We start from the raw sequence: 54,092 nt of genomic DNA, 5'->3' as shown, positions 1-54,092 counted from the left end.
TTTGGATTAAATCCTTGAACGAGCGTTAACTTTGAATCCTTCGTAAATTTTGTCATAAAAAAACTGCACCCCCAATTGTTAGACTGTGTCTAACAATTGGGGTGCAGTTCACAATTATGAATTGTGGAATGACTTTTTTATATTTAAATGTTGAATGTAATATTTTGTTCATATTCCGTTCATAAACTTTGCGTGAAATGATTGTATCGTGGAGAATTGCGATGTATCGTTCATATGTTAAATTAGAAAATACAATAAAAAGAGCTGGAATTTCTAAATAGGAATTCCGGCTCTTTTTATGTTTTATACGATTGTTTGTTTAGCATTGATTTCATTTGCTTAATTTTAAACGTATTTGAGCATCTTGTAATGCGGCTGGTGTAACGTTAAGACCATGTTGATCAACAATTTTTGTGTTTAATAAAATGGAATCTAAGCTTCCACGAAATGTTTTTGTATAGTTTTGACGCAACATTTGTTGTTCTTGTTTTTCATCAACTGTTAATCCAGATGCTTTTTCTTTTTTTGATAATTCGTTAATACGGAATAAAATGTTTTTCATTGGATTCACCTCTAGTTAGATTTCGTTACATTAGTTACTTACTAATGTATAGTTATTGTAACGTATCTTTTAATTAGTGTCAATGCCTTGGTAAGGTATAAAAGGTGTTGTTGTTTTCCATTATGAGAGTAATGAGCAAAAAAGGTAAGTTCAAGTCACTTGAACTTACCTTTTTTATTTATATCCAATATAAAGATATATCATAAAATCCAACTAAAATGAGTAGTATCCCAGCTATAAGCTGAATGGTTTTTCCTATTTTTCTGCTCTTTTTAAGTAGTGCCCCATTTAATCCAAGGTAGGAGATGATGGACATTAATATAACGATAGGAAGAGCAGTTCCTATCGAAAAGAATGTCGGAAACAAGTAGCCATAATTATATGAGAAAGATAAAGGGATTAGCGTTCCGAAAAATAGAACGAACATAGTCGGACAGAAAGCTAAGGAAAAGAAGAATCCAAGTAAAAATGATCCAACTTCATTTTGTTTTCGTATAAATTTGATTGAGAAAAAACTTCTTCCTTTAATAATACCTGCCAACATTAGCCCCATTAAAATTAATAAAGGCCCAATTATTTTTCGTAACCAAGGGAAGTACAAAGTTAATATTTGTTGAATCTCTTTTCCTAAAAACCACACGAATAGTCCTAGAGTTGTAAAAGCTATTATTTTTCCTAAAATGAATAACAATATATGTTTCCATGCATGTCCTTTTTGTAAAGATTGATTGCCATAAAGTGTAATAGCACTAATGTTTCCTGTTAATTGGCAAGGAGCGAGGGTACCTACTACGCCTAATAAAAACGCAAATAAAAGAGGTACTGATTTCGTAGCATTCGCGACATTCATTAAAGGAGACATGAGTTGATAGCTCCATTCACTAATTGTTGAAAACAAGTTATATTCACCCTTCTAATTAAATTGGAATGTTCCCTCTTTCGTAATCTGCTTCCACGTTTTACCCTCATCTGTAGAAAGGAACACATTTGCTTTCATTGTAGCAAATACTATTTCAGCTGAATTTTGAGGGTTTTGTGATATGTACATAATTGTATCTTTAGAATCTAAAGATGGAGTTTGTATGTTTGTTTCTTCATTTGTAGCAATTGATTTCTTCGTTACGATTTGCTTATTGATAGGTGCGTAAATAACATCCTCATTACTTAATGTAACTGCTGTCGATTCAAGTGATGTAGAGAACAGTTCAAATGTATTTCCGTAATCTGTAGATAAGTAAACACCGTCTTTAGCACTTACCGCGACTACACTAGCTTGATCCGGATGTACGGAAAAGGAATGAATTGTACTTGAAAGACCTTTTAACTTACTCTCTTTCCAATCTTGTCCGTTGTTCGTACTGAAATAAAAACCTTGTTGTAATTTTGAATTTGGACGCTCATTGTATAAATAAATGGCTTCTGTATTATATCCGACAGCAAGGTTATGAAAATCAGATTCTCCATAAAATGCTAGCTTTTCAAGGGTATTACCGCCATCAGAACTTTTCATTAACCCTAAAGGATTTTTTAAATTTGCTCCTCGTTCAGGATGACCGCTGGCAAAGAATCCGTTCTTCGTTGCCTGAAATCCCATATAATCATGTAGCTCAGTCTTAGTTTCAAACCATTTTCCATTTTGGTAAACTTTTATCCCGTTATGAGTGGCGATAGAAACCCCAGGCATATTTCCTGCATAGCCAATTCCGTGAATGTGCTCGATTTTTCCAGATGTAGTTTCCGTATAGAAGTTTTGCGGACTCGTATTTACTGTTTCTGTATGATTTGGCTGAGATTGCACCGTGTCTTTCTTCACTGGTGCTGTTTCGGCGTTGCTAGAACATCCTGAAATTATGAATAAAGAGGTAATTGCTAACCCTGTTGCTATATAATGTTTCAAAGTTGTAGCTCCTTTCCTATATATGAGATTTTAAGTATATAGAATAAATGTCAAGAAATTGTGGAGTGGTATGCATAATCCTGAGTGAAACGTGTCTAGTGAAGAAAGTATTATTGTCTAAATGAATACTATTAATTGACGAAAAATTATAACAATAATAAAATGAATGGTGTTAGATAATTAGTTTTTTAATCATACATAGAACGCTAGGGGGATTATTATGGAATCAACATTTTTTGCTCAAAATAGAGAACGATTAGTAAACACATTACCAGATGAATCTATTACTATTTTATTTGCTGGACAAGCACCTCATATGTCAGCGGATGCACATTATAAATTTGTGCCGAATCGAAATTTTTACTATGTAACAGGAATCGATGAACCAAATGTTATTTTCATGTTGAAGAAGTTTGGAAATAGTGTGGAAGAAACACTTTTCATTGAAAAGTCAGATCCAGTAATGGAAAAATGGGTTGGTAAAACTGTTTCTAACGAGGAAGCAGAGAAAATTTCAGGTATAAAGAAAGTTGTATATTTAGATAGCTTTGAAAAGACAATGTCAAATATATTTTTTTCAGAAAATGTGAAGCATCTATATTTAGATTTAGAGCGTCGTGAGTGGAATGGAGCGGAGACAAAAACGCTTACGTTTGCTAAACATGTAAGAGAACAGTATCCACACGTTTTAATTGGTAATGTATATCCGCATATTTGTGAATTACGAGTGTTTAAAACAGAAGAAGAAATTGAAATTATTAAAGAAGCAATTGGGGTAACAAAAGAGGGTATTTACAACGTACTTAAGCATGCAAAAGCCGACATGATGGAGTATGAATTAGAAGCTCAGTTTGATTTCACACTGAAGTCATCTGGCATTAAGCATCATGCATTCAATACAATTTTGGCAAGTGGAAAAAATGCTACAGTTCTTCATTATGAAGATAATGATGCACAAATTCAAAATGGTGATTTAGTACTGCTAGATTTAGGCGCTCAAAAAGACTACTATAATGCTGATATTAGTTATACATTCCCGATAAATGGAACATTCTCTAGTCGCCAAAAACAAATGTATAATATTGTATTAAAAGCATTGAAAGAAACAACGAAACTCATTAAGCCAGGAGTAAAGTTTGCTGCATTAAATGAGCATACAAAAAAGGTACTGGCAGAAGAGTGTAAAGCAATTGGTTTAATTCAAGAAGACGAAGAGTTATCGAAATACTATTATCACGGTGTCAGCCATTTCCTTGGTTTAGATACGCATGATGTAGGAACATATAAAGAGAGAGTGTTAGAAGAAGGTATGGTTATAACAATTGAACCTGGTCTTTATATTGAAGAAGAATCAATTGGAATTCGTATTGAAGATGACATTCTTGTAACGAAAGACGGACATGAAAACTTGTCAAAAGATATCATTAGAGAAGTTGAAGAGATTGAAGCGTTTATGAGAGAGAATAATGTGAATGTAAAAGAAGATGAAGTTGTTACAAAATAATCATTAGTAGAGGCGCTCCATTTTGGGCGTCTTTTTATTTGATCCATTGCACATCTCCATATTTTCTTGAAAATCATTTTTTATAATGATTTTGAAAAAGAAAAAGGAGGGGTTTTCCATGAAGCGTTTTGTATTAACAGCAGTTACGGTCTCTGTCATATCTTTAATTGCTGCATGTTCCGCGACCACAAATACAACAAACGATTATAAAAATATGAATGATAAAAAAACACCACAGACTGAAACGGCTACAAAAACATTGAAAGTTGAAAAAGGGCCAGAAGTGACTTTAATAGCAAAAGAAGAAAAACAAAAGTTAAGTAATGGTGTTATTGTTCCGGTCTGGACATTTAATGGTTCATCTCCTGGTCCGGAAATTCGGGTGAAAAAAGGTGAAAAGGTGAAAGTAACATTAAAAAATGAATTATCTGCACCAGTATCTATTCATTGGCATGGGTATCCTGTCCCAAATAATATGGATGGAATTCCAGGTGTGACGCAAGATGCAGTGGAACCTGGAAAAAGTTTCATCTACGAATTTGAAGCGAACGTACCAGGAACGTATTGGTATCACTCGCATCAAGATTCTGTCAATCAATTAGACAGAGGTTTGTATGGAGCGCTTATTGTAGAAGATACAAATGAAAAGTATGATAAAGATTACATATTAATGTTAGATGAATGGATAACAGATAAAGAAGAAATTAATAATCAGTTAAAAGAAATGACAAAAGGGCAAGAAGGTAATAAATCTAAGGATAATGAAAATACGAAAAAGAATGATGATAAGAACGGCATGGATCATTCTAGTATGGACATGGGCAGTGATAAAAAAGCCTCTGGCAATATGACAGGAATGGACCATGGAAATATGAAGATGGAAGGTCATGATATGAGTATGTATGATGTATTCACAATCAATGGTAAAAGCGGGGATTTAGTAGAACCATTAAAAGTGAATAAGGGAGATAAAGTTCGTCTTCGGCTCGTTAATGCTGGTTATCTATCACATGATATACACGTTCACGGTCATGATATAAAAGTAATTACGACAGATGGTCAACCAATAAACGATCCAAAATTTATAAAGGATCAAGTCATTTCAATCGCACCGGGTGAACGTTATGATATTGAATTTACTGCTAATAATCTTGGGAAATGGTATGTTGAAGACCATTCAGAAAATAAAGGTGCAAAAGGCATGAAAGCTGTTATTGAATATGATGGCAGCAAAGAGATGGAAGATAAGGCAGATGAAAAAGAAAACTTACCGAAATTAGATATGACGAAATATGGTGGTAAGAAATTAGGTAGTTTCACGTTAAATCAACAGTATACTGCCGCATATAATATGGACTTAAATACGCAAATGAATGGAAATGAAATGGTATATACAATTAACGGAAAGATATTTCCGGATATTGACCCAATTCCAGTAAAAAGGGGTGATTTAGTAAAAGTAAAATTGGTAAATCGTTCTAAAATGGACGATCATCCAATGCATTTACATGGTCACTTCTTCCAAGTATTGAGTAAAGATGGAAAACCGATAGAAGGTTCTCCAATTGTGAAAGATACTTTGAACCTAAAACCAGGTGAAGAATATGAAGTAGCCTTTGTAGCAGACAATCCGGGTGATTGGATGTTCCACTGTCATGATTTACACCATGCTTCAGCGGGGATGGTAACAGAAGTGAAATATACAGATTATAAATCTGACTATGTTCCGAATCCAAACATTCCTAATAAGCCGGAATAAGGTGAAAATCATGTAGTTTATAATGATGAAAAGCAGTTATCTTTATAGATGACTGCTTTTATATGTAATATTGTGAATTATGAATATGATTTTTATAAAAGTTTAGACAATAAGAGGGAGCTACCCTATAGAAAAAGCTTACAAGATAAAAATGTTTTTTTGTTATTTATAGATAAAAAAACATAATCGTTTTCGATTAGGATAGAAGTGGATAAATGTAATGTATTGTAGTCCCAAAAAATACTTATATTTGACCTTTATTTTATTTTGTACTACAATTTGTAGTGTGAAAGGAGAACGGGTATTTTTAAGCAAAAGTATAAGTTAAATGAAGAAGACTTAAATTATAATTTTGTATTTTTGTAGTATTAATTATAGGTGATTATTTGTAGCTATTTTTTTTGGAAAGTTAAACTACATTGTGTAGTGTTAAGTTGAGAGAATGAGAGAATTTTCAGAGTGTTAAGGATTTAAGCTTCCATTATTACTAGATATAGATGGCAGAAAATAAATAAAAATTCAATATGGATAATAAAAGGGTAATTTTACTGAATAGTTAGAATGGAAATAAATAGAAATTAATATAAAGACATGATGATACTTGAATGTGTTTATTAGGAAGGTGTTTTGTACATATGAAAAAGATTTTAGCTAGTGTAGCAGTAGCTTCTGTTACAGGAAGTATATTTGTTAGTACTGCCCAAGCGAAAAATACTAAAATACAAAAAGAAACGAAGCATGAGCAACCTACTAATTTAGTGAAATATGGAAATCAAGTAACAGTAAATACGGATGCTCTACGTGTCCGCGCACAGCCGAATACGTCTAGTGCAATAATGGGACGCGTCTATGAAGGAGAAGTTTTACAAGTTATTGGAGAAGAAAACAGTTGGTTGAAAGTTAATCATAAAGGGAAAATTGCCTACGTAAGTGGTGAATTTGTTTCGGAAAATGTTGTATCAGCGAAGACGAATGTAAGCGTGAGTCGTAGTAAAACTGTAACTGCTAATGTATTACGTGTTCGCACACAGCCGAGTACATCTAGTGCAATAATGGGACGCGTCTATGAAGGGAAAGTTTTACAAGTTATTGGAGAAGAAAACGGCTGGTTGAAAATTAAACATAGTGGAAAAGTAGGTTATGTAAGCAGTCAATTTGTAATAGACAGTGGCTCAAATAGAAGCGGCAATAACAATGGAGAATTTCAAGTTGCGAGTGGGGATTACAAAGTTAACGTATCCTCTCTCCGCGTTCGTACAGGTCCAAGTACTTCCCATACGATTTTAGGCTCTATGTATAAAGGACAAGTTGTTCCAGTGACTGGTGAAGTACAAGATTGGTTCAAAATTAATTATAAAGGACAAGACGCTTATGTTAGTAAAGATTACATTTCAAAGAGTGGCTCAAATGCAAATGCAGACCAAACAAATGAACAACAAAATAATGTTACGGTTCAAGCTGACGGTACATACATTGTAGATGCAACTTCTTTACGTGTTCGTACAGGCCCTGCCATTTACCATAGTGTAATTGGTGGTGTATTAAACGGACAAGCATTGCAAGTAACTGGCGTTGAAAATGGCTGGTTGAAAATTAAGCATAATGGAAAAACAGGTTATGTAAGTAGTGAATATGTAAATTTCGTTAAAGGAGGTACACCCTCAATACCTGAAATCAGTAATCCATATACTGGAGCAACAGTTGGTGACTATTATGTTAACGTAAGCGTGTTAAATGTGAGGAGTGGTGCTGGTACAAATCACGGTATACTTGGTGCTTTATCAAAAGGGATAAAAGTACAAGTCCTATTTGAAAAAAATGGCTGGTTGAAAATTAATTACAACGGTAAAAACGGTTATGTATCAAGTAAATTTCTATTAAAAACAAGTGTGACTAGTGAAGAGGAGCAGCGACAATCCAAAGAGGGAAATACAATAAATGAAATTAAAACAAATGATTTTATTCAACCAGCTGTAGGAAGATACACTTCTAGATTTGAGAAACGTGGTGGGCGAATGCATCACGGATTAGATATTGCTGCTTCGGGAACAGTGCCGGTTGTTGCCGCCGCAGAAGGTGTAGTCACTCGCTCTTATTATTCTACAAGCTATGGTAATGTTGTTTTTATTTCTCACAATATTAACGGACAAACATATACGACTGTATATGCTCATTTAAAGAGTCGTTTTGTTTCTGCGGGTCAAAAAGTGAAGCAAGGACAACAACTTGGCATAATGGGGAATACAGGACAATCTGAAGGACAACACTTACATTTTGAAATCCATAAAGGTGAATGGAATGCGCAAAAGAGCAATGCTATGGATCCAAAAATATATATTGGTTAAGTGGAAATTCAATATTTCAACATGGCATTGTATAGCTTCTCAAGTAAAGGAATTGAATATCTATGAAATTAATATGTTGTTAAGTATATAGATTTAGAAGTTTTGGACTAACGATTCAAAGTGTTTTTTATCTTCATCTGTTCAGAAATAAAATTAATGAAATCGATTCCCTCTAATGTAATGAAATATTAGAGGAAATCGATTATAGATGCTAATGTTTATGTTGTTCTTCTGTGGAAGAGATTGGCGTATGCTCTGGGAACGTTACGAATACAGTCAGGATAATTACAGCGCCAATTGAGAGTAATAATAGAAAACAACGACGGGTATAAGTAGTAAATGTGTCTGATAAAAGCTGGATCATACATGACATAGTTATCGTTATAGTAAGTAAAAGGCTAATCAATAGTATACTATGAGCTTGTTGAGCGTTTAACATTTCTGTAATCATTGCTCCCATCATACTTGCCATTAATCCAGAGAACATTCCTTCTAAAGCAGTAAATAGGTGAAAACGTAGACCAATTAGAAAACCGATGCAACCACTAATCAAAATGGCAAGCAACGTAGAATACAGTAATTCTCCTTTAAAAAGAATACCTAAATAAAAACCAATACTTAAACCGAGACTCATACTAAAAGACATAATAAATACCATATACTCCATTAGGGTACCGTTACGTTTGGAAATATATGATGTGATAAGAATCGAGATACAACAAAGTGTTAAGGTGGTTAATGTGTAAGCAAACATTATGATACCTCCCTGTCCTATCGTTCATTTCATCATATGTTCAAATGGAGAGAACTTATGCTTATTTATATCTGCAAATTATCTGCACAATTTAATAAATGTAAACAAGTAGGCGCTAGATTCTTTGAGCGTCTTTTTTATTTGTAAGCATGTGAAAGAAATTGTTTTATAATGAGTTTCTATTGTGAAGGCATAAAGAATAAGCGTATAATATTATAGTTATCCCATTATGGGGAGTACCCCGCGAATGATAAATAAGATTGTTGTTTTATCATCGCCTCTAAACAGATAGACAATGAAAGTAACACTGGAATACAGATAGGGAGTTATAAAATGAAATTAATTATTGCCGAGAAACCAGATCAAGGTTTGGCTCTTGTTTCACAGTTTAAATATCGACGGAAAGATGGATATTTAGAAGTAGAAGCGAATGAGTTATTTCCAAATGGAGCGTACTGTACATGGGCAATTGGTCATTTGACGCAGTTATGTAATCCAGAGCATTATCACGCGGAGTGGAAAAAATGGTCACTTAATACGTTACCGATGATTCCAGAGCGTTTTCAATTTGAAGTAACAAAGTCAAAGTATAAGCAATTTAATGTTGTGAAACAGCTGTTACATAATCCTCAGGTAACTGAGATTATTCACGCGGGTGATGCTGGGCGTGAAGGGGAATTAATCGTACGAAACATTATTAATCTTTGTAACGTGCAAAAGCCGATGAAGCGTCTTTGGATTTCATCTTTAACGAAACAAGCTATTTATCAAGGGTTTAAAAACTTGCTTGATGAATCAGATACAATCAATACGTACTATGAGGCGTATACAAGGTCATGTGCGGATTGGGTCGTTGGTATGAATGCATCGCGTGTCTTTAGTATTTTGCTAAAGAAAAAAGGAATGAATGATGTATTTTCAGCTGGTCGTGTACAAACACCGACACTTGCATTAATCGTAAAGCGTGAAAAAGAAATAGAAAACTTTAAGTCTGAGCCGTTTTGGGAAGTGTTCGCAACCTTTAATATAGAAGGAAAGAAGTATGAGGGGAAATGGGAGAAGGATAGTGAATCCCGCTTAAAAGACCCTGATATGGCAAATAAAATTGCAGCATTTTGCCAAGGGAAACCGGCTGTAGTAAAAGAAATGAAAACGGAGCGTAAAGAGTTTCAGCCGCCGTTTTTATTTAATTTATCAGCACTGCAAGCGACAGCTAATAAAGCTTTTAAATTTTCACCGAAAAAGACGCTTGATATAACACAAGCACTATATCAAAAAGGGATAGTTTCTTATCCGCGTTCGGATTCTAACTATGTTACACAAGGAGAAGCAGCGACGTTCCCTGATATTTTACAGAAATTAAGTCAGTTTGATGAATATAAAGGGTTATTACCAGCTCCAATTGAATCGATTATGAACAATAAGCGTTATGTGAATGAAAAAAAAGTTACAGATCACTACGCTATTATTCCGACAGAGCAAGTTACAAATCCAAGCAAACTATCAGGTGATGAAAAGAAAATTTACGATATGATCGTAAGAAGATTGATTGCGGCGCATTATGAAGTAGCAATCTTTGACTACACAACGATTACAACTCTTGTAGACGAACGTGCTGAATTCATTTCAAAAGGAAAACAGCAGATTCAAGAAGGATGGCGTAAAGTAATTTTCCAAGATGATAAAGATGATGAAACAATTCTCCCAATTGTTGCTGAAGGTGAAGAAGGAAAAGTTGTAAAGGTGAAAGTGAAAGAAGGAAAAACACAGCCACCGAAGCGTTATACAGAAGGGCAACTTATTACGTTAATGAAAACGGCAGGTAAGTATTTAGAGAATGAAGAGCTTGAAAAAGTATTAAAGAAAACAGAAGGTTTAGGTACTGAGGCAACGCGTGCTGGAATTATTACGATGCTGAAAGACCGTAAATATATAGATGTACAGAAAAACCAAGTGTATGCAACCGATAAAGGGAAAGTATTAATTACCGCAATCGGTGACAAAATACTAGCTTCACCAGAAATGACTGCAAAATGGGAGCAGCGCCTTGCGGAAATCGGCGAAGGCACAGCATCACCAGCCACATTTATGGAACAAACGAAAAAGCTATCAGCTAAAATTATTGAAGATGCGGTGGAAATGTCAGAGAAATGGGATTTCACTGGATTACATGTTGAATCAATTGAGCGAAAAGGATCGAAATTTACAACAGGTAAAAAGGTTGGTAGTTGTAAAAAATGTGATGGCGATGTGATTGATAAATCAACGTTTTACGGTTGTTCAAACTACAATACAACGCAATGTGATTTTACCATCTCAAAGAAGATATTAAGTAAAACAATTTCGCAAAAGAATATGACAAAGCTCTTAAAAGGTGAAAAGACCGATTTAATTAAAGGCTTTAAAAAAGGCGAGAAAACGTTTGATGCGATGTTAGAGTGGAAAGATAATAAGATTAATTTTGTGTTTGAGAATTAAGTAGTTTCAACAAATAAAAAATATGATGATTAAACTGTATCCTATAGAATAGACACTTAAAAAAGTCTATTCTATAGGATATTTTTTTGAATAAGTAGTACTATTTATTTTTATTTGAAATAAAATATACAATAAATAAATCTTTATAATTGATAATTATTTATTGTAAAACAATAAATTTTGTATTAAAATCAATATCATGATAAATCAGTGAGGTGCTTTTTATAGAAAGGTAACAACGCTGTTTTTTATTAGAGGAGGTAAAACTATGAACAATCACAATTTGATTATTGAAAATATGGATAATCCTCATGAGTTGGAGAGAATGTATAGAAAAGACCCAAAAGCTTTTAAAAAGTCATTCTCACAAGCATGGGATGAAAATCCTGATTCGGAGGTTCTAGCTGCTTGGTATGAAAGATTACATTTCAAGGAGACGGCAAATAAAGAAAAAGTATCGTTGTTTCAAAAAGGTTTCTTATTCATGGGCATGTTAGCAATTCTAGCTGGCCTAAGCACTAGAATCATTTTCCACTTTGTCGAGCAGGAAGCAATTGCTCCAATTAACTTGGCTTTTGGTGTAATTCCCTTTATTGCTGCTTATTTTATTTACAATAATACTCCGAAAAAAAGTATTATTTATTTCCTTGCAGCGTTGTTCCTAATTGCCGGGTTGTATCTTAATATGTTGCCATTAAATTATAAAGACAGCAGTATCCTTGCGTATTTACATCTTCCTATATTGTTATGGGTCTTATTGGGACTTGCGTTTACGGGAAATGAATATTCAAAAGGCAGTACAAGATTAGCTTATATAAAATTTAATTTAGAATATTGTCTTCTCTACGCGAGCATGGCAGTGAGCGGAATGATACTAGCAGTATTCACGATGAAGTTATTTAGCTTTGTTGACTTGGATATAGGAGAATTCTATTTTAGTAATGTTGTATTATTTGGAGCTGCCGCTCTCGCTGTAGTGGCTGCATACTTAGTATCATTGAATCTTAAACTTGCTAAAAATATTACACCATATATAGCTAAAATTTTTAGTCCTCTCGTTCTGATCACATTGTTTATTTATCTTATAACGGTAATTTGGGTCGCGAAAAATCCATTCTTGGATCGTAATTTCCTTATGGCCTTCAACGTAATACTCCTTGGTGTATTGGCTGTTACTATATTTTCTATCGTTGAGAGTGAGTCAGACGAGAAAAAGAGCATTTCAGATTATATAAACTTTGCCTTAATTGTTTTGGCACTTATTATTGATACTGTAGCTTTGTCAGCTATCGTATTTAGACTTTCTTCTTACGGGATTACACCTAATAGACTTGCTGTTTTAGGCGTAAACATACTGATTTGGGCAAATCTCATTTGGATTATGTTCTCCTATATGCGTTTTCTACAAAACAAATCAGGACCGACAGCTATCCAAGATGCCGTTACGAAGTATTTGCCAATCTACGGAATTTGGGCAGCTTTCGTAATATTTACTTTTCCTATAATTTTTTAATTAGAAAGACATTGTAAATGTAACGACAAGCTAATTTTCTATCACGTATAAAATTCTTAGAGCCGATAATTATCGTTACTTCTATAAGTTCTCGAAAATAAAAAAACGTCCTACTTTGGGACGTTTTTTTATTATGTATATTGCTTTGTTTTCTTAATAAGCAACAACACTTGTGAAACGCAAGCAAGTACTGGTAGTTCAATTAACGGTCCAATAACGAGTGCAAGTGCAATAAGAGGTTCGTTTGGAAAAGCTGTTACAGCAATAGCAAGTGCAACAGGCGAGTTTCTTGCTAATGTTGTTAAGCTTAGACTTACTGTATCTTTATAAGATAAACGCATCATGCGTCCGATAAATTGTCCGAGTACAAAGTTAATGAGGAAGAACAATAGAACAGGAATGAGTAATAGTAAAACAACGTTCATATTCTGTAGTAAATATTTTCCTTGTGACGCAAACATCGCTACGATTGCTAAACTTAAAAATATAATTTGTGCAGAGCTGAAAAACGGAATGAGTTTATTCTCAAGTGTTTCAGTTTTTTTCAGTTTATTCATAATGAACTTTGTAACGTGTGCAAGTATAAATGGTAAAACAATTACGATAACAATACTTTCTACTAAAACAGAAACCGCTACAGTCTTCATGATACCAGCAAATAAAAATAAATAAATGGGAAGGAGTAGTACTTGTAATATTAAATTTACAGGCAAAATGGCAGTAGAAAGTGCTACATTTCCTTTCGCTATTTCAGTAAAGATTAAGTACCAATCTGTACATGGAGTAACCATTAACATAATAAATCCAACCCAAAGTGCTGGGTGATCTGAAAGAAATAGTGCTCCTAACCCCCAGGCGAGTAAAGGTGTCCATACAAAATTAATAGTAAGGCTCGTTCCAGCAAATTTTAAATTGCGGAACCCGCTTTTTATTTCTTTCAATGGGATGCTGAGGAATAATCCATACAGCATGAAAAATAAGAAGGGGACAATAAATTGCTCTGCATACATATGTATCAAATGAAATTGTCCGAGTACGATGCCGCATGTAACAGCAAAAAGAATAATAAAAGTTTGAATCTTTTCTATAGTGCTCATGAGTAAATCCTTTCTAAATATGAATTGCCCTCTCTACATCCATTATACAAACAATAAAGTTACAATGGGTGTATGAATTGTATTGTGGTCATTATTTTTAATTCGAGATATTGTTTTTTATTTAAAGTTACTTGACTAAAGTAAGTAACTGTATTACAATCACTTACATAAGGTAATTAAATAACAAAAAGTTTTTTGTTTTTATACTTAAGGTATCTATTGGAACTTATTATTAGAATAAGAATTTTTATGATGATGAATAATGAATATGACAAGAAAGCTTAGGTGAAGAAAATGGGGTTATTTAGCTCGTTATTTGGTAAAAAGGAAGAAAATACAAAAGTAGAGGAGAATAAAACAATGTCAAAAGTATTATTTGTAAAAGCGAACGATCGTCCAGCGGAGCAAGCAGTTAGTTCAAGAATGTATGAAACATTTGTAAGTGCTTATAGAGAAGCGAACCCAAATACAGAAATTACGGAGTTAGATTTATTCGCATTAGATCTTCCGTATTACGGAAATATCGCTATTTCAGGTGGATACAAACGTAGTCAAGGAATGGAGTTAACAGCAGAAGAAGAGAAGGCTGTAGCTACGGTAGATCAATATTTAAATCAGTTTTTAGAAGCTGATAAAGTTGTATTTGCCTTTCCACTATGGAACTTCACAGTACCAGCGCCATTAATCACATATATTTCATACTTATCTCAAGCTGGAAAAACATTTAAATATACAGCAAATGGCCCAGTAGGTTTAGCTGGTGATAAGAAAGTCGTTGTATTAGGTGCACGTGGTTCAGATTACTCTTCAGAACAAATGGCTCCTATGGAAATGGCCGTTAATTATGTAACGAATGTGCTTGGGTTCTGGGGAATTACAAATCCAGAGACTGTTGTAATTGAAGGGCACAATCAATATCCAGATCGTTCACAACAAATTGTTGAAGAAGGTTTAGAGAACGTTAAAAAAGTAGCGGCAAAATTTTAATTGATAGTAAATGTAAAAAACCAACATGGATGACCATGTTGGTTTTTTAGTCTATTTCTATGTTAAAAAATGTATATTTATAAAATAAAAGAAAAGTTTGAAAATAGTATTGCAAAATATTATATTTCAAACTATAATGAGGTCAAGAATAGTTGATACTTAAGTTAAATATTCAGAAAATTCAATTAGTTAAAAATGGAAATGAGATAAAAGGATTGGAATGGAGGTTATATTATGACGAACAAAGTACCGTTTTCGTTCATAGTAGTTATTGGATTGATGTTATTCGCACTATTTTTTGGAGCAGGAAATTTAATATTCCCGGCAATGCTTGGTCAATCGGCAGGAGAGAATGTATGGATTGCTAACGCTGGATTTTTAGTAACAGGTGTTGGTTTACCGTTACTAGGAGTATTAGCATTTGGTATTTCAGGTAAAGAGGATTTACAATCGTTAGCAAGCCGCGTGCATCCAGTATTCGGAATTGTATTTACGACAGTTTTATATTTAGCAATTGGTCCGTTATTCGCTATTCCAAGAACAGGTAGTGTTTCTTTTGAAATTGGAATTAAACCTTTTGTGCCAGAAGCTATGGGTTCTTCAGCATTAATTCTTTTTACAATTATATTCTTTAGCATTACTTGTTTTTTTTCGCTAAATCCTGCGAAAATTGTCGATATTGTAGGAAAAATCTTGACTCCAATTATGTTAACGTTTATCGGAGCGTTAGTAGTATTTGCTTTTATGAACCCAATGGGAGAAATGCAAGCACCTGCAGAGGCATATACATCACATGCGTTCTTTAAAGGATTCCAAGAAGGATATTTAACAATGGATACGTTAGCATCATTCGTATTTGGTATCATTATTATCAATGCGATTAAAGAAAAAGGTGCAAAAACGAAAAAAGATATTATGATTGTTTGTACAAAATCAACGTTTATTGCAGCTGCTATATTAGCAGTAATTTATACATCTCTATCCTTTATGGGCGCTTCAAGTGTTGAGAAACTTGGACATTTAGATAATGGTGGTGCAGTATTAGCGAAAGTTTCAAATTATTATTTCGGGTCATATGGTGGAGTCATGTTAGGGGTAATGGTTATAGCAGCTTGTTTAACAACTAGCGTAGGACTTATCTCAGCTTGTTCATCATATTTCCATAAGTTATTCCCGAATGTTTCGTATAAAAAGATTGCAATTGTATTATCAGTGTTCAGTGCAGTTGTAGCAAATGTAGGCTTAACACAGTTAATCGCAATTTCTGTTCCAGTATTAATCGCAATCTATCCATTAGCAATCGTATTAATTTTCCTAACACTTCTTCACCCGTTGTTTAAAGGACGAGCAGAAGTGTATCAAGGTAGCTTGTTCATAACATTTATTGTAAGTATGTTTGATGGATTGAATGCAGCTGGTCTGAAGTTAGAAGTAGTGAATAACCTTCTTACTAAACTACTTCCAATGCATGCAGTTGGATTAGGTTGGATTTTACCAGCAGTAATTGGCGGATTGATCGGGTTCGGCATTAGCGTTATGAAAGCAAAAAATCAAGTTCAACCAGCAGCAAGTACGAATAAGAAAATAGGTTAAATGAAAAAAGTTATAGATTTGTTTCTATAACTTTTTTTGTTACTATTAATAATGAGAAAAAATAAAGTAGTAGGGGAAATAAAATGAAAAAAACAATTGATCATATCGGCATCGCAGTTCGAGATATAGATAGTACGATACGTTTTTATGAAAAGGTGTTGTTAGGAACTTTAATAGACCGTTATGTAAGTGAAGCTCCTGGTGTTGAAAGCGAAGTAGCCATTCTTGAAGTGGATGGGGATAGAATTGAATTACTTGCACCGACGAATAATACGACATCTCCAATAGCGCGCTTTATTAAACAAAAAGGTAAAGGTGTTCATCACGTTGCGTATCGTGTTGATGATTTAGATGTAGCTTTAGAAGAGTTAAAAGAACAAGGTATTCGAACGTTAGAGCATACACTTCGAATGAATAAGCACGGTAGAAGATTAATATATCTTAACCCAGCGGATACAGAGGGAACAATCATTGAGTATTGTGATTATCCGGAAGAGAAGTAAAGAGATTTTATGATGGAAGAAGGGTATTACGTAAAAACGTAATACCTTTTTTATGTATATATTTCACACTTTCTTCACAAATGATTCACGATAACTTCTCTTCTTCAGGAACTTACATAAATATATTTTATGATATAATAACAATCGGCTTTAAAAATGTAAGTTGTATCTATGAAGGTAGTTACTATTGTATTGGAAGTTAAGAGGTGAGAGAGGATTAAAGAGTTATATTGTATAGAAATTTATCCCGCTTTAATGGGCAGTAAGACCCCCACCCCAAAATTCAGCGAAAGCAAAGAAGTTAGGTGGGGGATCAACTGCCCATAAAAGTCCGATTGGTTCAACTAATAATCAGTGGGGGATGAAGAAAACCCCCACTGATTAAAGTTTCACTTTATATTTAATCAGGTTAATATTTCGTCGGAGAATTAAACTTGGGAAGTTAAAGAAATGAAAATATAGTGATGTGGAAGAAAGAAGTGAAATGAGCGTGAAAGTAATGAGAAGGTTAGGGGCGTGGTTATTAATTGCATGTGTGCTTATCATATCGATGCCGAAAAGTGCATCTGCTCATGCGTACATTGTGAAATCAAACCCTGCTGAAAATGAAACACTGAAGAAAGCACCAGCTGTTGTGAAAATTGAATTCGATGAGGATATACAAGTTTCGCATTTTAATACATTGTTTGTAAGAGATACATCAGGTACAAGAGTGGATTTGAAAAATGCTCATATTGATAAAGAAAATAAAAAGTTATTAGAAGTAGGGTTAAAAGAAAACTTGAAAAACGGACTCTACTCTATTCAGTGGAAAGTGATTTCAGCTGACGGGCATCCCATTCAAGGAGTGATTCCGTTCCGAATTGGATCAGCAGAAGCGGGAGCGGACGATGTACAAGTAGAAGAGATGGGGTATGTCCCGCAAATAGATATGATTATGGAACGTGGAATTTTATATACAAGTTTCTCCATGTTTATAGGAGTGCTATTCTTTAATCTTATTATGTACAAAGGGAATGCAATCTCGGTTCGATCAAGAAGCAAAAAAATAATATGGATCTCATTAATTGGGATATTCATTAGTTTACTATTCAATCTACCACTGCAAGCGAAAATTAATGCTGATGTTTCATGGCTAGAAGCATTCGATCCTTTACTATTAAAAGAAACATTACAGCTCTCTGTTTTTAGTTACGTATGGCTCACTCAAATGACTCTTATTAGTTTACTTATAATCGTTACGTATTTTGCGATGAAGTGCGAGAAGCTATCGTCGTTTAAAGTTTGGAGCATTCCGATAGTATTGTTTATTGGGATACTTGTTATGAAAGCCTTTAATAGTCATGCATTTGGTTTAAAGTTTAAAGAGATTGCGGTCGTTATGGACTTTCTACATTTATTCGCAGCTTCGTTATGGATTGGTGGTCTATCATCCATTATTCTTCTTTTACGTAAAGAGGATGACAAGTGGAGTATATATTGGGATATGATTAAGCGTTTTTCACCGTGGGCAACAGGTGCAGTCATCGTGATTTTAATAACAGGTCTTTTTAACAGTACATTCTTTATTCCAACAATCCATTCGTTATTTGATACGAAGTATGGATTAGCTTTATTAGTGAAGATACTTTTATTCATTTTCATGGGGATATTGGGAATTGTTCATTATGTGAAAGGGAAAATGAGAGCGCAGCAAGGATTAGGCGCTACGGTGAAAGTAGAGTTTATCATTGGAATTATCATTTTCGTAATCGTAGCTTTTATGACAAACGTGCAAACACCGCCGATGCCTCCTACTGGACCTTTTACAGAGAGTAAGCAATTAGATAATGGATATGAACTTACTTTACATGTAAGTCCTAATAAAGTAGGACAAAATACATTCCATATTACTTTAAAGGATGAGAAAGGCCAACCTGTTACCGATATGGAGCAAATTATTTTAACTACGCAATCATTGGATATGAATATGGGAAAAGGTTCATTTAAAGTTTCAGCCGTGTCACCAGGAGAATATGAAGCGGAAGGTATGTATATTAACATGACAGGAAACTGGAATATACAAGTGCACGGATTAACAAAATCTCTTGATAGCTTTGATACGGATTATAAATTTATTGTAGGCGGCAGATAAAGAGAAGATATAAATAAAAAGGAGCTAATAGAAAATGAAACGTATAAAAAAATTAGGAACAACAATGATCGCAACAATAATTGCAATGGGAATTTTTTCGTTACCTGTAAGTGCGCACGTTACTGTGAAACCAGCAACTTCGGATGTTAACTCTTGGGAGACTTACACGATAAAAGTACCAGTTGAAAAGAATGTAGCAACGACAAAAGTTACATTGAAAATCCCGTCTGGAGTAGAGTTTCAACAGTATGAACCAGTGCCAGGATGGAAAGTGGAAGAGCAAAAAGATAATGCTCGAAAAGTGAAAACTGTAGTATGGGAAGCAACGGGAGAAGGGATTTTACCCGGTCAGTTTCAGCGATTTACTTTCGTCGCTAAAAACCCTGATAAAGAACAAAAAATAGCTTGGGATGCATATCAACAATATAAAGACGGAGAAATTGTTGAATGGACAGGCGATGAACAAGCCGAAAAACCACATTCACTTACTGCAATTGCAAAAGGTACGTCATTAACAGGAGAACATGGTGAAGTGTCTAGTGTAGAAAAGAACGAAGGTACTAGTAATATGCAATTGATAGCGATTGTTTTATCTATTTTAGCGATTGTATCGTCGGTAGGAGCGTGTGTTTTTGTAGTACGTCGTAAAAAATAAGCTGTAAAAAAGAGCCTACAAACGTAGACTCTTTTTTATTTTCATTTCACTTCAACCCGCGGCCCTACAGCAAGTGTTTTCGGCTTTATATTTACGAAACAAATACTCACCACAATAAATAATAGTCCGATGAATAAGCTAATCGTAATGGCCTCATGTAAGAAAATTGAGCTTACAATAATAGCGATTAGTGGAATAAGAAATGTATAAGCCCCAACTTTACTTGCTTCACCAGCTCCAACAAGAGTGAAGTATGCAAGCCATCCCATTGCAATAACAAAGAATGAAATAAAGAGAAGTACGCTAATAAATGGTAGACTCCAAGCGATACTAGACCAGCTTTCAAACTCTGAACCAAATCCAATTAAACAAAGTCCTCCAATAATAAGTTGAAGTGTTACCATCCAAATGGAATTAACGCGGTGCCCAGTCTTCTTAATAAATACTGTTCCAAGTGCCCAGCCAATCGCGCATCCTATCGCGAGAAGGATTCCGATAATAGAAATATGTCCAGTTAAACTACTAGAGCTAATAACACCTACGCCAATAAATCCAAGAACAAGCCCGAAAATTTTTAACCCGTACATAGATTCTTCAAGCCAAATCCATGAGAAAATGCCGAGTAAAACTGGTTGTAGAAATACGATGGCGGAAAATAATCCAGCAGGCATATATTGAAGGCCTACAGTTTGTAATCCGTAAAATATAATGATGTTAAGTAAAGAAGAAATAACGTATAAATGCCAAGTTTCTTTTAAGTGTAACTCTTTATATTTCGGTAATGCGAACAGGAGTAAAATGAATCCTCCAATTAAAGTTCGAACGCCTGCAAATAAAACGGGTGGTGTATAATGCAGGGCAAACTTAGATAAAGGCCAATTGATTCCCCACATGAAAACGAGAAAGGTAAGGATGATGGCCGTCTTAGTTCGAGAAAGCTGTGTCACGGTAAGACCTCCTTGTTGTTATTCATTTCACTATGATATGATATCGAATGTAATAAATAAAATGAATCTTTTTTATAAGGAGTATAAGTGATTAGTTATGACCATTACACAACTGCAAGTATTAATAAAAACTGTTGAGTTAGGTAGTTTTACGAAGGCTGCTCGAGTGTTAAATATGACGCAGCCAGCAGTCAGTCATGCCATTTCAAGTATTGAGTCAGAGTTAGGAGTTACTATTCTTATACGTGATAAACGAAAAGGGCTAATTGTTACGGATGTAGGAAACAGAATTCTTGTACATATTAGAGAGATTTTGAACGGTGTAGAGAAGATTGAACAAGAAGTTGCGATGGAGAAAGGGCACGAAGTTGGGACGATTCGAATTGGGAGTTTTCCGAGTGCTTCTGCACATTTCTTACCGAAAATGATAAACCATTTTAAGGAGAAGTATCCGAACTTAGAGGTCGTTCTTTGCGAAGGAACAATTAAAGAAGTTGAAGATTGGTTAGTATCAAGGGTTGTTGATATAGGAATTGTTATTTTGCCTAATAAAGATATGGAGATTGTCCCATTAACGAAGGGGAAAATGGTTGCTATCTTAAGAGAGGATCATCCTCTTTGTAAGAAGGACTCTATTACAATTAGTGATTTAGAGAATGAACCGATCATATTATGTAAGGGCGGATATGAACCACCCATTATTGATATGTTTAAACAAGCCAACGTACCACTTCGGGCTGAGTATGTAATTTCGACCGTTACTACAGCTTTAAATATGATTCAAGAAGGGCTAGGTATTGCAATATTAGCTGAATTATCTTTAACGAATTTACCACAGAATGTGCGAACGAGAGAATTGGAACCGCAAGTATGGAGAGAAATTGCTTTAGCTGTTCCTTCATTAAAGGATTCTTCAATCGCTGTGCAGCTATTTATTGAAGAATTTCAAGCGCTATTTGCAGAATAACAAGAGGTGTCTCATATATCTTAATGGGACACTTTTTAATTTGCTTATAAAAAATTTATGAAAAGGATTGACTTATCTTTTCGTTGTAACTATAATGATTACATCGAGGTGGTGATCACGATGAAAATTAGTAGCCGCTTTTCTATAGCTGTTCATATTTTATCTATTTTGAAAAACAATCCATCTTCACTTTGTACTTCAGACTATATGGCTGAAAGTGTAAACACAAATCCAGTAGTCATTCGCAAAATCATGTCTTACTTGAAACAAGCGGGTTTTGTATATGTAAACCGCGGTCCAGGTGGTGCGGGATTATTAAAGAATTTACATGAAATCACATTGTTAGATGTGTATCATGCAGTGAATGTAGTGGAAGAGGATAAATTATTTCATATTCACGAGCAACCAAATCCAGATTGTCCAATTGGATCGAATATTCAAGCTGTATTAGAAGTTATATTAATACAAGCACAATCTGCGATGGAAGAAGTTTTAAGAAATATTACGATGGGGCAGTTGTTTGAAACTTTGCAAGAAAAAATGAATGCTTAAATCATATTTATATTTTTTTATCATTAATGTAACTGGTTTGATTACAACTATGAAGGTAAGGTGTAAAAGTATGACTGTAAAAATGAAAGTATACTCAGATTTTATATGTCCATTTTGTTTTTTAGCAAAAGGTCCGTTAGATGAAGTAGCGAAAGAAAAAGATGTGGAAATTGAATGGATGCCATTTGAATTACGTCCAAGTCCATATTCAAAAATAGATCCATGGAATGAACCAGAAAAATTAGGTTCATGGGATGCTTTTATTCTTCCGACAGCAAAGAAATTAGGAATCGATATGCGCTTGCCGCGTGTTTCACCGCATCCATATACACATTTAGCTTTCGAAGGATGTCAATTTGCGAAAGAGCGTGGACTTGGAAATGAATATCATCACCGCGTATTTACGGCCTTTTTCCAAGAAGAACAAAACATTGAAGATATTGATGTGTTAACAAAATTAGCGGTAGAAGTAGGTCTTCCTGAAGCCGAATTTAAAGATGCTTTAGTAACTCGTAAATATAAAGAAAAGCATCAAGAAGCAATTCAGCACGCATATGATGAAGCGAATATTATGGCTGTTCCAACTGTCATGATTGGAGATGAAGTCATTCAAGGACTTGCTAGTAAAGAAATGCTACAAAGAGTCATTGATAAAGAAATTGAAAAGGATAAAACAAATTCATTTGAAGGTATGCAATGTAATACAGATGGATATTGCTAATTCGCTTGTTATGAAATAACAAAATAAATTATAAAACAAATATTTGGAGGAATGAAAATGTCAGCAACTACAACAAACTTAAAAGAAGCAATCGTGAACCGTCGTTCTATTCGTAAAGTAACAAAAAATGATGCAATTACGAAAGAAAGAATTGAAGAAGTTTTACAAACAGCTTTACACGCACCAACATCTTTCAATATGCAAAGTGGTCGTATGGTTGTATTAATGGATGGAGAGCATGAAAAGTTTTGGGATATTGTTAAAGAAACACTAAGAGCTCGCGTACCAGCAGAAAACTTTGAAGCGACTGTAGAAAGATTAAAAGGTTTCCATACAGGTGTTGGGACTGTGTTATTCTTTGAAGATCAAGCGACAGTAGAAAAAATGCAAGAAAATGCACCATTATATAAAGATCAGTTCCCATTCTGGTCTCATCAAGGAAATGCAATGTTACAACATACAGTATGGATGTTATTATCAGCTGAAGGAATTGGCGCATCATTACAACACTACAATCCAATCGTAGATGCTGAAGTGAAAGAAACTTGGAACATTCCAGCAGAGTGGAGCTTAGTAGGACAAATGCCATTTGGTGAGCCAAATGAACAACCAGGGGAAAGAACATTCTTACCTACTGAAGATGTAGTGAAATTTTATTAAGAAATTTAATATGTAAAGAGTGAAATAAAAGGAGAGTACAGCCATATATGTACTCTCCTTTCGTATGTAATGTTAAACTGTTACTGCAAGTGCAATTTCCTACATAGGAATCGAAGTCTTTCCCTACAATTAAAAATCTATTATGTTTTTGAAATGACAGTAAACATCCCCGTCATGTTTGGTGAGTAATCTTTAAAATCAAATTTTTCATAGAAAGATTCTTTACCTTCTGATGCAAACAAACCGACAAACGCCTTATCAGGGGCGTTTTCATGTAAGTATGTAACTAAACGATGCATGATTTCTTTCCCGATACCATGTTTCTGATAATCTGGATGAACTACTATATCTTGAATATAAAAATAGATAGATCCATCGCCGACAATTCTCCCCATGCCGATCATTTGTTCATTATCTTTCACTGTGATGCAGTGAATAGAATGCTTCAGTGAAGTATCCGCTACATCAAAATTCATATAATCAGTCCATCCAACAGAATCACACAAATATTTGTACTCTTCTAATGTTGGAATGTTAAGTTTAAACTCATATGTTTTCAAAATATACCCTCCAAGCCCTTAAATTCAACAAGTATATACATTCGACATTTTTTTATCGTTTCCTCTTACGTAATTGTCCTTAGGTGTTGAATTTCGGACAGTTTCCTTATTTGTATTAATTTCTAAAGGTTTAGGGGAAAAATATTAGAAATAATGCAATAGAAAGGGAAGTGGGAAAATGAATGATGAGAAAAAATATACAGTAGTAGGTACCGATGTTGAGGAAGTAAAACGTTTAAATAAAGATTCAGGATTAACGTATAATCAAGTGAAGGAATTATTAGTGAAACAAATGCAAAAAAAGAAGTAATGAAATTGAAATTCTTCATTGTTTCATTTAGCATTTTAATTAAAGAGAGTTATAAGGATAACTCTCTTTTTCCATACAATTGAGCAACTTTTAGAGTGGAGGAAACAACATGAAGAAGTGGGTAAAGATAACGTTATCGATCGCTGGAGGTATTGTCCTGTTGGCATGTGCCGGAGGATATTACTTGTATAAAAATTATTTTCCAAAAGAACCTGAGCGTATCGTATATGATAAAGATAGAGTGTTAAAACCGATACATAAACAGTTAAAAGGAATTAACATAGAAAGCGTAAAGATAAAAGAAAAAGAAGTCGTAAATGCGACTGTAGATGAGCTTCAAAAAATGATTGATGATGGGAAATTATCATATGAAGAATTAACGAGTATATATCTATTTAGAATACAAGAACATGACCAAAATGGAATAGCATTAAATGCTGTTACAGAGATTAATCCAAATGCAATGGAGGAAGCGCGAAAGTTAGATACAGAGAGGTCTTTCAATAAGAAATCGAACTTATACGGCATACCAGTTATCGTAAAAGATAATGTACAAACGGAAAAGGTGATGCCTACAAGCGCGGGAACTTATGTGTTAAAAGATTGGATTGCAGATGAAGATGCGACGGTCGTGAAGAAGTTGAAAGAAGAAGGTGCTTTTGTTTTAGGAAAAGCGAATATGTCTGAGTGGGCAAATTATTTATCCTTTACAATGCCTAGCGGATATAGTGGGAAAAAAGGACAAAATTTGAATCCATACGGTCCGATTACGTTTGATACATCGGGATCAAGTTCTGGATCTGCTACAGTAGTTGCGGCAGATTTTTCATCACTTTCAATTGGGACGGAAACGACTGGATCGATTGTAGCACCAGCGACGCAGCAATCCGTAGTTGGATTACGTCCATCACTAGGTATGGTGAGTAGATCAGGCATTATTCCGTTAGCTGAAACACTTGATACAGCAGGACCGATGGCAAAATCGGTGAAGGATGCGGCAACGTTATTTAACGTAATGGTAAGTTATGATGAAAAAGATGCTATGACAGAAAAAATGAAAGATCAAGAAAGAATGGATTATGCGAAGGATTTATCAATAGACGGATTAAAAGGGAAAAAAATAGGGGTTCTTTTTTCAATAGATCAACAAGATGAGAATAGAAAGGAAGTAGCAGAAAAGATAAGAAAAGACCTTCAAGATGCAGGTGCGATTTTGACTGATGATATTCAGTTAAACGCTGAGGGTGTAGATAATCTACAAACATTAGAATATGAATTCAAACATAATGTTAACGATTTTCTTTCAAAGCAAAAAGATGTGCCGGTAAAATCGTTAGAAGAGATTATAGCGTTTAATAAAAAGGATAGTAATAGACGAATAAAATACGGACAAACATTAATTGAGGGATCTGAAAAATCTGCTATAACGAAAGCTGAGTTTCAAAAAGTAGTGCAAACGAGCCAAGATAATGCAAGAAAAGAGCTAGATAGATATTTAGTAGAAAAGGGTTTGGATGCTTTAGTTATGATTAACAACGAAGAAGTTCTTCTATCAGCTGTAGCTGGCTATCCGGAATTAGCGGTGCCAGCAGGATATGATAACAATGGAGAGCCAGTAGGTGCAGTGTTTGTCGGGAAGCAATTCGGTGAGAAAGAACTGTTCAATATGGGGTATGCGTATGAGCAGCAGTCTAAAAATAGAAAATCACCAAAACTGTAAAGGATAAACGAAAAAAGAGCTCCACTAAAATATGTTAGTGGGCTAATACAAAAAGAATCTAACAATATAAAAAGAAAAAAGGGATTCTTCTCAATTAGTAAGAAAGATTGTCTATAGAAGTTCATAAAATGTAATATATTCAATTTCCATCCATTGAAGGGGGAGGTTAAATCTTAATGAATGAAGTGAAAAATTTCTTTCGGAGTAGAGGGTTCCAACGGTTTCTCGTTTTAATAATAGTAGCGCTTGTATTATATGGATTAAAAAGTATGATCAATTTAATATTAATTACATTCATACTGACATTTTTAATGGATCGGTTTCAACGTTTTATTTCAAAGAAATTGAAAGTGAATCGGAAAATTGTTATTGCATGTTTGTATATAATATTAGTTACTTTTATCGGCACAACATTATATAAATATTTACCTGTACTAACGATACAAATTTCCCAATTGATTTATCAGTTTAGGTTGTTTTTTCAAAATCCACCTGATAATGAGATCATTAAATATGCACTTTCAACAATTAATGGGATGGAAGTATCAAAATATATAGAACAAGGTGTAGATGTCATCTATCAATCGATTGCAAATATAGGAAAAGTCAGTTTGCAAATATTACTCTCTCTTATTTTAAGTTTATTTTTCTTGTTAGAAAAAGAACGCATAATATCATTTACTTCAAAATTTAAAGATAGTAGTCTGAAGGTTTTTTATGAGGAGATTGCATATTTTGGTGAAAGGTTTGCAAGATCGTTCGGTAAAGTAATTGAAGCTCAGTTTTTAATTGCAGTTGTAAATTGTATTCTGACTGTCATTGCATTAATCGTTTTAGGATTTCCGCAGCTTCTCGTATTAGCTGTCATGATTTTCTTATTGGGATTAATTCCTGTCGCCGGTGTCATCATTTCCTTGTTCCCGCTATGTATTATTGCTTATAACGTAGGCGGAGTTATGTACGTTGTATACATACTTGTGTTCATTACAATAATCCATGCTCTTGAAAGTTATTTTTTAAACCCGAAGTTCATGTCTGCGAAAACGAATTTACCAATCTTTTATACATTTATGATTCTCATCTTTTCAGAGCATTTCCTTGGAATATGGGGGCTTATTATTGGTATACCAATCTTCATCTTCTTATTAGATGTACTTGATGTAAATAATGAGGAATCGATTGAAAAATAGGAAATAATAGAAAATAACCGATGTTTTCAAAGGACGAAAACATCGGTTATTTGTATTCTGAAAAATCCTGAAAGGTAGAGGCTAATAAAAAGTAGGGAGGGATGAAAGGCTACCAATTAAAGGTTCACTTATTTTTTTTAGCAGGTGGAAGTTTAATAAATGTATTTGCAATTAAAGCTATAATAACAGCAGTAAAAAGAAATAATGCGATTATGCCAATTCCCATACCTGCCCATCCTCCGATAAGGAAGATACTTATCGGTATTGTTAATAAGCATATAATAAGTAGAATGAATCCGAGGTTTTTGTCATATTTTTGGGTTGGAAATAGAGTCCTGATGATTAAGAAGAGGAAAAGTATTAAGGATGAAATAGCCAACAAGAGGATTACAATTGTCCAAGAGTCATTCATGAAATCACTCCTTTCTATTGTGGATAATAGTAACATTTATCATAGGGGAGGGATAGTCAAAATAAAAAAGCAATCCAAAGTAAATTGGATTGCTTTTTTGAATACACGATTAAAGAACAGGAGCCATTGTTTCTTTCAACACTTGAACAGAGTGATCGAATTTTAATTCTTCTTCTTCGCTTAATTCCACTTCTAAAATTTCACGAACACCGCCGCGATTTAATACAGCAGGTACACCGATATAAACATCTTTTTGACCGTATTGACCTTCTAAATATGCCGAAACAGTTAATACACTATTTTCGTCATTTAAAATTGCCTTCGTAACACGTAGAAGTGACATACCGATACCATAATATGTTGCGCCTTTTCGCTCAATAATATGGTAAGCTGCATCACGAACATTTATGAAGATTTTGTCTAAATCTTCTTGCGTGTATGTGTTGTCTTTATCAAGAAGCGTTTGTAGTTTTTGAATACCAACTGATACGTGACTCCAAACAGGAAGTTCCGTATCCCCATGTTCGCCGATAATGTAAGCATGAATGTTGTGTGGACCAATATTGAAGTACTCACCTAACATATAGCGGAAACGAGCAGAGTCAAGTGTTGTACCAGAACCAATTACGCGTTCTTTTGGTAAACCAGATTCTTTCCAAGTTACGTAAGTTAAAATATCGACAGGGTTAGTTGCGATTAAGAAGATACCATCAAATCCGCTATCCATAATACTGCGAACGATTTGTTTAAAGATTTTCGCGTTTTTCTCAACTAAATCTAAACGTGTTTCGCCTGGTTTTTGTGGTAATCCAGCCGTAATGACAACAAGGTCCGCATCTTTACAATCTTCGTAGCTGCCTTTCCATACTCTAGTTGGAGCTGGTGCAAAAGGAACAGCATGACTTAAATCCATTGCTTCTCCTTCAGCTTTTGCCTCATTTACATCAACTAAAACAAATTCTTCAGCTACAGCTTGGTTAATCATGCAGTAAGCATAACTACATCCAACTGCTCCTGTTCCTACTAATACAACACGGTTAATACCTTTTTTCATTTCAAAATTCCTCGCAATTTCATTGATTTTATTATGTAAGATAATACGTCTTACTTCTATAGATTCATATCTAGTTTATTACATTTTATAAAAGATATTCAAGTAATTGAAAATGTATCCGTGCAATTTCTTGCATGAAACATAGGAAGTAAGTGAACCGAATATAATGCAATAAAATCCTTTATTGAAGGAGAAAAGGACATGATGCAGCCATTAACGATGGAAAGAATGCTTCGTATTATTAATGTGGGGCTCGTAAAAACGAAGAATCCAAAGCAGATTATTATTGCTGGTGCAGGAATTTCAGGCTTAGTTGCAGCATCGTTATTGAAAGAAGCAGGGCATAGAATAACAATTTTAGAAGCGAATAACCGAATAGGCGGAAGGATATATACGATTCGTGAACCGTTTAGCAGAGGTTTATATTTTAATGCAGGGCCAATGCGAATTCCTGAAACACACGAGTTAACTTTAGCTTACATTCGTAAATTTAAATTACCGTTAAATCTTTTTATAAATAAAACCGCTTCAGATATTATTTATACGAATAATATTAAAACGAGATTGAGCATATTCGAAAAAAATCCAAGTATACTTGGATATCCCATTTTAGAGAACGAAAAAGGAAAAACGGCAGAAGAGTTAATGTTAGTAGTATTAGAACCAATACTAAACTTCATAAAAAAAGATCCTAATAAAAACTGGATAATCGTTGAAAAAAAGTATAAAACGTATTCACTCGGATCATTTTTAAGTGGGTATTATTCAGATGGAGCAATCGATATGATTGGGGTACTTTTAGATATGGAAGCGTACATGGGAATGTCTTTAATTGAAGTATTACGTGAAATGATCTTTTTTACTTCAACGACAAAATATTACGAGATAACGGGCGGGATGGATGCATTACCCAATGCATTTTTACCGGAGTTAAAAGATAATATTTTTATGTCGTATAAAGTAGAAAAAATTATACAGGAAGATAATAAAGTAATGATGCAAGTAATACATGAACAAACGTTACATTCATTTATGGTAACAGGCGACATCGCTATTGTCACAATTCCATTTTCAGCGTTACGATTTGTAGAAGTTCAGCCATATCATTTATTCTCTTATTTTAAAAGACGAGCAATTCGTGAGTTAAATTATATTGCTGCAACTAAAATTGCGATAGAGTTTAAAAGTAGATTTTGGGAGAGAGCAGGACAGTGTGGCGGTAAATCTATTACAGATTTACCTATACGATTTACATATTATCCGAGTTACGGTATTCATACACCAGGGGCGGCTATCGTTTTAGCGAGTTATACGTGGGCAGATGAGGCGTTAATGTGGGATAGTCTCCCGCAAAGAGATCGCATTCGTTACGCATTAAAAAATTTAGCGGAAATATACGGTGACGTCGTCTATAGTGAGTTTGTTACTGGAACATCTTTTAGCTGGAGTCAAAATCCATATTCTTGCGGCGCATTTACGGCTTTCGAACCAGGTCAAGAGTTAGAGTTATTTCCGTATATTACGCCGCCAGCTGGCAAAGTACACTTTGCAGGAGAGCATACGACATTAACACATGGATGGATGCAAGGAGCAATAGAGTCTGGAATTAGAGTTGCTTATGAAGTAAACGAACAGTGAAGATATATTTACAAATGACTATTCTTTTAATAAAATAATGAATATAAATCGTAATTATTACGCTTTGAATACGTTTAAAATAAAGAAATGGATGGTTGATCACATGAATAAAGTAGAAATTCATATACTAGGTGGCTTTTTAGGAAGTGGAAAATCAACATTATTACAAAATTTATTGTTAGCGGAGAAAAAGAAAAATAGAAAAGTTGCAGTATTAATGAATGAAATTGGTGAATACTCGGTAGATACAGATATTATTGGAAAAGAGAATGTTTTAAGAGAACTTCTAAAAGGGTGTATTTGTTGTACGTTGAAAGAAGAGCTTGAAATACAATTGCATTCGTTATATCAGCAAGAAAGGCCAGATGTCATTTATATAGAAACGACAGGTGTTGCGCATCCAATTGAAGTGTTAGATGCGTGTGTATCACCAATTTTAGCACCTTTCCTAGAAGTGAAATCAATTGTCGTTGTATTAGATGCAGTAAGGTGGTTAAATCGAAGTGTACTAAGTGCAAACGTTCAGCAATTATTGCATGAGCAATTGAAGTTTGGTAGTCACATTTTAATTAATAAATTAGATTTACTAACATTTGCGGATAAGAACAAAGTAATTGAAGAAGTGAAAGCAATAAATAATCATGCGAAATTGTTTGAAACAAAATATTGTAATATATCTTTAGAGGACATAGAAGAAGCTGAATTTACGAATGATGGGGAACATGAGACACTGCATGTTAAACAGCATTTACATATACAAACGATGACGTATCAATTTACGAAATCGATTGATCAAGATAAATTATACGAATGGCTTTCGAATTTACCAGATAGTATTTATCGTGTGAAAGGTTTTGTGAAGTTCCGTGAAGATAAATATCCTCACCTGTTACAGTATTCATTTGGAGTACCAACTTTATTAGAGCAAGACTTCGGTTTTCCAACGAACTTGGTGATAATAGGGGAAGGATTAAACAAAAAATTATTGATTGAAGGGTTAGAGAAGGTGGAACTTAACTCTAATTAAGGTTAAAACAAGTTAATGCAAAGGAAGAATTTTTAAAAAGAAAAGTAGAAGAATATAAATCAAAATATAGCAGGAAAGTGAAGGATTTACATAAATCAATTGCTGTAATTTTGAATATATTGCAAGTAATCCTTCATATTTGTTACACAATAAACTTTTATCTCGCATTAACAGGCAGTAAGACCCTTACCTCAAATTTAAACGAAAGCAAAAAAGTTAGTTGGGGATGGGGCTGCTCGTAAAAGTCCAATTGGTGAAGGCTAATAATCAGTGGGGGATGAAGCCCCCTATTAATTATTAGCCTTCACTGTATTAAAAAAAATCTTCTTTACCTCTCAATATAAAGAGCTTTGGCATTTGTATTAACAATCATTTAGTAAATAATCAAAAAGTAAGGTGGAAGTTACTCATTGTCATTTTAGGAAAAGGGAATTTTATTGAAAACGCTACTAAACTAGTCAATTAATCACTCCCATCCACCCCCTCGCTTTCCTCCAACTCCTCACTTTCTTCACGTATTTGTCCAATTAATGAAACTACAGAACCTACAGCTTGGACCCAGCTTCCTACAATATCTATTAACTGACCTTCTTTGTTTTCATCTGCTTTACCGTCTTCTTTGGTGTCTGTATTTTTCTCCGTATCATTTACTTGGTTCTCTTGGCTATACTGCTGCTCTTCTCTATTGCTTTTTAATTCATAAATACCTCCAATTGCCTGCAATGAATTTCCTATAGATTGCAATAAGTTTCCTATAATATTTAAATGTTCATCTTTATCTGAAGTATCTTCAAATTCATCTGCTAATGCTGTAAGTCCTCCTAAAGCCTGTGTCCAATTTCCAGCAATCGCTAATTTAATTTGTGTTTCTTCTTTAAAATCAATAACTAATCCAGATATTACGGTTACATTACCAATGGATTGGATCTCATTCCCAATTTTTTCGAGAGATATTTCTCCTTGACCATCAGCCTCTAAAGCATTTCCGACTGCTTGTAATACGTTCCCGTATATATTCAAATCTTTCCTTACATTACTGCTTATAAAATAGAATGGCGTGCTTCCAATAGCGGAAGTGATTGTGCCTATAGCTGCTAGCAAGGCACCAAATATTTCTTTTAGTTGGTTCTCCATTTATAACCTATCCCAACATTAAGTAATTACTTTAATCCTATTCAATCACACATATCCCTGTTAATAAATTACACTGTTTCTTAGCATTCTCTTTTTATAATAGTGTCTTATAAAAGTAATTTGCCTTTGAAATTAAGTTCATATGTGAGTGTAACTCAGAATTGTTCTGATAAACATTAATGACCTAGCTTTTAAAGCACATATACCTTTGGAATTATTAAAATACCCAAATTTATTGATTAAATAGCGTTTTAATTATTTAAAAGGGCGGATTTTATTATTTTGTACAAGCACACTCTCCTTTTGATTAATAAAATATATAGATTTCTCAAAGAAAGGAGAGCAACATAAATTATGGCTGATTATTTTTATAAAGATGGTAAAAAGTATTATAAAAAGCAATCTTATTCGAGTAATCAAAAAAACAACTGTTTTATTGAGACTCATACAATTGCTGGTTCTGAAGAAAATGTAAATGGAAATATACCTGTATCTGTTTTCCTTGAAACTACCACTCCACAAACTGTATTCGAGGATTTCACAAACAATCACAATAAAACATTAATTCAGTTATTCGTTGTCGGTATGAGTGCACCCGTTCAAGTAACTATTTTAACAAGAAAATCTAGCAGACCAATTACTACTACATTACAACCCGCTCAAACAAAAATATTTCAAGTTGAAGATTTTCAAAGTCTTACTCTTACAAGACAGGAAGGTCCCACTAGTCTAGTTAGTTTATTTGTTCAAAAAACATTTTGTATCTGCTGTAACGAAAATAATAATTCATGCGATGAATATTACTAAGAGTGTGATTAATAGATGAAATCATCAAAAGAGGTTGTCCGAAAAGTAGCTGAATAGCTACTTTTGGCATCCTCTTTTTTACATAAAAAAGAATTTATTTATTTTAGAAGCCCAAATAAATTTTAGCTAAGATTTCAATTCCTAATTTTGAAAAGGTTTTGCGGGATGTGTTAAGGAGAGTGGACTAACTTCAAAAGATATTAGAGTATTATTATCATTGCATACAAAACAATCTCTGTTAATAGAATTGTTACAAGGATTAGGATTAGTAAAAGGATCATATATATTTAGATCTTTATGGGTATATGGTAGCCTTTAACATGTGTATAGGTCTTCACTTTTCAAATGAATAAGGTTTAAAGTATAGAGATGTTGCAGTAGCTGTTAGTTCAGGGATTGGGGGTACTTGGGCAGCTACTGTAATTAGGTAGTAAGAGAAGAGAATGGAGTTATAATTTAAATACTTGTAAGAATATGAATGGGGAATTGGAGGGATTTGTAATTTGTTCACGAATGTAAGAGTACTTCGAGAATTTTTCAATTCAAGTAGCGTGTAGTATTAAAATAGAAAAGTCATAATTACGGTTGGGTTACTTTGGCGTATTTGATTCTATCAGAAAGTAAAGTATGGGGAGGATCACAATGTCGATGAAAAAACGTAAGTGGCTAAAGACGATGTTTACCGGTTGTGTTTTAGGCTCGTTATTAATAACGGCAGCTTGTTCAGGAAAGAAAACAAGTACAGAGGATGAAAAGACGATTAAGGTAGGGGTTCTTGCTTCATTAACAGGTCCATTAGAATCATATGGAAAACAAACAGTGAACGGATTTGAATTAGGTTTAGACTATGCAACTGGTGGAACTGGGAAAGTGGAAGGGAAGAAGATTAAGTTTGTTGTAGAAGATACGGAAACGAAAGCAGATGTAGCAGTGAAGAAAGCTACGAAGTTATTAGAAGAAGAGAAAGTTGATTTTTTAGTTGGATCGTCTAGTTCAAGTGATACATTAGCGGTATTACCACTAGCTGAAGAATATGAAAAAATTATGGTTGTTGAACCGGCAGTTGCTGATAGTATTACCGGAAAGAACTGGAATAAATATATTTTTAGAACAGGAAGAAGTTCTTCGCAAGATGCGATTGCAGGAGCAGCGGCAATTGCAAAAAAAGATGTAAAGATTGCGATGTTTGCTCCGGATAATGCCTTTGGCCGTGAGGGAATTGCTGCATTTAAAGCGGGAGCGAAGAAATTAGGTGCGAATATTGTAAACGAGCAATATGCTGATACAAATTCGACTGACTTCACTGCAAATATTCAAAATATCATTAGCTCAAAACCGGATTATTTATTTATCGTTTGGGCTGGGGCAAATTCACCTTGGAAACAGTTGAAGGATATGAATGTGGAAGCACAAGGGATTAAAATTTCTACAGGTGCACCAGATATACCGGCATTAAAAACGATGGATGCGTTAGTAGGCATGCAAGGTTTTTCTGTTTATTATCATACACTCCCGAAAAATAAGGTGAATGATTGGTTAGTGGAAGAACATAAAAAACGATTTAATGGTGCGGTACCAGATTTATTTACAGCGGGTGGAATGTCAGCGGCAATTTCTATTGTAGAAGCTTTAAAGAAATCAAAAGGGGATACAGATGTAGATACGTTGATTAAGAAAATGGAAGGAATGGAATTTGATACACCGAAAGGAAAGATGAAATTTAGAGAAAAGGATCACCAAGCGATGCAGATACTGTATTCTATCACATTGAAAAAGCAAGATGGTGTTGACTATCCGGTGCCAGTATTAGAGCGAGAATTAACGATGAAAGAGACAGAACCACCAGTTCAAAATAAATAGACTGAATTTTCTGTTGTTTTTGTATAAAGAGGGAATACCCTCTTTATACGTATTTCTTTCATACTTAAAGCTTTAAAGGGAGGGATTTCGTGACACACTTGCTTGAAACGAAAAATCTTAGCGTATCTTTTGGTGAACATCATGTTATTAAGGATGTGAATTTTACAGTACAAAAAGGAAAGCTCATTTCCATTATTGGACCAAACGGTGCAGGAAAGACAACGTTATTTAATTTACTTAGTGGACAAATTTCTCCAACAAAGGGTGAAGTATATTTTAAGGGACAAGAGATTACGAAATTATCAATTTCGGATCGAACTCGATTAGGAATTGGTCGTTCTTTTCAACTTACAAATATATTCCCAGAGTTAACGGTACTTGAAAATGTTCGTTTAAGTGTTCAATCATTCGTGCAAGATTACTATAGTTTTTTTCCGAGTTCAGCAAAACTTAAGCAACAAGTTGGAGAGGCGAGACGTTTCTTAAAAACAGTATTACTTCAAGAGAAAGAACATGTATTAGCGAAAGATTTAGCGCATGGGGAAAAACGAAAGTTAGAGCTTGCGATGTTATTAGCTTTAAAAACGGATGTGTTACTACTTGATGAGCCGACGGCAGGTATATCAGTTGAGGAGGTACCGGCTATTTTGCAAGTGATTGAAAATATTAAGAAACATCCAGAGAGTACAATTGTACTGATTGAACACAAAATGGATATGGTACTAGGTTTGTCAGACCATCTTATCGTTTTATTTCATGGAGAGTTATTAGCTGAAGGTTTGCCTGAAGAAATTATGAAAGATGAGCGTGTACAAAGTGCTTATTTAGGGGGATTATATAGTGGCACTATTACAAGTGAATAATATAGAGACGTATTTAGGTCAGTTTCATATTTTACAAGGTGTTTCTCTTGCTGTTGAGAAAGGAACGATTACTGTACTGTTTGGAAGAAATGGTGCAGGAAAGACTACGACACTACGTTCGGTTATGGGTTTTCACCATATCGCAAATGGTGAAATTTATTATGATAGTACACAAGTAAATGGACTATCTACACATTTAATTTCAAGGAAAGGAATAGGGTATGTACCAGAAAATCAAGGTATTTTTCACGATCTGACAGTAGAAGAAACATTCGCTCTTGCTAGGGGAAAGGGAGAAGAGGCCGAAGAGAAAATAGATTGGATGCTAGAATTATTTCCAGATTTAAAGCAATTTTGGCACAAAAAAAGTGGACTCTTAAGCGGAGGACAAAAGCAAATGCTAGCAATTTCAAGAGCATTTATTAATAGTAATGGTTTATTACTTATTGATGAGCCGAGTAAAGGTTTGTCCCCTATTATGATAGAAAAATTAATGATAGCCATTTTGAAAATGAAGGAGAAAACAACAGTTTTACTCGTCGAACAGAACTTTATGATGGCTAGTCAAATTGGTGATTACTTTTATATTATGGATAACGGAAAAATTGTTCATAACGGTTTTATGCATAAATTAAAAGAGGATAAGGAAATGTGTCACAAATATTTAGGAATCTCTTAACATGAATCCGGGGTGAGAAGGATGGATGTGTTAATCAATTTATTTGTAAATGGGATTTCAACAGGGATGCTCATTTTTTTATTAGCATCAGGTCTTTCACTTATTTTCGGTTTAATGAGTGTTCTAAACTTCGCACATGGTGGATTATTTGCGTGGGGAGCGTTTACAGGTGTTTGGCTATTTAATATGACAGATAGTTATGTATTAGCGTTAATTGGAGCAATAGCTATGGGAATGTTCCTTGGGTTCATTTTAGAAAGATTCCTTATTAGGCTGGTATATGGAAATCATGTTCGCCAGCTTCTTGTGACGCTTGGAGGAATGCTTGTACTTAGTGAATGTATTAAAGTATTTTGGGGACCCAATCCAATCAGTGCTAAATTACCGTTATGGTTACAAGGTAGTTATACATTTGAAGGTGTAATATTAATTAAATATCGTCTATTCGTTATTTTAATTGGGATCATCATTTACATTGCCTTACTGTTATTGCTCAAAAAAACAAAGATAGGTCTTATGATACGTGCAGGTGTAATGGATAAAGAGATGGTTCAAGCGCTCGGTATTAACGTAAAAGCTATATTTTCTTTCGTCTTTTTATTAGGAGCAGGAATGGCAGCGTTGGGAGGATTTCTATTAGCACCGTATTCAGGCGTTATTTTTGCCGAGATGGGTATGCAGTATGCGATTTTAGCTTTCATAGTAGTAATCATTGGAGGGTTAGGAAGCGTACAAGGTTCAGCAATCGCTTCTTTAATTGTCGGATTAGCTGGTGCTTTTACAGCATATTTTATACCGGATTTATCACTTGCAATCAATATGTTAATGTTACTATTTTTCTTAATCGTGAAGCCAACGGGACTTGTTGGTGAAAAGGGGTGAAATGGTGAACAGCACATCAAATCGAATTAAAGTATACTTCGGAGTATTTATGCTCATTTGTTTAAGTGTATTTCCATTCGTAAATGATTCACGGAGCTTGTTAATTTTGTTCACTCAAATCTTCATCTTTGCTATTTTTGCAATGAGTTTTGATGTATTGCTTGGATATACAGGAATTGTATCATTCGGCCATTGTATGTTCTTTGGAATAGGGGCATATGGCGTAGCGCTTTTATTTGATCGGCAAGGAGTATCCATACCGAATTTTTTTATAGGGATAGTAGCTGCAATTATCATTTCAGCCATTGTTAGTTATATAATCGGTTTGCTTTCTTTACGGTTGAAAAGTCATTTTTATGCAATGTTAACACTTGCTATTTCACAGTTGTTTTTCGTACTTGCTGAAAAATGGCGTGGACTTACTCACGGAGGGGACGGTTTTACATTTGGTGTACCAGATATATTCCGTGATCGTTTTACGTTTTATTATGTAACACTTATATGTTTAATTGTCATTTTTATTCTGTTACGTCTTTTCACAAAATCTTCTATTGGAAAAGTATTAAAGGCAATTTCACAAAATGAGCAACGTGTTGAAGCACTAGGATATAAAGTTCTTCATTATAAAATTATTGCTAGTATTGTGGCAGGAGTAGTTGCTACGATTAGCGGTGGTTTATTTGTTATCACACTACGCTTTGTTAATACGACTGTATTTTCAATTGAAATGACACTAAATGCATTATTGATGACAATGATTGGTGGCGTTGGAACGTTAATTGGAGCAATCGCGGGAGCAGGTATTATTGAATCACTAAAATATTATTTATCAGAACTAGCTACAGAATATCCGATTTTTGAAAGATGGACGATTATTCTTGGTTTATTGTACATTATCGTATTGCTAGTTTTTCCGAAAGGATTAGTTGGGACGATTAAGCGGCTGAAGAATATGAAACAGAGTAAGAAGGAGAAAAGTGCAGAAGTGGAGCAAAATGTGTGAAAAATCAATTGTATAGAATATGAAAATCCCTCTTTTAGATTCGTAAAGGAGGGATTTTTATTGGTGTATGTAATTAGTTTATAGCTATTCTATTAATCAAATAGTTCATCAGGGATTTGTTTTAAAGAGTTTTGATGCGTAAAAAAATGAACAGCTAATTTCTCAATTGGAATATCTTCAATTGGTACTAATTTATCATTTTTAATAGGTAAAAAGGCTATACCTTTACCGTCCTGAATAAACTCTTCCATAAGCGGATAAGAATCTAATTGTTGAAATTGACGCTGAGATAAATTATTTTCTTTTAGAAATTGTATCGTCTTATTTCTAAAGGGACATTTTTTGTCATTACTAACGAAGAAGAGTTCCTGCGAATAGTCAATGGTTCGTGTTTCTTTCGCTTTTAATAAGCCTACAGAAATGGAAGTAGTAAATACTTTTTTAAAAGCTGCGTCGGGATCATCCTCATAAGTAATGATCATATCAACTTTTTGTTGTTGCAGTAATCTTTGTAAATGACTACTATTTTCTACATATATTTGATAATCCCTGAAATTTTCTTTAATACGCTCACTTACATAATTTGTTAAAATAGATTGTGACGTTCCTATTACAAAAGAAGCACCGGTCGCTTTAATTTCATCTTTTGCTGCTTCTAATAAAGCTAATATTTTATTCGTGTAGTCTAATAAAATGTCACCAGAAGGTAATAGGGAAACACCTTTGTTATCTCTATGTAGTAAAGGTGTTTCTAATTCTTGTTCTAATTTTTTGATTCGCTCAGTTACGTTCGGTTGAACATACCCTAACTCTTTAGCAGCTTTACTAATAGAGCCTTCACTAGCTACAGTTTTGAATATAATAAGATCATTTATTTCCATGTATCACAGCTCCTTATACGATATCATTATAAATGATATCAAACATAATTTATACCTATTTTACGTTAGTCAATCATCGGTTTATCATTGAATATAAGATAGAAAGTGAGTGATAAACATGATTGGAATGCAATATAAGGTCATTTTGCCAAAGAATTATGATATGGAGATCATTAAAAAAAGGGCAAAAGATAATGGATATAAAACGGATGGTTTTCAAGAACTAAATTTTAAAGCGTATTTAATTAATGAGGCAGGTAAGGACGGGGATTTTTATAACTGTTATGCACCTTTATATGTTTGGAATGGCCATGAAGGAATGAACAAATTTATCTTTGAAGGGTATTACGATAATATTTTACAATCTTTTGGATGGCAACAAATAAATATAGGTGTTCCTTTAGTTGTTAATCTAAGTAATGATTTTAAAAAAAGTAGATATGCTGTTGAGTATACAGGGAGTATTTCTCAAAGTAATTCACTGAGAGGGACTCAATTAAACACTATGAATGAGAATGTACAAAACATAGAAAAGTGTTTAGGAAATGTAATCATTTATAATCCAGATAAATGGGGATATAGTCAATTCAGTTTTTATAATGAAAAGCCTGATATGGTAACGAATAAAGATGTTACAGTATATGAGATTTTGCACATTTCACGATGAGAAAATGTTGAAGTTAATTAAGAAAAAGGAATGAAAATGTATGCCTTTTGTGAACGTATATTATCCAGGAAATATATTAAATAAAGAAGAATTGAAAAAGATAGGTGAATGTATTCATATTTCATTAATTTCACATTTTAACATCCCTGAAAATGATTATTTTCAATTGTTCTTACCTTATCAACAAAATCACTTTTTATATAATCCATATTATTTGTTGGAAGGAGGAGAAAAGAGAACAGAGAATATGATTTATGTTTCTATTACATGTGGACCGGGAAGAACAAAAAAACAGAAAAGGGACCTGTATCAGTCGATATCCTCGAAGGTTTCTGAATGTTCTAGTATAAAAAGTGTAGATATTTTTATTACACTAAATGAGACAGCTGCTGAAAATTGGTCGTTTGGTCAAGGATTGGCGCAATTGGTAAAATGAAGGGGAGTGAAATGATGAATGAATCCATTGAATATTATATTCAAAAGAAAATGAGAGAAATGGCACCTGCATTTGCTCATTATAGTGAAGAAGTATTGTTCGAGGAAGTGTGGCGGGATGCCACTTTAACATTAAGAGAAAGAAGTTTATGTACAGTGGCGGCACTAATTAGTCTTAATCAGACAGAACAATTACCATTTCATTTGCGACTGGCCAAACAAAATGGAATTAAAGAAAATGAAATGATTGCATTAATAACACATATGGCTTTTTATGTTGGTTGGCCCAAAGCAGTGGGAGCTTTAAATATTGCAATGAATGAAATGGAAAGTTAAGAATAACGATAAGAAAGAATTCATTTAAACATGAATTCTTTCTTATCGTTATTTATGCAATACTATAATGATGTTATTTTTCACTTTTTCTCTTGCTTTTTTATCACTTGCGTAGTAAAGTGATAGTAAGATTCACGATAGGAAGTGATCAAATATGCGTGATAATACGATAGGATCATTAATATGGCTACGTTTAATACGATTTACGAACCAAAGTAATCAGATGTCAAATGAGTTTTTAAAACGTTTTGATTTAACGACAGCTCAATTTGATGTGCTTTTGCAAATACGTACGTATCAACCACTAACACAAATGGAGTTAGCTGAAAAGGTAACGGTTACACAAGGCGGTATTTCTCGAATGTTAACTCGTCTTGAAAAAGAAGGATATATAGTACGAAAACAAGATTGGAAAACGAAAACAATTAGTCTTACAGAGCAAGGGGAAGCAGCTTTAGATAGAGCACTGCCAGAGCAACTTGCATTTCAATCTTCGTTTTTTGATGATGTATTAAATGAAGAAGAGCAGAAAATATTATACGAGCTAATGACGAAAGTTCATAAGTATAGCGAAAAAAAAGAATTACCGCAAGAGTAATTTTTTTTACAACATCAATTGACTAATCAAGTGATAGTGTAGGTAATAGGGATATACACGTGACTTATCAACGTTTTAAAAAGAGAAACTAATAACACTTCATTAAAGGAGAGAGCAACTATGGAAAAATATCGTATGGATACAAGTAAAGGAATAGAGTTTGGATTATATTCAATTGGGGATCATGTTTTAAATCCGCATAACGGAGAGAAAATTAGTGCAGAACAAAGAATTCATGAATTAATTGAAACAGCTAAGTTAGCGGATGCAGCTGGACTTGATGTATTTGCTGTCGGTGAAAGTCATCAAACGCATTTTACAACGCAAGCTCATACAGTTATTTTAGGAGCTATTGCACAAGCTACGAAAAATATAAAAATTGCAAGCTCAGCAACGATAATAAGTACATCTGATCCGGTACGAGTATATGAGGATTTTGCTACAATTGACTTAATTTCTAATGGACGTGCAGAAATCGTAGCTGGTCGTGGATCTCGTATTGGGGGATATAGTTTACTTGGTTATGATGTGAATGATTATGAAGAGTTATTTGAAGAGAAAATGGATCTTTTATTAAAAATTAATAAAGAGGAACATGTAACATGGAACGGACAGTTCAGAGCGCCGCTTGCACACGCATCGGTTATTCCGAGAGCAAAACATAATAATTTACCAATTTGGCGTGCAGTTGGTGGTCCACCAGCTAGTGCGATTAAAGCAGGACGTGCGGGTGTGCCAATGATGATAACGACACTAGGTGGTCCAGCTATTAACTTTAAAGGATCAGTAGATGCTTACCGTGAGGCTGCTGAGCAAAGTGGTTTTAATCCAGCAAGTTTACCAGTTGCAACGACGAGTTTATTTTATACAGCAAAAAATTCACAAGATGCATTTAATGAATACTATCCTCATATTAATGCTGGTATGCTTACACTGCGCGGTGGTGGGTATCCGAAGCACCAATTTACAAATGCAGTAGATTACAGTGACGCATTAATGGTTGGTAGCCCGCAACAAATTATTGAAAAAATGCTTTACCAATATGAATTGTTTGGACAACAACGTTTTATGGCACAAATTGATTTTGGTGGTGTACCACTTAATAAAATTGAGCAAAACATCGAATTAATTGCTACTGAAATTTTACCGGTTGTTAGAAAATATACAGCAAAATAATTTAAAAAATACTGAGAGTCTAATCGATTCTCGGTATTTTTTATGTATGAATTTAGTTTGAAAAAATGACAAAAAAATGAATTTTCAGTTTAGAAAAAGGGTGGATATTTTCTATTTTTGAATAACATTATATTGTGTTTAAATTTTTAAAATACATTTTTCTCTTGACAAAAAACGGACTGATTTCCCCATTGCTTTAGAGGACATTTTTTCTTGGAAAAGTCAAGTGTATGAAGAGGAAAACGATTATTTTATTGATACGAAAGTAAGTCTTATATTAAAAAAATACATTTTAGTAATGAGAAAAATTTAATTCAAAAAAATGACAAAAGACATATTTCAGACAAAATGATGTCAATAATACGTCAAAAATCAGCTGAATTTACTATGCAGGTATATTATACAATTCGATTAACGGATAAAACACTACTGAAATAGTGAAAAGGTAAATTTTATGAGAAAGTTCTTTTGTAATTATCTCAAAAACTGAAAATTTATATTTTCTAAAAGTACATAAACACATTTATCTTTCTATATTTCTAAGATTTGAGTTGTTTTATTCAAACAACTCAATTGAAATTTCGATATAAAAAATTATGAAGGAAGTGATTGTAGTATGGAAACGCTCGAATTGGCACGAATACAATTCGCATCAACAACGATTTTCCATTACTTTTTTGTTCCGCTGTCTATTGGTTTAGCTTTTATCATTGCGTTAATGCAAACGTTATATGTGGTAAAGGGACAAGAAATTTATAAGAAGATGACGAAGTTTTGGACACAAATATTCCTTGTAAACTTTGCGGTAGGTGTAGTAACTGGTATTTTACAAGAATTCCAGTTTGGTATGAACTGGTCAACATATTCACGTTTTGTAGGTGATGTGTTTGGTCCATCACTTGCGATTGAAGGTTTATTAGCATTTTTCATTGAGTCCACATTCTTAGGTTTATGGGTATTCGGTGAGGACAAATTACCGAAGCGTATTCACCTTTTATGTATTTGGCTCCTTTCAATTGGAACAATGTTATCAGCATTTTGGATTTTAACTGCAAGTGCATTTATGCAATCGCCAGTAGGATATGAAATGGCAGCAGATGGACGTGCACAAATGAATGATTTCTTAGCAATCATTCAAAACCCACAATTATGGGTACAATTCCCGCATACAATTACAGCAGCGATTGCAACTGGTGCATTCTTTATTGCAGGTGTGAGTGCATGGAAAATAACGAAAGCTCAAGAAACTGAAGTGTTTAAAAAATCGTTCCGCATTTCTATCATTGTTGGAACACTTACAACTGCGCTAGTATTATTCTTCGGTCATGCGCAAGCACAACAATTAATTAAGACACATCCAATGAAAATGGCAGCAGCTGAAGCGTTATGGAATACGAGTGAGGATCCAGCGCCATTTACAGTATTTGCGAAAATTGATGCAGAGAAGCAAGAAAACTCGTTTGAAATTCAAATCCCTTATATGCTAAGTCTATTATCATTTGATAAATTTAGCGGTCAAGTAGAAGGAATGAATCAAATTCAAAAGCAATATGAAGAAAAATATGGGCCTGGAGACTATATTCCACCAGTACACACTATGTTCTGGAGTTTTAGAGCGATGGTAATGAGTGGAACATTTATGCTTCTTCTAGGAGCATACGGATGGTTCTTATCAAGAAAAGATCGTTTAGTTGAAAAAAATTGGTATTTAAAATTAATGGTGTATGCAATTGCACTACCGTTTATCGGTAATACAGTAGGATGGATTATGACTGAAATGGGACGTCAGCCTTGGGTAGTTTTCGGTGTTATGAAAACGGAAGATGCTGTATCTCCAAATGTTACGTTCGGAGAAGTATTATTCTCTTTAGTTTCATTCACATCACTATATTTAATTATAGGTGGAATTACTATTTACTTATTCGTTCGTACTATTAAAGGACATGAGAATAAGAAAGCGAAACAGGATTCTCAAAGCCATGATCCATTTGATAAGGAGGATGAGTATGTTATCTCTTAATGAGTTGTGGTTTATCATTATTGCAGTTTTATTCGTAGGCTTCTTTGTACTTGAAGGTTTCGATTTCGGTGTAGGTATAGTTTCAAGGTTTTTAGGGGAAAACGATTTAGAGAAAAGAATTTACTTAAATACAATTGGTCCATTTTGGCACGCGAATGAGGTATGGCTTGTTTGTGCAGGTGGAGCTATGTTCGCAGCATTCCCGCACTGGTATGCAACTTTATTTAGTGGGTTTTACATTCCGTTTGTATTTATGCTTCTTGCTTTAATTATAAGAGGGGTTTCCTTTAAATTCCGTGCGAAAATAGATAATCATAAATGGAAAGGTTTTTGGGATTGGGGTATGTTTTTAGGCAGTTTACTACCGCCTATCCTTTGGGGAGTTGCCATTGCTAACTTTATGGTAGGTATTCCAATTGATGAGACGAAAAATGCTGTAGGTGGATTCTTACCATTACTTCATCCATTTGCATTACTTGGAGGAGTTATGTTCCTTCTGTTATGTATTGTTCACGGATTGCAATTCCTTACTATACGTACAACTGGTAAGTTAAGAGAACGTGCACGTATTGCTGCGTTGAAGATTGCACCGCTTGCAATTATAGCACTCCTTATTTTTGCCGGATTAGGATTATGGAAAACAGATATTTTCACTGCCCATGGTACAGAGTGGATTATGGTTCCGATTGGAGCTTTTGTAGCATTATGTACGTCAACATTATTAAATAAAAGAAGAAGAGATGGTTGGGCTTTCGTTATGACGAGTTTAACAATCATTTTACTAAGTGCGAGTGTGTTTATCGGCATGTTCCCACGTGTCTTAATTAGCTCGTTAGGGTCAATATACGATTTGACGATTTATAATGCAGCATCAGGAGATTATGCACTAAAACTGATGACGTATTTTTCAATTGCTATATTGCCATTTGTTTTGGGAAGTCAAATATGGAGTTTCTATGTGTTTAGACAACCTGTTAAGTCAGATAAAGATTTGGAGTACTAATGAAAAGAAAAAGAGGACTTCCGTCGTATCCTGGTAGCCGAGTTTTATATGTAGTGTTAACAATCATTAGCATTTTAGAAGCTTTAAGTATTATTGCGCAAACAGTGTTTTTAGCACGGGCTATTACGTTTTTATTTCAAGGAGAAACAGTGCAATCTGTGTTAAATGAAACTGTTTATTTTGGGATCACGTTTGCAGTACGTCATATGCTTGTTCGAATATCGCAAATATTAGTGGAACGTTTCGCTGAAAAAACAGGATCGCTACTGAGAAAACAATTAATAGAGGCGTATTTCACATTAGGTCCACGGTATGTTCAAACTGCTGGAACAGGTCATCTGGTTACCTTATCGATAGAAGGTATTGAGAAATTTAAAACATATATTGAATTAACAATTCCTAAAATGATTAGAAGTAGTATCGTACCGGGACTAATTGTACTATATGTTTTTACGCTAGATATTGAGTCTGGAATCATTTTAGTTGTAACGATTCCTATCGTGATTATATTTATGATCCTACTAGGATTAGCAGCGCAGAAAATGGCGGACAGTCAGTATGAGTCGTATCGTGTACTTTCTAATCATTTTGTAGATACGTTAAAAGGATTAGAAACATTAAAGTATTTAGGTAAAAGTAAACAGCACGAAGGAAAGATTGAAAAAGTAAGTAAAAGATATAGAAAAGCAACGATGCGTACTTTGCGAGTTGCTTTTCTTTCTTCTTTTGCATTAGATTTCTTTACGAGTTTATCAATTGCATTTGTGGCAGTCGGATTAGGGATACGTTTAATAGACGGAACAATTGTACTATTGCCAGCCCTTACGATTTTAATTTTAGCTCCGGAATATTTTCTGCCGATTAAACAAGTTGGAGCGAATTATCATGCTACGTTAGATGGACAACTTGCAATGGAGCAAATAGAAGAGATTTTACAGCAACAAAAAGAAATAGGAAAGAAAGAACCTAATGTAGATTTAATATGGAATTCCTCTAGTAACTTGAAATTACAAGATGTAAAAGTAAAGAGTAATGAATCTGAAAAAGCTATATTAGAGGGAATTGATTTTACTTGGAAAGGCACCGGAGCTATAGGTGTAATTGGTGAAAGTGGGGCAGGGAAATCGACGTTAATTGACGTATTAGCAGGATTTTTAACTCCTTCAGGTGGAAAGATGATTGTAAATGGTGTGGAAATTGACGGGGCTACTCGTGAAGAGTGGCAAAAGAATATTGCTTATATTCCGCAGCAACCTTATATTTTCCCGCTTTCATTAAAAGATAACATTTGTTTTTATGAAACAAATACAACTGATGAAGAAGTGGAAAGAGTTATTGATGAAGTTGGTCTTCGTTCACTCGTAACATCACTTCCGAACGGGATGTACGAAAGAATTGGAGAAGGTGGACGTATGCTTAGTGGCGGACAAGAACAACGTGTCGCTATGGCACGTGCACTTTTAAGCAAAAAGCCAATTATTTTATTAGACGAGCCTACAGCACATCTTGATATTGAAACTGAATTTGAAATAAAACAAGCGATGTTACGTCTGTTTGAAGGTAAGTTAGTATTTCTTGCAACGCATCGTCTTCACTGGATGAAACAGATGGATCATATTCTTATTTTAAATAAAGGGAAAATGATAGAAAGTGGAACGTATGAAGAGCTTTTAAAGAATGAGGCATTACATTTTCATAGGAAAGAGAGGGGATAGAGATGAGTAACTGGATTAAACCTTATATACAGCAAAATAAAGGTAGAATGACTGTAACTATTTTCCTTGGTCTTCTTGGAGTTAGTTCAGGTGCGATGTTACTTTTTATTTCAGGTTATTTAATCTCTAAATCTGCTCTTAGACCAGAAAATGTAATGGCTGTATATGTTCCTATCGTTGCAACACGTGCGTTTAGTATAGGACAAGCGGTATTTCATTATTTAGAGCGTTTAGTTGGACACGATGTCGTACTACGTATATTAGAAAAAATGAGAACGAAACTATATAGAATAGTAGAACCACAGGCTTTATTTTTCCGTTCGCGATTTCAAACGGGCGATATGTTAGGGGTGCTCTCCGAAGATATAGAGCATTTGCAAAACCTATATTTACGTACAATATTTCCTAGCATATTAGCATTAGTTGTCTATAGCATATTCGTACTTGTTATCGGTGCATTTGACGTAGTGTTTGCACTTATTGCAGGGTGTATGTTAGCGATTATTGTCTTTCTTCTTCCATTTGTATCATTGCTTTTAATGAAGCGACATCATGTTACTTTAAAACAAGGAAGAAACCGTTTGTATCAACAACTAACAGACGCTGTTTTTGGATTATCTGATTGGCAAGCAAGTGGTAGAAAAGATGAATTCATTGATAAGTATGTAGAGCAAAATAATCAGTTGTTAAAAACGGAAAAAAGAATGAAACACTGGAATCACATTCGGGACAGTATCATTCAATTAGTAGTGGGGATTGTAGTTATTTCAATGATCATATGGACTGGAAATGAGGCGGCAAGTGAACAGATTGCACCTACCGTTATTGCGGCTTTCGTCTTAATGACATTATCAGTCACAAACGCGCTTATTCCTCTTTCAGATGCTATCGATCGAATTCCATCATATGTAGAATCTGCTCATCGTCTAAATCAAATAGAAGGTAATGATGTTTTACACGATGAAAAGGAATTACATGGAGATAAAGATTATGCTGCATCAAAACATATAGACATTGAATTAAATAATGTATCGTATAGATACCCAGATAGTAATGAATTCGTATTGAAAGAAGTAACACTACCAATAAAAGCAGGGAAGAAAATTGCCATTTTAGGAAGAAGCGGAACAGGAAAATCTACTTTGTTAAAATTGTTAACAGGTGCGCTAAGTCCGTTACATGGTGAAGTTTTATTGAATAGTGTACATGCTCATACGAATCTTTTATCAAAATATATTTCTGTATTAAATCAAAAGCCGCATTTATTCGATACGACAATTGGAAATAATGTGCGAATTGGCAAACCAGAGGCTACGGATGAAGAGATATGGAAAGCTTTAGAGAAAGCACAATTAGCTTCGCATATTGCTACTCTTCCGGATGGATTACAAACAAAAATGCATGAAATGGGAAAAAGGTTTTCTGGTGGGGAAAGACAAAGAGTTGCTTTTGCTAGAACGCTCATGCAAGAAGCCCCAATTATTGTACTTGATGAGCCTACGATCGGATTAGATCCAAAGACGGAATTATCTTTAATAGAAACAATGTTTTCTGCAACAGAAGAAAAGACAGTTATTTGGATTACGCACCATCTTGTAGGAATAGAGCATGTTGATGAAGTGATATTCCTTGATCGTGGTCAAATTGTGATGCAAGGTAGTCACGAACAACTTTTGAAAGAAAACGAGAAGTATCGAAAGCTTTATGAGTTAGATAAAGGAATATAGTTTGAATAAGTCATAATTGTAAAAATAGCTACGCCAAATGGTGCAGCTATTTTTTGTTTCGAAATGAATATTCTATTCTTTTTTAATGTTGAATTGCAGATGTATATGATTGTTACGAATGAAAAATGAACTTTATATTATACATATAATGGAGGGGATGTACATGAATGAGTGGTATAAAATTATTGTTTTAAGTGATGAATTATCAAAGGTGCAAATAAAATGTCCGCGTTATTAAATATGTTTATTCAGGAATGAAAAGCATGATATTTTGTTTCATGTTTGCATAAAAGTAAATAGGCTCCATACAGTTAAGTAATGTGATTTTTGCATCGCGTATACAAATAATATGCGAAGAGGTGAGAGAGTAAAATGAGAACTCGTTTTGAAAGAATTGAAGAGGCGGTAGCTCAACTTCCATTGGTAAGTGTATTAATTCCTACGTATAATCGTCCTCGCTACTTTGAAAAGGCATTATGTAGTGTGTTAGAACAAACATACCCAAATATAGAAATTATAGTTGGAGATGATAGCACGAATGATGAAACAGAAAAGGTGTTACAAAAATACTTATGTAATTATTCAAATATTATTTATATAAAAAACAGGTCAACTCTCGGACAATTTGAAAATGCGCTAATGTTATTTAATGAAGCGAAGGGTGAGTATATAAATTTTTTAATGGATGATGATATATTTCATGTGAATAAAATTGAAAAAATGATGAAGTATTTTTTCAATGATCCAGATAATGAAATTAAGCTTATAACATCTCATCGTCAAGTAATTGATGATAAAGGGAAAGAACTAAGACATATTTATTCAACTGTCCGGTTATTTGAAGAGGATATGATTATAGAGGGAACAGAATTAGGAAATAAGGTAATTGTGGATCAAAAAAATTATATTGGAGAACCGACAACAGTTTTATTTCGTAAAAATGATTTGCAAGAACCGTATGGGGTTTTTGATAAGAGGAGGTATCTATGTAACGTAGATATCGCTTCATGGTTATCTTTATTAAGTAAAGGAAAAGCAGTATACATAGCAGAGACACTTAGTTACTTTCGATTACATCCAGATCAACAGTTAAACGGATCTAATAAAATGATGGATGGGCTAGAAGATTTTTCACATAGTATTATAGTAGGAGAAAAATATGGTTTCTTATCCACCGAAAAAGAGTTAGAAAAAGCGATAACTAGTTTTCTAGATTATGCAAGAAGGATAGTTCCGTCATCAATATTATATACATTAGACTACTATCAAAAAATTAGGGGGAAGAAAATAAACATAGAAAAGAAAAAACAACATATTAATAATAATTCTTCTTTACCGAAAGTAAGTATACTTATTCCTGCGTACAATAGACCTTATTACTTGGAATTAGCGCTCAACAGTGCTCTGAATCAAACATATGAAAATATTGAAATTATTATTTCTGACGATAGTACAAATAATGAAGTCAATGCTATGATTCAACCGTACTTACGTGAATATGAGTGTATTACATATGTTAAAAATGAAACTCCGTTAGTTGCTGAGAACTTTAATAAGTGTATAGAACTTGCGAACGGGGATTATATAAACTTTTTATTAGATGATGACTTATTTCATCATGAAAAGATCGAGAGAATGATGAAATACTTTTTGACGTTAGAAAATATTTCATTTGTGACGTCATATCGTGAACTAATTGATGAGAATGGAGAGATATTACCACCCTCAACATTGAATATGAAAATTGCGAAAGAAACTACACTTTTTGAAGGGAAAGAATTAGGGAATTACATATTAAAAAATTTAAAAAATATAGTTGGTGAGCCGACAACTGTTCTGTTTAATCGAGATTTGTTTGAAGGGAAGTTTGGGTATTTTAAAGGAAAGGCTTATTCTGCTATTAATGACATTGCAACTTGGCTAGATATGATGAGGAAAGGAAAAGTAGTTTATATACAAGAACCTCTTAGTTATTTTAGACAACATAGTGGACAAAATCAAAAACAAATGCATTTTATTTTAATGACAATTGAAGAATGGATTGAATTAATTATAGATGCGTATAATAGTGGATTTTTAAGTTCTGAAAGAGATTATAAAGAGAGCTTATCTTATTGCTTAGAAAATGCGGGATTTATAGTTAAGGATGCAGTAAGAAATGGCGAACTAAATCAAATTTATAATGAAAAGATAAACAAAGGGTTAAACAAGCTAATTGCTCATATGTTTGAGAAAGAGTCTTGTTATTGTCAATATTGCAATCAACAATTTGAAACATTTTCACCTTGGCCAGCACATTACGATTTTCCGAAATATAAATTTGAAATGTGGAATAAAGATACAGGGATATGTCCAGTTTGTAGTTCAATGGATCGTGAAAGATTGTATCGTGCGTACATTGAAACGGAAACGGACTTGTTAAGTAAAAATTATACAATGCTTCATATTGCACCTGAAGCAAAGGTAAGAGATTGGTTGAATGAGTATAAAAATATTACTTATGTATGTGGGGATTTAGAACCAAAGGATCCACTAATGAAGGAAATTGATGTTACAAGCATTACATATGATAGTAATACTTTTGACGTGATTTTATGTAGCCATGTATTAGAACACGTTCCTGATGATGAAAAAGCAATGCGAGAGTTATTTAGAGTTTTAAAGCCAAATGGATGGGGAATTATTCAAGTACCAATCGTAATGAATGTAGATTTTATTATCGAGAATGAATTAATTGTAACACCACAATTGAGGAAATTAGCTTTTGGTCAAGAAGATCATGTGAGAATTTATAATCAATCGGGATTCATTCAACGATTAAAGAATGCGGGATTTAAGGTGGAATTATATAACATAGCTGAAAAACAAGGAATGAAAAGTGCTAGGAAATTTGGATTATCTGAAACAGATATGCTCTATATTGTCCGAAAATGATAGAAAGGAATAGATAGATATGGAGAATATTCCTTTTTTACGTGCTTCAACTGTACCTGTAATTGAGTATTTGGACGAATTGAGAGAAATTGATACATCTCATATATATACGAATTATGGACCTATAAATCAACGTTTTGAAGAAACAATTATGTCGGAATTTTTTCAGAACAGGGGAGCTGTTACAACAGTAGCAAACGCAACGTCAGGGTTAATGGCAGCTATTCAACTTAAGAAAAGAAGAAAAGGAAAGTATGCCCTTATGCCTAGTTTTACATTCCCTGCCACTCCATTAGCAGCTATTTGGTGTGGATTGGAACCTTATTTTATTGATATTTCAATAGATGATTGGTATATGGATAAAACACTACTTTTGGATAAGATTGAAGAATTAAAAGAAGAGGTTGCAATTGTTGTCCCGTACGCAACTTTTGGATCATGGATGAACTTAGAAGAATATGAAGAATTAGAGAATAAGGGAATTCCGGTTGTTGTAGATGCGGCACCAGGATTTGGATTAATAAATAGAAGTATGCATTACGGTCAGGATTTTAGTGGGATGATCGTATATAGCTTTCATGCAACAAAGCCTTTCGGAATCGGTGAGGGTGGGCTCATATATAGTAAAAACGAAGAAGATATAAAACGTATTAAAAGAATGGGGAATTTCGGATTTGATAAAAATCGTGAATGTACGATGATGGGGTTTAATTGCAAAATGTCTGAATATGCAGCAGCTATTGGGATTGCAACTATGAAAAAATGGGGTCAAAAATTAAAAGAACGCACCTGTATTTCTGAATGGTATAGACAATTGTTACAAAGTAATGGGTTAATGAAAAAAGGATGGCAAGTCCAAAAGACAGAAGCAGTTATTCAACAATTTATGCCTATTCTTTGTCCAGAAGAAGTTTGCAACATACAAGTAATAGAAGAACTGAAAAAACAGAAAATAGAAGCTAGATTATACTTTTCACCATCTTGCCACCAACAAGTTCTTTTTAGAAACTATAAGTCTACAGATTTAATAAAAACGAATAAAATAGCCAAAAGAATAGTAAGTTTACCTTTATGGGAAGGAATGACGAAAGAAATAGTAGAACAAATTGTAATCTGTTTAGGGCAGAAGGTGGTATTGGCAGATGAATAGTTTTTATAGTCAAGAAGAGCTAAAGAAAATTGGATTTTTATCTGTTGGGAACAATGTATTGATTAGTAAGAAAGCAAGTATATATAATCCAGGTGTTATTTCTTTGGGTAATAATGTAAGAATTGATGATTTTTGTATTTTAAGTGGTAAAATCACAATTCGAAATTATTCGCATATATCAGCGTATACAGCGCTATATGGAGGGGAAGTTGGGATTGAAATGCATGACTTTGCAAATATCTCAGCTAAAACAATCGTGTATGCAGTACTAGATGATTTCAGTGGAAATACATTAATGGGGCCAACCGTCCCGAATCAATATAGGAATGTGAAAACGGAAAAAGTTATTTTTAAAAAACATACGATTATTGGTGCTGCTTCTACTATTTTTCCAAATGTAACGGTAGGAGAAGGCACAGCAGTTGGCGCGATGAGTATGGTAAAGGAGAGTTTAGACGATTGGTATATTTATGCTGGAGTTCCCGCAAGAAAAATAAAACCTCGTCAAAAAAAGATGCTAGAGTTAGAAATTGATTTTTTGAAAAGCATCAATTCTTAACAAAAAAGAATTAATGTTTTTTATTTTTATGATACAGCAGAGTGTTATCTCAACTTACTTTGTTTTAAATTTTGCTGACCAAGGCAATACTGAGCCATAGTGAATGTAAAGTTGGAGGGCGAGC

The 54,092-nt window shown here is 34.0% G+C and carries 48 protein-coding genes and 1 pseudogene; 38 read left to right on the top strand and 11 right to left on the bottom strand.

The genetic code is table 11. The features are described from left to right. Positions 1-331: 331 nt before the first annotated feature. The 3 genes from ACTFOB_RS04715 to ACTFOB_RS04705 form a co-directional block, all read right to left on the bottom strand. Positions 332-562, bottom strand: a complete 231-nt coding sequence (locus ACTFOB_RS04715) for a DUF896 domain-containing protein (RefSeq protein ID WP_000789775.1) — start codon at positions 560-562, stop codon at positions 332-334. 178 nt (positions 563-740) lie between these two features. After that, on the bottom strand, positions 741-1,460 hold the full coding sequence (locus ACTFOB_RS04710; protein ID WP_225990184.1) for an urease accessory protein UreH domain-containing protein: 720 nt from the start codon (positions 1,458-1,460) through the stop codon (positions 741-743). Between the two features lie 15 nt (positions 1,461-1,475). Beyond that, positions 1,476-2,459, bottom strand: coding sequence for a F510_1955 family glycosylhydrolase (locus tag ACTFOB_RS04705; RefSeq protein ID WP_440024761.1), 984 nt, complete (start codon positions 2,457-2,459; stop codon positions 1,476-1,478). Between the two features lie 220 nt (positions 2,460-2,679). On the opposite strand from ACTFOB_RS04705, the gene ACTFOB_RS04700 reads away from it, so the two are divergent. The 3 genes from ACTFOB_RS04700 to ACTFOB_RS04690 all read left to right on the top strand — a co-directional run bounded on the left by ACTFOB_RS04700 (position 2,680) and on the right by ACTFOB_RS04690 (position 8,067). After that, positions 2,680-3,963, top strand: a complete 1,284-nt coding sequence (locus ACTFOB_RS04700; RefSeq protein ID WP_440024760.1) for an aminopeptidase P family protein — start codon at positions 2,680-2,682, stop codon at positions 3,961-3,963. 118 nt (positions 3,964-4,081) lie between these two features. Then, a complete protein-coding gene (locus tag ACTFOB_RS04695) occupies positions 4,082-5,722 on the top strand; it encodes a multicopper oxidase family protein (RefSeq protein WP_440024759.1) in 1,641 nt (546 codons plus the stop codon). Positions 5,723-6,357: 635 nt separating this feature from the next. Beyond that, complete coding sequence (locus ACTFOB_RS04690) at positions 6,358-8,067, top strand: SH3 domain-containing protein (protein WP_440024758.1); 1,710 nt, start codon at positions 6,358-6,360, stop codon at positions 8,065-8,067. Between the two features lie 211 nt (positions 8,068-8,278). Here the strand turns inward: ACTFOB_RS04690 and ACTFOB_RS04685 are convergent, their stop codons facing one another. Next, on the bottom strand, positions 8,279-8,821 hold the full coding sequence (locus ACTFOB_RS04685; RefSeq protein WP_440024757.1) for a hypothetical protein: 543 nt from the start codon (positions 8,819-8,821) through the stop codon (positions 8,279-8,281). A gap of 333 nt (positions 8,822-9,154) precedes the next feature. On the opposite strand from ACTFOB_RS04685, the gene topB reads away from it, so the two are divergent. Both topB and ACTFOB_RS04675 read left to right on the top strand, forming a co-directional pair. Continuing rightward, entirely contained in the window at positions 9,155-11,299 is a 2,145-nt protein-coding gene (topB, locus tag ACTFOB_RS04680; protein WP_440024755.1) for a DNA topoisomerase III, read from the top strand. 268 nt (positions 11,300-11,567) lie between these two features. Next, positions 11,568-12,812 carry a DUF4153 domain-containing protein gene (locus tag ACTFOB_RS04675; protein WP_440024753.1) on the top strand — a complete coding sequence of 415 codons (1,245 nt, stop codon included), beginning with the start codon at positions 11,568-11,570 and terminating at the stop codon, positions 12,810-12,812. A gap of 131 nt (positions 12,813-12,943) precedes the next feature. Here ACTFOB_RS04675 and ACTFOB_RS04670 read toward each other — a convergent pair whose 3' ends face one another. Continuing rightward, the gene (locus ACTFOB_RS04670; RefSeq protein ID WP_440024752.1) at positions 12,944-13,909 is read right to left on the bottom strand and encodes an arsenic resistance protein; all 966 of its coding nucleotides are present in this window, start codon (positions 13,907-13,909) and stop codon (positions 12,944-12,946) included. Positions 13,910-14,203: 294 nt separating this feature from the next. Here ACTFOB_RS04670 and ACTFOB_RS04665 point away from each other — a divergent pair, with 294 nt between their 5' ends. From ACTFOB_RS04665 to ACTFOB_RS04645, 5 genes are all read left to right on the top strand, one after another. Then, entirely contained in the window at positions 14,204-14,896 is a 693-nt protein-coding gene (locus tag ACTFOB_RS04665; protein WP_151630806.1) for an FMN-dependent NADH-azoreductase, read from the top strand. Positions 14,897-15,130: 234 nt separating this feature from the next. Further along, positions 15,131-16,489, top strand: coding sequence for a branched-chain amino acid transport system II carrier protein (brnQ, locus tag ACTFOB_RS04660; protein ID WP_151630805.1), 1,359 nt, complete (start codon positions 15,131-15,133; stop codon positions 16,487-16,489). Between the two features lie 83 nt (positions 16,490-16,572). Beyond that, entirely contained in the window at positions 16,573-16,992 is a 420-nt protein-coding gene (locus tag ACTFOB_RS04655; RefSeq protein WP_000750834.1) for a VOC family protein, read from the top strand. Positions 16,993-17,476: 484 nt separating this feature from the next. Next, positions 17,477-19,126: a copper resistance CopC/CopD family protein gene (locus ACTFOB_RS04650; protein ID WP_440024751.1), complete on the top strand. Its 1,650-nt coding sequence runs from the start codon at positions 17,477-17,479 to the stop codon at positions 19,124-19,126. A gap of 34 nt (positions 19,127-19,160) precedes the next feature. After that, positions 19,161-19,781, top strand: coding sequence for a YcnI family copper-binding membrane protein (locus ACTFOB_RS04645; protein ID WP_440024750.1), 621 nt, complete (start codon positions 19,161-19,163; stop codon positions 19,779-19,781). Positions 19,782-19,822: 41 nt separating this feature from the next. Here the strand turns inward: ACTFOB_RS04645 and ACTFOB_RS04640 are convergent, their stop codons facing one another. Continuing rightward, a complete protein-coding gene (locus tag ACTFOB_RS04640) occupies positions 19,823-20,728 on the bottom strand; it encodes a DMT family transporter (RefSeq protein ID WP_440024749.1) in 906 nt (301 codons plus the stop codon). Between the two features lie 97 nt (positions 20,729-20,825). On the opposite strand from ACTFOB_RS04640, the gene ACTFOB_RS04635 reads away from it, so the two are divergent. From ACTFOB_RS04635 to ACTFOB_RS04620, 4 genes are all read left to right on the top strand, one after another. Continuing rightward, entirely contained in the window at positions 20,826-21,695 is an 870-nt protein-coding gene (locus tag ACTFOB_RS04635) for a LysR family transcriptional regulator (protein WP_440024748.1), read from the top strand. 120 nt (positions 21,696-21,815) lie between these two features. Continuing rightward, entirely contained in the window at positions 21,816-22,247 is a 432-nt protein-coding gene (locus ACTFOB_RS04630; protein ID WP_440024746.1) for an Rrf2 family transcriptional regulator, read from the top strand. Positions 22,248-22,317: 70 nt separating this feature from the next. Then, complete coding sequence (locus ACTFOB_RS04625; protein WP_440024744.1) at positions 22,318-22,968, top strand: DsbA family oxidoreductase; 651 nt, start codon at positions 22,318-22,320, stop codon at positions 22,966-22,968. Positions 22,969-23,025: 57 nt separating this feature from the next. Further along, positions 23,026-23,628 carry a nitroreductase family protein gene (locus tag ACTFOB_RS04620; protein WP_076536822.1) on the top strand — a complete coding sequence of 201 codons (603 nt, stop codon included), beginning with the start codon at positions 23,026-23,028 and terminating at the stop codon, positions 23,626-23,628. Between the two features lie 140 nt (positions 23,629-23,768). On the opposite strand, the gene ACTFOB_RS04615 is transcribed toward ACTFOB_RS04620, so the two are convergent. Further along, positions 23,769-24,188 carry a GNAT family N-acetyltransferase gene (locus ACTFOB_RS04615; RefSeq protein ID WP_440024743.1) on the bottom strand — a complete coding sequence of 140 codons (420 nt, stop codon included), beginning with the start codon at positions 24,186-24,188 and terminating at the stop codon, positions 23,769-23,771. Between the two features lie 178 nt (positions 24,189-24,366). Between ACTFOB_RS04615 and ACTFOB_RS04610 the strand changes: the two genes are divergently transcribed. The 3 genes from ACTFOB_RS04610 to ACTFOB_RS04600 all read left to right on the top strand — a co-directional run bounded on the left by ACTFOB_RS04610 (position 24,367) and on the right by ACTFOB_RS04600 (position 27,408). Then, a complete protein-coding gene (locus ACTFOB_RS04610) occupies positions 24,367-24,498 on the top strand; it encodes a hypothetical protein (protein ID WP_048527332.1) in 132 nt (43 codons plus the stop codon). A 109-nt stretch (positions 24,499-24,607) separates the two neighbouring features. After that, positions 24,608-26,218 (top strand): amidase family protein, encoded by a 1,611-nt coding sequence (locus ACTFOB_RS04605; RefSeq protein WP_440024742.1) that lies wholly within the window; start codon positions 24,608-24,610, stop codon positions 26,216-26,218. Positions 26,219-26,394: 176 nt separating this feature from the next. After that, complete coding sequence (locus ACTFOB_RS04600) at positions 26,395-27,408, top strand: AI-2E family transporter (RefSeq protein WP_440024740.1); 1,014 nt, start codon at positions 26,395-26,397, stop codon at positions 27,406-27,408. Positions 27,409-27,532: 124 nt separating this feature from the next. Here the strand turns inward: ACTFOB_RS04600 and ACTFOB_RS04595 are convergent, their stop codons facing one another. Both ACTFOB_RS04595 and ACTFOB_RS04590 read right to left on the bottom strand, forming a co-directional pair. Beyond that, positions 27,533-27,820 carry a YesK family protein gene (locus ACTFOB_RS04595; RefSeq protein ID WP_440024739.1) on the bottom strand — a complete coding sequence of 96 codons (288 nt, stop codon included), beginning with the start codon at positions 27,818-27,820 and terminating at the stop codon, positions 27,533-27,535. A 109-nt stretch (positions 27,821-27,929) separates the two neighbouring features. Further along, entirely contained in the window at positions 27,930-28,874 is a 945-nt protein-coding gene (locus tag ACTFOB_RS04590) for an L-lactate dehydrogenase (protein ID WP_016088332.1), read from the bottom strand. Positions 28,875-29,075: 201 nt separating this feature from the next. On the opposite strand from ACTFOB_RS04590, the gene ACTFOB_RS04585 reads away from it, so the two are divergent. Both ACTFOB_RS04585 and ACTFOB_RS04580 read left to right on the top strand, forming a co-directional pair. After that, a complete protein-coding gene (locus ACTFOB_RS04585; protein ID WP_440024738.1) occupies positions 29,076-30,512 on the top strand; it encodes a flavin monoamine oxidase family protein in 1,437 nt (478 codons plus the stop codon). A 103-nt stretch (positions 30,513-30,615) separates the two neighbouring features. Then, the gene (locus ACTFOB_RS04580) at positions 30,616-31,539 is read left to right on the top strand and encodes a CobW family GTP-binding protein (RefSeq protein ID WP_440024807.1); all 924 of its coding nucleotides are present in this window, start codon (positions 30,616-30,618) and stop codon (positions 31,537-31,539) included. A gap of 462 nt (positions 31,540-32,001) precedes the next feature. Here the strand turns inward: ACTFOB_RS04580 and ACTFOB_RS04575 are convergent, their stop codons facing one another. After that, the gene (locus ACTFOB_RS04575) at positions 32,002-32,673 is read right to left on the bottom strand and encodes a DUF6944 family repetitive protein (RefSeq protein WP_440024737.1); all 672 of its coding nucleotides are present in this window, start codon (positions 32,671-32,673) and stop codon (positions 32,002-32,004) included. Between the two features lie 354 nt (positions 32,674-33,027). Here ACTFOB_RS04575 and ACTFOB_RS04570 point away from each other — a divergent pair, with 354 nt between their 5' ends. The 7 genes and pseudogenes from ACTFOB_RS04570 (at position 33,028) to ACTFOB_RS04540 (ending at position 38,767) form a co-directional block, all read left to right on the top strand. After that, a complete protein-coding gene (locus tag ACTFOB_RS04570) occupies positions 33,028-33,480 on the top strand; it encodes an exosporium protein D (protein ID WP_440024736.1) in 453 nt (150 codons plus the stop codon). Between the two features lie 122 nt (positions 33,481-33,602). Beyond that, positions 33,603-33,911, top strand: a pseudogene (locus tag ACTFOB_RS04565) (3-oxoacyl-[acyl-carrier-protein] synthase III C-terminal domain-containing protein); the annotation flags it as partial. Between the two features lie 211 nt (positions 33,912-34,122). Further along, positions 34,123-35,340 (top strand): substrate-binding domain-containing protein, encoded by a 1,218-nt coding sequence (locus tag ACTFOB_RS04560; protein WP_440024735.1) that lies wholly within the window; start codon positions 34,123-34,125, stop codon positions 35,338-35,340. A gap of 89 nt (positions 35,341-35,429) precedes the next feature. Then, positions 35,430-36,203, top strand: a complete 774-nt coding sequence (locus tag ACTFOB_RS04555) for an ABC transporter ATP-binding protein (protein ID WP_440024734.1) — start codon at positions 35,430-35,432, stop codon at positions 36,201-36,203. After that, positions 36,181-36,882 (top strand): branched-chain amino acid ABC transporter ATP-binding protein, encoded by a 702-nt coding sequence (locus ACTFOB_RS04550; protein ID WP_440024733.1) that lies wholly within the window; start codon positions 36,181-36,183, stop codon positions 36,880-36,882. Before ACTFOB_RS04555 ends, ACTFOB_RS04550 begins: the two co-directional genes overlap by 23 nt. Before the next feature lie 21 nt (positions 36,883-36,903). Continuing rightward, complete coding sequence (locus ACTFOB_RS04545) at positions 36,904-37,764, top strand: branched-chain amino acid ABC transporter permease (protein WP_440024732.1); 861 nt, start codon at positions 36,904-36,906, stop codon at positions 37,762-37,764. 49 nt (positions 37,765-37,813) lie between these two features. Next, complete coding sequence (locus tag ACTFOB_RS04540) at positions 37,814-38,767, top strand: branched-chain amino acid ABC transporter permease (protein ID WP_440024806.1); 954 nt, start codon at positions 37,814-37,816, stop codon at positions 38,765-38,767. A gap of 92 nt (positions 38,768-38,859) precedes the next feature. Here the strand turns inward: ACTFOB_RS04540 and ACTFOB_RS04535 are convergent, their stop codons facing one another. Next, positions 38,860-39,648: a LysR family transcriptional regulator gene (locus ACTFOB_RS04535; RefSeq protein ID WP_440024731.1), complete on the bottom strand. Its 789-nt coding sequence runs from the start codon at positions 39,646-39,648 to the stop codon at positions 38,860-38,862. Between the two features lie 118 nt (positions 39,649-39,766). Between ACTFOB_RS04535 and ACTFOB_RS04530 the strand changes: the two genes are divergently transcribed. From ACTFOB_RS04530 to ACTFOB_RS04475, 12 genes are all read left to right on the top strand, one after another. Beyond that, positions 39,767-40,315, top strand: coding sequence for a DUF4865 family protein (locus tag ACTFOB_RS04530; RefSeq protein WP_440024729.1), 549 nt, complete (start codon positions 39,767-39,769; stop codon positions 40,313-40,315). Between the two features lie 40 nt (positions 40,316-40,355). Further along, entirely contained in the window at positions 40,356-40,751 is a 396-nt protein-coding gene (locus tag ACTFOB_RS04525) for a tautomerase family protein (protein ID WP_440024727.1), read from the top strand. Positions 40,752-40,762: 11 nt separating this feature from the next. After that, positions 40,763-41,086: a carboxymuconolactone decarboxylase family protein gene (locus ACTFOB_RS04520; RefSeq protein ID WP_440024725.1), complete on the top strand. Its 324-nt coding sequence runs from the start codon at positions 40,763-40,765 to the stop codon at positions 41,084-41,086. Between the two features lie 154 nt (positions 41,087-41,240). Next, complete coding sequence (locus ACTFOB_RS04515) at positions 41,241-41,684, top strand: MarR family winged helix-turn-helix transcriptional regulator (RefSeq protein ID WP_440024723.1); 444 nt, start codon at positions 41,241-41,243, stop codon at positions 41,682-41,684. Positions 41,685-41,804: 120 nt separating this feature from the next. Beyond that, entirely contained in the window at positions 41,805-42,860 is a 1,056-nt protein-coding gene (locus ACTFOB_RS04510) for an LLM class flavin-dependent oxidoreductase (RefSeq protein ID WP_440024722.1), read from the top strand. A gap of 616 nt (positions 42,861-43,476) precedes the next feature. After that, entirely contained in the window at positions 43,477-44,880 is a 1,404-nt protein-coding gene (gene cydA / locus ACTFOB_RS04505; RefSeq protein WP_151630784.1) for a cytochrome ubiquinol oxidase subunit I, read from the top strand. Further along, a complete protein-coding gene (gene cydB / locus ACTFOB_RS04500; RefSeq protein ID WP_151630783.1) occupies positions 44,867-45,883 on the top strand; it encodes a cytochrome d ubiquinol oxidase subunit II in 1,017 nt (338 codons plus the stop codon). The genes cydA and cydB overlap by 14 nt, the downstream gene beginning before the upstream one ends. Next, the gene (gene cydD, locus ACTFOB_RS04495) at positions 45,883-47,598 is read left to right on the top strand and encodes a thiol reductant ABC exporter subunit CydD (RefSeq protein ID WP_440024720.1); all 1,716 of its coding nucleotides are present in this window, start codon (positions 45,883-45,885) and stop codon (positions 47,596-47,598) included. Before cydB ends, cydD begins: the two co-directional genes overlap by 1 nt. A 2-nt stretch (positions 47,599-47,600) precedes the next feature. After that, positions 47,601-49,325: a thiol reductant ABC exporter subunit CydC gene (cydC, locus tag ACTFOB_RS04490; RefSeq protein WP_440024719.1), complete on the top strand. Its 1,725-nt coding sequence runs from the start codon at positions 47,601-47,603 to the stop codon at positions 49,323-49,325. Between the two features lie 372 nt (positions 49,326-49,697). Then, complete coding sequence (locus tag ACTFOB_RS04485; RefSeq protein ID WP_440024717.1) at positions 49,698-52,259, top strand: glycosyltransferase; 2,562 nt, start codon at positions 49,698-49,700, stop codon at positions 52,257-52,259. A 19-nt stretch (positions 52,260-52,278) separates the two neighbouring features. Continuing rightward, positions 52,279-53,409, top strand: a complete 1,131-nt coding sequence (locus ACTFOB_RS04480) for an aminotransferase class I/II-fold pyridoxal phosphate-dependent enzyme (RefSeq protein ID WP_440024716.1) — start codon at positions 52,279-52,281, stop codon at positions 53,407-53,409. Next, positions 53,402-53,968 carry an acyltransferase gene (locus ACTFOB_RS04475; RefSeq protein WP_440024714.1) on the top strand — a complete coding sequence of 189 codons (567 nt, stop codon included), beginning with the start codon at positions 53,402-53,404 and terminating at the stop codon, positions 53,966-53,968. Before ACTFOB_RS04480 ends, ACTFOB_RS04475 begins: the two co-directional genes overlap by 8 nt. Positions 53,969-54,092: the final 124 nt, after the last annotated feature.

It is taken from the genome of Bacillus cereus group sp. MYBK79-1 (assembly GCF_051915365.1).
In the GTDB taxonomy this organism is placed as follows: Bacteria; Bacillota; Bacilli; order Bacillales; family Bacillaceae_G; genus Bacillus_A.
This window is presented reverse-complemented; position numbering and strand designations above follow the sequence as displayed.

Excerpts from the sequence above, each read along its gene's own strand:
- ACTFOB_RS04580 (WP_440024807.1), top strand. The coding sequence starts at position 30,616 with ATGAATAAAGTAGAAATTCATATACTAGGTGGCTTTTTAGGAAGTGGA.
- ACTFOB_RS04650 (WP_440024751.1), top strand. The coding sequence starts at position 17,477 with ATGAGCGTGAAAGTAATGAGAAGGTTAGGGGCGTGGTTATTAATTGCA.
- cydB (WP_151630783.1), top strand. The coding sequence starts at position 44,867 with ATGTTATCTCTTAATGAGTTGTGGTTTATCATTATTGCAGTTTTATTC.
- ACTFOB_RS04480 (WP_440024716.1), top strand. The coding sequence starts at position 52,279 with ATGGAGAATATTCCTTTTTTACGTGCTTCAACTGTACCTGTAATTGAG.
- ACTFOB_RS04520 (WP_440024725.1), top strand. The coding sequence starts at position 40,763 with ATGATGAATGAATCCATTGAATATTATATTCAAAAGAAAATGAGAGAA.
- ACTFOB_RS04595 (WP_440024739.1), bottom strand. The coding sequence starts at position 27,820 with ATGAATGACTCTTGGACAATTGTAATCCTCTTGTTGGCTATTTCATCC.
- ACTFOB_RS04590 (WP_016088332.1), bottom strand. The coding sequence starts at position 28,874 with ATGAAAAAAGGTATTAACCGTGTTGTATTAGTAGGAACAGGAGCAGTT.
- cydD (WP_440024720.1), top strand. The coding sequence starts at position 45,883 with ATGAAAAGAAAAAGAGGACTTCCGTCGTATCCTGGTAGCCGAGTTTTA.
- ACTFOB_RS04575 (WP_440024737.1), bottom strand. The coding sequence starts at position 32,673 with ATGGAGAACCAACTAAAAGAAATATTTGGTGCCTTGCTAGCAGCTATA.
- ACTFOB_RS04485 (WP_440024717.1), top strand. The coding sequence starts at position 49,698 with ATGAGAACTCGTTTTGAAAGAATTGAAGAGGCGGTAGCTCAACTTCCA.
- ACTFOB_RS04570 (WP_440024736.1), top strand. The coding sequence starts at position 33,028 with ATGGCTGATTATTTTTATAAAGATGGTAAAAAGTATTATAAAAAGCAA.
- ACTFOB_RS04560 (WP_440024735.1), top strand. The coding sequence starts at position 34,123 with ATGTCGATGAAAAAACGTAAGTGGCTAAAGACGATGTTTACCGGTTGT.
- ACTFOB_RS04620 (WP_076536822.1), top strand. The coding sequence starts at position 23,026 with ATGTCAGCAACTACAACAAACTTAAAAGAAGCAATCGTGAACCGTCGT.
- ACTFOB_RS04540 (WP_440024806.1), top strand. The coding sequence starts at position 37,814 with ATGCTCATTTGTTTAAGTGTATTTCCATTCGTAAATGATTCACGGAGC.
- ACTFOB_RS04625 (WP_440024744.1), top strand. The coding sequence starts at position 22,318 with ATGACTGTAAAAATGAAAGTATACTCAGATTTTATATGTCCATTTTGT.
- ACTFOB_RS04645 (WP_440024750.1), top strand. The coding sequence starts at position 19,161 with ATGAAACGTATAAAAAAATTAGGAACAACAATGATCGCAACAATAATT.
- ACTFOB_RS04700 (WP_440024760.1), top strand. The coding sequence starts at position 2,680 with ATGGAATCAACATTTTTTGCTCAAAATAGAGAACGATTAGTAAACACA.
- ACTFOB_RS04545 (WP_440024732.1), top strand. The coding sequence starts at position 36,904 with ATGGATGTGTTAATCAATTTATTTGTAAATGGGATTTCAACAGGGATG.
- topB (WP_440024755.1), top strand. The coding sequence starts at position 9,155 with ATGAAATTAATTATTGCCGAGAAACCAGATCAAGGTTTGGCTCTTGTT.
- ACTFOB_RS04530 (WP_440024729.1), top strand. The coding sequence starts at position 39,767 with ATGATTGGAATGCAATATAAGGTCATTTTGCCAAAGAATTATGATATG.
- ACTFOB_RS04585 (WP_440024738.1), top strand. The coding sequence starts at position 29,076 with ATGATGCAGCCATTAACGATGGAAAGAATGCTTCGTATTATTAATGTG.
- ACTFOB_RS04670 (WP_440024752.1), bottom strand. The coding sequence starts at position 13,909 with ATGAGCACTATAGAAAAGATTCAAACTTTTATTATTCTTTTTGCTGTT.
- ACTFOB_RS04695 (WP_440024759.1), top strand. The coding sequence starts at position 4,082 with ATGAAGCGTTTTGTATTAACAGCAGTTACGGTCTCTGTCATATCTTTA.
- ACTFOB_RS04665 (WP_151630806.1), top strand. The coding sequence starts at position 14,204 with ATGGGGTTATTTAGCTCGTTATTTGGTAAAAAGGAAGAAAATACAAAA.
- ACTFOB_RS04610 (WP_048527332.1), top strand. The coding sequence starts at position 24,367 with ATGAATGATGAGAAAAAATATACAGTAGTAGGTACCGATGTTGAGGAA.
- ACTFOB_RS04675 (WP_440024753.1), top strand. The coding sequence starts at position 11,568 with ATGAACAATCACAATTTGATTATTGAAAATATGGATAATCCTCATGAG.
- ACTFOB_RS04475 (WP_440024714.1), top strand. The coding sequence starts at position 53,402 with ATGAATAGTTTTTATAGTCAAGAAGAGCTAAAGAAAATTGGATTTTTA.
- ACTFOB_RS04525 (WP_440024727.1), top strand. The coding sequence starts at position 40,356 with ATGCCTTTTGTGAACGTATATTATCCAGGAAATATATTAAATAAAGAA.
- ACTFOB_RS04600 (WP_440024740.1), top strand. The coding sequence starts at position 26,395 with ATGAATGAAGTGAAAAATTTCTTTCGGAGTAGAGGGTTCCAACGGTTT.
- brnQ (WP_151630805.1), top strand. The coding sequence starts at position 15,131 with ATGACGAACAAAGTACCGTTTTCGTTCATAGTAGTTATTGGATTGATG.
- ACTFOB_RS04510 (WP_440024722.1), top strand. The coding sequence starts at position 41,805 with ATGGAAAAATATCGTATGGATACAAGTAAAGGAATAGAGTTTGGATTA.
- cydC (WP_440024719.1), top strand. The coding sequence starts at position 47,601 with ATGAGTAACTGGATTAAACCTTATATACAGCAAAATAAAGGTAGAATG.
- ACTFOB_RS04715 (WP_000789775.1), bottom strand. The coding sequence starts at position 562 with ATGAAAAACATTTTATTCCGTATTAACGAATTATCAAAAAAAGAAAAA.
- ACTFOB_RS04605 (WP_440024742.1), top strand. The coding sequence starts at position 24,608 with ATGAAGAAGTGGGTAAAGATAACGTTATCGATCGCTGGAGGTATTGTC.
- ACTFOB_RS04515 (WP_440024723.1), top strand. The coding sequence starts at position 41,241 with ATGCGTGATAATACGATAGGATCATTAATATGGCTACGTTTAATACGA.
- ACTFOB_RS04635 (WP_440024748.1), top strand. The coding sequence starts at position 20,826 with ATGACCATTACACAACTGCAAGTATTAATAAAAACTGTTGAGTTAGGT.
- ACTFOB_RS04690 (WP_440024758.1), top strand. The coding sequence starts at position 6,358 with ATGAAAAAGATTTTAGCTAGTGTAGCAGTAGCTTCTGTTACAGGAAGT.
- ACTFOB_RS04685 (WP_440024757.1), bottom strand. The coding sequence starts at position 8,821 with ATGTTTGCTTACACATTAACCACCTTAACACTTTGTTGTATCTCGATT.
- cydA (WP_151630784.1), top strand. The coding sequence starts at position 43,477 with ATGGAAACGCTCGAATTGGCACGAATACAATTCGCATCAACAACGATT.
- ACTFOB_RS04655 (WP_000750834.1), top strand. The coding sequence starts at position 16,573 with ATGAAAAAAACAATTGATCATATCGGCATCGCAGTTCGAGATATAGAT.
- ACTFOB_RS04535 (WP_440024731.1), bottom strand. The coding sequence starts at position 39,648 with ATGGAAATAAATGATCTTATTATATTCAAAACTGTAGCTAGTGAAGGC.
- ACTFOB_RS04630 (WP_440024746.1), top strand. The coding sequence starts at position 21,816 with ATGAAAATTAGTAGCCGCTTTTCTATAGCTGTTCATATTTTATCTATT.